Below are 56,847 nucleotides of genomic sequence, written 5' to 3' on the forward strand. Positions count from 1 at the left end.
GTGATGCCCTCCTGGGCCGGCACCGGCAGCGTGACGATCTGGATGTTCACCTTGCGCAGCCGGTCCACGAACGGGACGATCATGGTGAAGCCGGGTCCCCTCACGTCCGGCCGCAGTCGGCCGAGCCGCAGGACCACCCCGCGCTCGTACTGCTGGACGACCCGGGCGCCGGCCGTCAGCCAGACCAGTCCGACGCACGCGGCGGAGACTCCCGCCGCCACCAGTTCCTCGACCATCACGGCCCCCCGGGGTACGACGCGGGCGCGGCAGGAATGTGCACGGCGTGCGTCTCGACGGTAACTCCGTGGGCCGGGCAAGAGCGAGCCCCCGCACGCCTGTTGCGTGCGAGGGCTCGGCCGTGCGCCGTGGGTCCGCCGCGCGGAGCGGGATCGCTCCGCCCTGCGGAGTGCGGGCGCCCTGTCGTGCGGAAGCGGTGTGGGGGGTGCCGGTTCCGTCAGCCGACGCGTCGATCGAGGGGCCGGTCCATCGGTGGTGCGGTGGTCAGCCGACGCTCACGCCGTAGTAGCTCAGCGCCTCGGTGACCGGCTGGAAGAAGGTCGTCCCGCCCGAGGAGCAGTTGCCGCTGCCGCCGGAGGTCAGACCGTAGGCGGTGCTGCCGCCGTACAGCGGGCCGCCGCTGTCGCCGCCCTCGGCGCAGACCGTGGTCTGGATCATGCCGTAGACGACGTCGCCGCCGCCGTAGTTGACGGTGGCGTTCAGCGCGGTGACCCGGCCGCTGTGCGTACCGGTGGTCGAGCCGCGCCGGTAGACGGTGGTGCCGACGCTGGGCGTGGCCGCGCGGGTGATCGTCTGGCTGCCGACCTTGCTGGGGTGCGCGATCGAGGAGTTGGTGTAGCGGACCAGCGCGAAGTCGTTGTTCGGGAAGCTGTAGCTGACGTTCGTGCCGAGCACCGTGCTGTGGCTCGAGTTGGCGTACCAGGTGGAGGCGACCTCACCGCAGTGCCCCGCGGTCAGGAAGTAGTAGGTACTCCCGCTGTGCACGTTGAACCCCAGCGAACAGCGGTAGGAGCCGCCGTAGATGGCGTCGCCGCCGGTGATCAGCTTCTTGAAGGTGCCCGGGGTGTGCTTGATGGTGAGGGCGCCGGCGTTGCCGCCCGCGTCCTTCCTGATCTTCGCGATCTCCGCCTTCGAGACCGTGCTGTCCACGGTGACGACCACGCGGTTGGTCTTGGCGTCGACCGCCCATGCGGTGCCCGCGACGTCGGACTTCAGGACCGACTGCTTGGCACTGCTCAGCTGGGTGGCGCTGAAGGTCTGGGCGTCCGACGCGTTCGCGCTGGGGACCGCGAACGCTGCCGCGGCGACGAGTCCGGTCGTGACGGCGATCAGCCGGCTCCGTCTCGATATGCCGCCGCGGGGGGTGGTGCGCTTGATCCTCACGTTTCGTTCCTCCGAAGGGAAGTAAGGGGCCCCCGCTTCGTGGGGTGGTGGGGCCCGTGAGGCGCAGCCGGAGGCCACCTGTCCGGATTCCGAACAAGTCGTGCCCCTGACAAGCGCTGAGGGGGAGTATTCGGCGGCACGGCCGACGGCCGCAAGGGCTCCTTTCGGCCGTGCAGCGTTCAACTTACCGTCGCCTCGCAGCGGTTGATCGTCGGCACGGCGGGACCCCGAGTGCCCCGCGGCCCCCGGGTGCCCCACGGCCCTCAGACGACCAGCCGACGCTCCCCCGCGGCGACGGCCACGCCCAGGGTATTTCCGGGCGGCGGCAGCGGGCAGAGGAAGGAGGCCGCGAACGCGCACGGCGGAAGCACGGCACGGTTGAAGTCCACCGTCGTGCGCCCCTGCGCGTCGGGCGCCGCAGGCCGCAGGAAGCGGAATCGGTAACTGCCGTTCCCGCTGGTGGAGTCGGAGAAGACGGCCCACAGCGAGCCGTCGCTCTCGACCGACACCTGGAGGGTGAGGTCCTGCCCGTCGAGCGTGAAGGCCAGGATGCCGCCGACGGGCAGTCCGCGGGTGACTCCGTCGGCGTTCTCGACCCGCACCGTGCGGCTCTCGCCGTACGGGGTGAAGTGCCCCGGCACCGACCAGCGGGCGTCGTAGGGCGTCGCCTCGATCCCCGCGAAGACCGTCCGGGCGGGCGCGGCGGGGTCGTGGCGGCGCACCCCCCACACCTCCTCGCGCACCAGGACCACGAACCGGCGGTCACCGTGCCCCACCCGGGCGCCGCCGGCCGGACCGCGGTCGGCGCCCAGCACGATCTCGCCGGTGAACGGCACGCCGTCGACGCTGAGTCCTTCCTCGGCCACGGCCGTCAGGACCACGGAGTCGTCCTTCACACCCCACAGACCGGGGATGTCCGGAAGTCGACCCTCCGGATAGTCCTCGACCCAGTGGGTCCCGGTGAGGGAGAGCGGTCCGTAGGGGGCGGTCACCGCGGCGGCGCGGCGCTCCTGCCAGTGCTTCCAGTCCTCGGATGCGTCGGTCGTCATGTGATCAACACTTCCACACACGACCGCCGGACCCCGGCTGCGAGCCCATCGGGGTGTCCGTCCGTTCCGTCGGGCATTCCCCCCGTGCGGCGGTCTCGGCCCCGCCCACCCGTGTCCGGGCCGGGTGGCCGTCGAACGGCGGTCCCCCACCTGGGGCGTGCTGCGGAGGTCCCGATGCGACGGGCCGTCAGCTCCCGGGCGCCGGACCCGCCGGCCGCCGCGCCTGGGCACCGGACGGCACCCGTCCGGCGGGCCCGGCACCGCCGGAGGTCCGCCGCCGGGCGGCGCGCCGCGGGCGCACGGCACCGGTGCCGGCCGTCGGGGCCGGGGCCCCACTCACAGGCCGCAGTCGCAGCACTCGCAGCATTCACAGCACTCGCAGCACCGGCACGCCTCGCAGCAGCCGCCGTCGCAGTCGCCCGCGCAGCCCTCCCGCCTCTTGCGCGACCACGGCCCCTCGAACTCGTCGGCGCAGCAGACCTTGCAGGTGCAGCACAGTCCGACGGCGGCGGCGCAGCCGGCCAGGAGGCCGCGCCGGCCCGGACCCGGCGGCGGGCCGGCCGGGCCCCCGGAGGGCGCGCCGCCGGCGGCGTAGGGGTTGCCGTCCTGCCGGGGCGGCGGCCCGAAGGCGCCCTCGGGACCGAGCTGGAGGGCCGGTCCGAGTGAAGCCGCGGATACGGGGGTACCGGGGACATCGTGAAGATCAACCGTTTCGCGCGGTCCGTCCGCGGCGTGACCGCACGCCGACGTGCCGAACGCGCGGTCCACCGAGCGGCCCAGTTCGTGGGCGAGCAGCAGATGGGCGAGCCTGCCGTCGGTGAACGCGACCTCGCGCAGGGCGAGTCGTATACCGTGCAGCGCGTCGTCGGCGAGCCGGCGGGCCTCCGCGACCGGGGTCCCGGTCGCGGTGAGCGGGTTCCAGGCACCCGACGCCGCGTCGGCCTCCCGGTCCTCCACGGCGTCCAGCAGATGCGCGAGCCGGCCGAAGAGCCGGCCGGCCTCGGCCAGCGGGGCGGCGTTGCCGGGGCGGCCCGCGAGGACGGCGGTGTGGGCGAAGGCCGCGGCGGTGGCCGTCTCGGTGGGTTCGGTCACGGTCAGCAGCGGTGTGCCGGGCCCGGCCAGGGCCTCGACACCGGTCTGCCGCTCGACCGCGTCGACGAGCACGGCGGTGTCGAATCCGACGGCGGCCCCGGTCCGCGCCCCGGCCCGTCCCCAGCTCGCGGCGACGCGGCGGGCGGCGCCCGCCACCGGCCGGCGCCCCAAGAGGCCGTCACCGTCGGCGACGTGGTCGCCGACCTTGGCCGCGGCGAGGACGAGCGAGACGGCCGCGGCGAGCCGCGCCCCCTCGCCCCGGGCGACGGACGCGGTGCGCATGCCGCGCAGCGGACAGGGCCCGGCGGTGCGCCGCCACCCGGTGGCCCGTTCGGCCTGAGCCTCCGTCAGAACCGATACGAGGAGGCCGTCGTAGTTGGTCACGACCCTGGCGAACTGTCCGTGGTCGCCGCGCAGCGCGAGGCACAGGCCGCACAGATGGGCCATCCACTGCGCCCTGAGACCTTCACCGAGCCGATGGCTGCACGGCCTGACGATTCCGAACACGACACTCCCCCGTGACACGTACGACGTTGGGCCGCGGCATCGTATCGAGCACCCCGTTCACCCGTACGCCCCGACCGTCACCCGATCGCCGAGAGAAATCATATTTCACTCTCAGTCAGCAGCCGTGCACGGCAGGACCCTTGGGGGGCGCGGGCTCTCGACGGATTCGCTGTGCACCAGTACCGTCACGAAACCCCCGCGCGGCGTCTATCCACTTGGCGCGACATCCGCATCATGGACGACCATGGGTATGCGGAAGCACGAAAGACCGCTGTGAGAGGAGGCGTCCATGGGATCGGTGCGCAAGGCGAGTGCCTGGCTTGGCCTCGTCGACGACAACGATGACGAGCGTTACTACGACGACGACTACGCCGAGGGTCAGGAGTCCGGTGCCGAGGCATGGGTCACCGACCCGCGCGTGAAGGTGGCTTCCGAGACGGCCGAGGAGAAGGGCCGCCGGATCGGCACGGTCACCCCGGACAGCTTCCGGGACGCACGCGGCATCGGCGAACTCTTCCGGGACGGCGTCCCGGTGATCATCAACCTCACGGCCATGGAACCCGCCGACGCCAAGCGCGTGGTGGACTTCGCGGCCGGTCTGACCTTCGGCCTGCGCGGCACGATCGAGCGGGTCGCCACCCGGGTCTTCCTGCTGACCCCGGCCAACACGGAGATCGTCAGCGGCGAGGCCGCCGGGCGGCAGACGGACGGGTTCTTCAACCAGAGCTGAGGCAGGGCCGCTCACCGGCCCTGCCGACCGGGGTCCGGGAAACGAGCCTCTACCGGAAGGCGTCGAGTCCGGTGAGCGCCTTGCCCAGCACGAGCTGGTGCATCTCGACGGTGCCCTCGTAGGTGAGCACCGATTCGAGGTTCGTGGCGTGCCGCATCACGGGGTACTCCAGGGAGATCCCGTTGGCGCCGAGGATCGTGCGCGCGGTGCGGCAGATGTCGATCGCCTCGCGCACGTTGTTGAGCTTGCCGAAGCTGACCTGCTCGGGGCGGAGCCGTCCCGCGTCCATGCGGCGGCCCAGGTGGTGGGCGAGCAGGATGCCCTTGTGCAGTTCGACGGCCATGTCGGCGAGCTTGGCCTGGGTGAGCTGGAAGCCCCCGATGGGGCGCCCGAACTGCTCGCGCGTCGTGGCGTAGGCGACGGCGGACTCGAAGCTGGAGCGCGCCGCGCCCATCGCGCCCCACACGATCCCGTACCGGGCGTGCGAGAGGCAGCTCAGCGGACCCTTCAGTCCCACGACGTCGGGCAGGACCGCGTCGGCGGGCAGCCGGACGTCGTCGAGGACCAGCTCGCTGGTCACGCTCGCCCGCAGGGACCACTTGTGCTTGATCTCGGGTGCGGAGAATCCGGGGGTGTCGGTGGGGACGACGAATCCGCGGATGCCCTCGTCGGTCTGCGCCCAGACGACGGCGACGCCGGCCACGGACCCGTTGGTGATCCACATCTTGCGCCCGTCGAGCACCCAGTCGCCGCCGTCGCGCTTGGCGTACGTACGCATCGAGGCGGGGTCCGAGCCGTGGTCGGGCTCGGTCAGCCCGAAGCAGCCGATGACCTCGCCGGCGGCCATCCGCGGGAGCCAGGTCTCCTTCTGCTCCTCGCTGCCGAACCGGTGGATCGCGTACATGGCGAGGGAGCCCTGCACCGAGACGAGGGAGCGGATGCCGGAGTCGGCCGCCTCCAGCTCCAGACAGGCCAGGCCGTACTGCACGGCGCTGGCCCCCGCGCAGCCGTAGCCCTCCAGTGACATCCCGAGGGCTCCGAGACCGCCGAGTTCCCGGGCCATTTCCCGGATGCCGGGCAGCTCTCCCTTCTCGTACCACTCGGCGACGTGCGGCAGCACCCGGTCCGCGGCCCAGGTCCGCACGGTGTCGCGGATGGCGAGGTCCTCCGCGTCCAGCAGGTCGTCGATGCCGAGCGGGTCGGCGGGGTCGAGGGGCGGGAGCTTCGGGGACGCGGACATACGACAGCCTCCGGCAAGGTGATAACTAGCAGCGCTAGTTTATGATCTCGGCCCGACGTTACGACGCGGCGGCGCGCAAGTCCAGGGTGCCGTCCGGTGCACCGGGCCACCGCACGGGACCCGCCGCGGGGCCGCGGCGCTCCGGTGGCGGCGCGCCACAGACCCTGAGGGCCGTCCCGTCGTCCCCGGCGGGCGCACGACGACGGCCACGGCACCCCGCCGCGTCGCCGGACCGCCCGCGTACACCCGTCTACGAGGACGGCCCTCCGCCGTGCGACGCACCGCAGCCGACGCCGCGCGCCGATCCACCGGGGACCACGGGACAGCCCTCAGGCGGAGACACGGGTCTGGGCGACTTCCCTGGGGGCCGGGATGTCGGCCTGCCCCGGCCGGACCGCGGGACGGCCGGCGCCGGACCCGGGGGCGGAGTCGCCGGTGGGCGCGGGGGCGGCGGCCGTCTCGGCACCGCAGTCCATCACCCGCGGCAGGCGCAGCGCCATCACCGCTCCCAGCAGCAGCAGGCCCGCGCTCACCAGCAGCGTCACATGCAGTCCGTGCACGAAGGAGCCGCGGGCGGCCTGCCGCAGGGCGCCGCCGGCCGGCCCGCCGAGCCGTGCGGCGACCTCGTACGCCTCCCCCAGCGAATGACCGGCCGCCCGGGAGTCGGCGGCGGGGACGCCGGGGACGGAGGACAGACCGGGTGCGTAGGCCGCGTTCATCACGCTGCCCAGGAGGGCGATGCCGATGCCGGCGCCCAGCTGGTAGGAGGTCTCGCCGATCGCGGCGGCCCCGCCGGACTGCGCCTGCGGTGCCTCGCTGAGCATCGACTCGTACGCGCCGAACAGTGTGGTCTCCAGGCCGAAGCCGAGCAGGACGAATCCCGCCAGGAGAAGCCCGGTGTTGTCGTGCTCGCCCATCGCGGTGAGCGTTCCGACGGACGCCGCCGTGAGGCAGAAGCCGAAGCAGACCATCGCGCGCGGGCCGAAGCGCCGCAGCAGCCGCGCGCCCGCGAGGCCCGCGGCCATCGCCGCGACGGTCAGCGGCAGCAGGCGCAGGCCGGTCTCCAGCGGGGACAGGCCGAGTACGAGCTGGAGGTACTGCGCGGCGATCAGCTCCAGCCCGACGAGCGCGAGCATGGCCAGCACGATGCACCCCACCGAGGTGCTGAAGGCCGGGCGGGAGAACATCCGCAGGTCCACCAGCGGATGCGGGCGCCGCCGCTGGCGCCGGACGAACCCGGCGAGCAGCAGCCCGCCGAGCAGCAGCGGCGCCAGGGTGAGCGGGCTCAGCGGCGCCTCGCCGCCGCCGAGCCGCTTGACGCCGAGGACCAGGCCGAACAGCCCCGCGGCGGCCGTCAGCGCGCCGACCACGTCCCAGGGGCCGTCCCGGTCGCCTCGGGACTCGGGCAGCAGCAGCCGCCCGATCGGCAGGCTCACGATCATCAGGGGGATGTTGACGAGGAAGACCGAGCCCCACCAGAAGTGTTCGAGCAGGAACCCGCCGAGCAGCGGGCCCACCGCCGCGCCGACGGCGGCCACCGCGCTCCAGATGCCGATCGCCACGGCGCGCTCGCGCCGGTCGGGAAAGACCTGGCGCAGGATCGACAGGGTCGCCGGCATGATCATCGCGCCGCCGACGCCGAGCAGGGCGCGGGCGCCGATCAGGACCTGCGCGTTGTGCGCGAGGGCGGCGACGCCGGAAGCGACGCCGAACAGGGCGTAGCCGAGGAGCAGGACGCGGCGGCGGCCGACGCGGTCGCCGAGGGTGCCGAAGAGGATGAGGAGCGAGGCGCAGACGAGCGGGTAGACGTCGACGATCCAGAGCAATTCCATGGCGCCGGGCCTGAGGTCCTCGGTGACGGCGGGCACCGCCACGTGGAGCACGGTCGCGTCGAGGGCGACCAGCAGCAGGCTGACGCACAGCACGACGAGGACGACCCAGCGGTTGGCACCGGCCCCGGTCTCCCGACGGCATCGCGCAGCGGCCGTGGTCGTCCCGGACATGTACGTACCTCCAGTGGTTCCCTCGCGATCGGCGGATCCGCAGGGTGGGGACTCCCTGGGGCTGCGGCCCGAGGAGCGGGAATCCCGGGCCCACGCAACAAAGGCGAGTGAGCCGTCAGCGTACGCGAGTTCCCTCCGGTGACACGTGGCGGACCTCTCACGTTCTCCGGGCGGCCGTGTGGCGTGCGCCACGCTCCGGGCCGCCGGCGGCGTCCCCGCGGGGCCGCCCCCCGGCCGGGTGCGCCCATCCAGGTCACGTGTCGTGTCGGGGCCGTCCGGGGCGGTGACCGACCCCCGCGGACCTGCGCCGAGAGGGCCGGGACCGGCGGGAGCGCGGGCCCGCTTCCCGTGTGCGGTCGGTGAGCGAGCGGGTAATTCCACGCCATCATTCGGTGAACGCACCCATAAGTGCCCGATAACCGGAGCCGCGGATGGCCAAAGGAATTGAAGGCTCCACGCTCCACGGATGAGAGATTCATTGGAAATGAACATGATCCTGAGAGGAATCCCACATCACATCGTCATCACAAAGCGAGTGAATCGGCGTGGAACACAGCTCACTCGCTGTAACGTCGATTGAGTGCGTACCGAACGAAACCTCACCCGTCTGGACCGGGTCTTCGCCCGGCTCGACCGTGAGCCGGAACGGCCGGCCCACATCGACGTCTCCAGGATGAGTCGGCACAGGGTCGTCCTCTTCACCGCGACCCTGGCCTTCTACCTGGCCATCGTGTGGGCCGTCTCGATCACGTCCTGGCTGGTCCGGTTCGACTGGCAGGTCATGTTCTTCCGGCCCTACCAGCAGTGGCCGCAGATCCACGCCTTCCTCGACTACTACGTGGTCCTGGGCCAGCGCGGCCCCACCGCGGTGATGGTCACCGCCTGGCTGGGCTGGCGCTCCTGGCGCCAGCACACGCTGCGCCCGCTGCTCACCCTCGGCACCTCGCTGCTGCTGCTGAACATCACGGTCGGCGCCGCCAAGATCGGCATGGGCCGCCTCGGCCCGCACTACGCCATGACGATCGGGTCGAACGAGATGGGCCTCGGCGGCGATATATTCCCCTCCGGTCACACCGCCAACGCCGTCGTGACCTGGGGAATCCTGGCCTATCTCGCCTCCACGCCGCGCGCGAGGCGCTGGCTGTCCGCGCTGTCGGCCGTGACCTCGCTCGGGGTCGGCCTCACCACTGTCTACCTGGGCACGCACTGGCTGAGCGACGTCCTGCTGGGCTGGGCCGCGGGCCTGCTCATCCTGCTGGCGCTGCCCTGGTTCGAGCCGCTCATCGCGCGCGCCGAGGCCTGGATCCTCGCGTTCCGCGACAGCCGCAGGTCCCGTCGCGGCGGGCTCGCACCCGCGCCGGCTCCGGTCGGGGCGCCGGTCCTGGCCGCCCGGCCCGCGACCACGGACGGCGGTGACCTGCCCGCGCGGGGCGGCTCGGCCTCCCGGCCGGCCCGATCGCCCGTCCATCTCGCTCCCGGTCCGCACACGACCCGCTCGGAACGCAGCCCGGTGACCCCGGCGGGCAGCCGCCGGCCGCCGCACGCCGACCGCGTGGCGCGTGCGGCCGGCACGACCACCACGGCCCGCCTGACGGGCGGCTGAGGACCGCGGGGCCGGTACGCACACCCCCGCCCCGCACCGCGAAGGCCCCGGCTCGTCGAGCCGGGGCCTTCGCGCGTCACCGGCCGGCGGAGCGGGCGGTGGGCCGGTCAGCCCTTCCAGCAGCGCGCGACCTTGCCGTCGTCGACCTCGAAGTTCAGCCGCCCCACCAGGTACTCCATGGTGATGATCGTGCCGGGTGGCAGCGAGCGCACCGAGGACCAGCCGTGCTCCCGCGCGCGCTCCTCGGCCCGGCTCACCTCCAGTCCGACATAGCTCTCCGGGCTGTCCTGCGGCTCTGGACGAGGGGGGTGAAGGGGTGCCATGTGCGCCACGTTAGGCTCCGCGCCCCCGCGGCGGAAGCCCGGACGGCGACCGTGCGTCACGCGTCCCCCGGCGGTCACATCTCTGTCACAGGCTCACGACACCCGTTTCGGCCGAACTCCCCTTTACCCAGAGGGATCACGCACCGTGTTCCGAACACCGTCGAACTGAATTCCCCGTCCGCGCCGGTGCGCTCCGAATAATCCGGCGGAATGTGCGAGTTCCCGTGTCCGCGTGCCCTTTTCCATTCCTCTCCGCACGATTCCGCGCTCGGCCGCGAGTGACCGGAGCGGGAGGGAAATACACGGTTCCCCCACACGGCCTCCGCCGTCCGCGCACGTTCGCTACGGCGTGCGGGAAGGCGGCCCCGGAGGCTCGTGCGCGGTCCGCTCCAGCGCACGGGACAGCCGGTCGCGGACGGCCGCGATCGCCTCGGTGAGCTCCGCCGGCTCGACGACCTCGAACTCGAAGCCGGTCAGCATCACGTGAACGACCATCACGTCCAGGCTCGCCGCGCCGGTACGCAGCAGGCAGCTGTCCTCGCCCTCGGCCTCCAGCGTCCCGGCCGAGGGCGAGATCCGCTCGGCCGCCCGCTCCCGGGACACCGGCAGCCGGAAGACGGCCTGCGTGGCGTACGCGTGTCCGGAGACCCCCCGGGAGACGTAGGCGGCCAGATCACCGGCGGGCGGCGTACGGGGAGGGAAGCGCGGTCCGTGCGGCGGCCGGGGCGTGACGCGGTCGGCCCGGAAGGTCCGCCAGTCGCCCCGGTCGACGTCCCAGGCGACCAGGTACCAGCGGCGCTCGGTGCACACCAGCCGGTAGGGCTCGACGGTCCGGCGGGTCGCGGAGCCCTCGTGGTCGCGGTAGTCGAACCGGAGCCGCTCGCCGTCCCGGCAGGCGGTGGCCAGTTCGGTGAGGACGGCGGGGTCGACGACGGAGGGCTCGGGGCCGCGGAGCATCGGCACCGTCACGGCGTTCAGTGCGCCGACCCGGCGGCGCAGCCGGCCCGGCAGGACCTGCTCCAGCTTGGCGAGGGCGCGCACGGATGCCTCGCCGATGCCCTCGATGCCCTGCCCCGCGGCCGTCCGCAGGCCGACGGCCACGGCGACCGCCTCGTCGTCGTCCAGGAGCAGCGGCGGCAGCTCGGCGCCGGCTCCGAGCCGGTAGCCGCCGCCCGTGCCGGGGCTGGCGTGCACGGGGTAGCCCAGTTCGCGCAGCCGGTCGACGTCCCGGCGGACGGTGCGCGGGGTGACGCCCAGCCGTCCCGCGAGGTCGGCGCCCGACCACTCCCGGTGGGCCTGCAACAACGACAGCAGCCTCAGCAGCCTCGCGGACGTCTCCAGCATGGAGCCGAGTCTGCCAGCCGGCCTGTGCCCCGGCGCCGGGAGCCCGGGCCCCGGCGCCGGTCGGCACGGGTCCGGCACCGTCCCCGCGCCGGCCGGGGGGCCGCCGGTCGGCGCGGACCGGGGTGCGGCCCGGGATCCACCGGCCCGGACGGCGAGGGCGGCACGGCGAGTCCGTCGGGGCGGGCCGGATACGGCGACGGGACGGGGCGGGACGCCGAAGGCGTTGGCCCCCCGGGGCCCCCCCCCCCCGGGGGGGGCCCCCGGGGCCCCCCCCCCCCCGGCGGGGCCCCGGGGCGCCACCGCCTTCGGCGTCCCGCAGCAGGGGGCGAACCCCGGGCCCCGCGGGCGAACGGCCACCGCCCACCCGGCTCCCCACATTCCTCCCACCTCTCACCTCCGGGCTCGCGGCTCGCGCCTCCCGGCTCCCGGCTCCCGGCTCCCGGCTCCCGGCTCCCGGCTCCCGGCTCCCGGCAACTTTCCGTGGGCCACGAGCCGCGAGTTACGAGTTACGAGTCACGGGAGGGTGAGCAGCGTTCCCGGTGTCAGCTTGTTCGGGTCGGCTCCGATCGTCTTCCTGTTGGCCTGGTAGAGGGCCTGCCAGCCACCCGCGACCCGGTGCTTGCGGGCGATCGCCGAGAGCGTGTCGCCGTTCTTGACGATGTGCGCGCGGCCCCGCAGCCCGTACTTCTTGGAGCAGGCGGGCCAGGCCCCCCAGCCCTGGACGGCCAGGACCTTCTCGGCGACCGTGATCTGCTCGGCGCGGGTGGCGAGGTCGGCGCGCGGCGCGTAGGCGAGCCCGCCGAAGTCCTTCCAGGTGGGCTGCCAGAACTGGAGGCCGCCGTAGAAGCCGTTGCCGGTGTTGATGTTCCAGCGGCCACTGGACTCGCAGTCGGCGATGCAGCCCCAGGGCCAGCCGCCGGAGAGGCAGTGGGCGACGGCCGCGGTCCGGTGAGGCGGCAGCGAGGGCGACGGTGCGGCGACCGCTTCCTGCGGCGCGAGGGCGGACAGTACGGCGGCGGCTGCGACGGCGACGGCCGCGTACCGGGCGGGACCGTGCGGCGCTCCGGCCGCGGCCCTGGCGGTCGCCGGGGCGCACCTGTTCGACATGGGAGGCATCGGGCCACGCTAAGCAGGCCGCCCGGCGGTCCCGTCCCACCGCGCCCGGCACGCCGGGGGCCCCACCCGGTCGGACGACCGGACGGGGCCCTTCGTGCCGCGCTCGGCGGCACCGCTCAGATGTCGAGCCGCTGTCCGGGCACGATCAGGTCGGGGTCGTCGCCGATGACGCCCTGGTTGGCGGCGTAGATCTTCCGCCAGGTCGTCGCGTGCCGGGCGGCGATGGCGCTCAGCGTGTCGCCCTCGCGGACGGTGTAGTCACCGCGGGACGAACCGCGGTTGGTGCGGGCCGCGGGACGCTCCTGCGCCGTCGCCGGGGCGGCGGCAGGGGCCTTCGGTGCCGGCTTCGACGGCGGTTTCGGAGCCGACCTCGGCGTCGTGGACCGGGTGGAGCCGCCCGAGGCCGGGGCGGCGGGCGCGCCGCCGTAGGCGCCCGCGCGGGCCGAGCAGGTGGGCCAGGCGCCCCAGCCCTGCGCACGCTGGACCTTGGCCGCGACGGCGATCTGGGCGGACCGGGAGGCCTGGTCGGCGGTCGGCGCGTAGGCCGTGCCGCCGTAGGCGCGCCAGGTGCCGGCGGAGAACTGCAGTCCCCCGTAGTAGCCGTTGCCGGTGTTGATGTGCCAGTTGCCGCCGCTCTCGCACTGGGCGATGCGGTCCCACACTCCGTTGTCGGCCGCGGTGGCCTCGCCGGTCGCGGCGAGCACACCGAGCGGGGCGAGCAGGGCCGCCCCGGCGAGAACCGCCGCCGTACGCGCGCTGTTCGCCGTACGGGACGTGGAACCGTTGCCGTGAGCGCTCTCGGCACATGCGGACATGTATTTCCCTCTCCAGACACCCGGGGTCCCCCAGGGCGGGAGCGCGGCGTCCCGCGTGTAGGACGCGGTCGTCGCGCTCCGCCCCGTCCGCCGGAGGCAGTGCTGTGGTGCGGTCGTTCCCGTGTCGGCCGGCGGACGTTCCCGAGCGGTGCTCGTTGCACACGGCGGAGGAATCTAAGGAGCGGGGCGGCCGGGTATCAACCAATTCCCCGTCATACGAGGCCAGTTCCCCGTTACCTCAGGTATCGGCGATTTTCGGCCACCCACTTCATCTGGTGATTTCCGGATTTGTCGACCAGTGCCCCCGGCAGCCTGTGACCCACTTCACCCGTTCAACTTCCCTCCATCGGCGTCGTGTTGACAAGGAGTGACCGATTCCGGGGCGCACTTCACCGTGGGCGTCGGTTGGTTCGATTCCGTTCGCTTCCGAGCGTGACTCCGGCCACAGATCGCCCGTTGTCATCTTCATGAGCCGGGAACCCCCGGGTTCATGGGCCGGGAGCCACCCGGCACCGCCACGCACCGCATCCCGAGGAGCCACCGTGCCGCGCATGCTCGACGTCAGCGACGACGTACGCGCCGAGATCGGCGACGAAGAAGCCGACCGGCTGCTCGCCGGAGAGAACGCCCCCGGCAGCTACGACTGCACGTCCTGCCGCACCCCGGGCGACTCGGAACAGGAGCGGACCAGCACGGTCCTGTTCATCGGCGACGAGACCGCCGTCCTCGCCTTCGCCCACGCCACCTGCCTGCCCTCGCAGGTCGTGCAGGTGACCGAGGAGCAACTGCAGGGCGCCGTCCGGTCGATCCACCCCGACGGCGCTCCCGCCGACGCCCCGCCCGAGCAGGCCGTGCTCGGCGTGACCAGCGGGCTCGTGCTGATCGACGGCGACCTGCACCCGGCCCTGGTGGTCGAGCCGACCGGCCCGATCGTGCGGCCCGGCTCCACCGACATCGGCGACGACTTCCTGCCGCTGCTGATCGAGCAGGGCTTCATGCCGGTGACCGAGCTGAACGCGGTGCCGCCGGTCCTCCACGGCTGGTCCGTCCTGCTCGCGATGGGACAGCTGCACGCGGTGCTCCAGCCGGGCACCGGCGGCGGCTCCCCCGTGGCCTGGTGGCAGGCACACCAGGCCCTCCAGGTCGCCGACACCTGGCGCTCCGCCGCCACCAAGCACCAGCAGGTCCTGCTGTTCGCGGCGCCGGTCGGCTCGATCGGACGGCAGCCCCGCGAGGACCTGCTGCGCGACGCGCTCGACAAGGCCGCGGCCAACGGCAAGCTCGTCGCGGCCACCATGCCGCTCGCCGGCACCTGAGCCGACGACCGCCGCGCCGGGTCCGGGCCTCTCCGCGGGGCCGCGCCCGCGTTCCCGTCTCCCCGGGCCCCCCGCGCCCGTGACGGCGGACGCGGGCTCTCCCGGCCCGCGTCGCGTGCCGGGCGCCTTCGTGCCCGGCGCGTGACGTCCTGCGCCGCCGGGCCCCGGCGCCCGGGTCACCGGCCGGCGCGGGGCCGGGGACGGGCGCACCGGATGCGGGAGGTCGCCTGGTGGGCCGCCCGCGCCCCCCGCGAGCGCCGCTCGCTCCCGGTCGTTTGCGAAAGGGCCGGTCCGCCCGCATCCGACGGGCGGCGGGGTCGTTGGCACGTACGTGCACACCTACGACGTCCCCAGCCGCCGCCCCTTCCAGCCGGTCCCTCCGTCCGGCGCGCCCCTTCCGCTCGCTTCCGGCAGCGAGGTGCCGGCGTCCCGATCGGCCCGGAACACGTCGACCGGCCCGTCGGCCACGCCGATCTACGACGCGCTCTACGCCGAATGGGTCCGGTCGTTCAGGGCCCTGCCCGGCGACCGGCACGGGGAGGAGCAACTCGGCTTCACCGCGTTCGGGAGTCTCGCGCGCGGTTCGAACTCCTACAGCCCGTCGGGGCCGTACAGCTCGTACAGCTCCTACAGCGCGGGGGCGCAGACCGCCCGACAGCTCGCGGCGCAGAACGGCCAGGGCGCGACCGCCGTCTGGCAGGCGGGCGGCAGGCAGCCGGGCACGGGAATGCACCACATCCCCGCCGCGCTGCCCCCGGCACCGCGCCGAGGACTGTGAGAAACGGTTCTCCGGCCGGGTACGGGTGAGGGGGCGGCTCCGTCGGGAGCCGCCCCCTCACCCGTACCACCGGGCCTACTTCTTCTTGTTGGCACCGCGCTTCTCGCGGACCCGCACCGAGATGTGGATCGGGGTCCCCTCGAAGCCGAACTCCTCGCGCAGCCGGCGCTCGACGAAGCGGCGGTAGCCGTGCTCGATGAAGCCGGAGGCGAACAGCACGAACCGCGGGGGCTTGGTGCCCGCCTGGGTGCCGAACAGGATGCGGGGCTGCTTGCCGCCGCGGATCGGGTGCGGGTGGGCGGCGACCAGCTCGCCGAGGAAGGCGTTCAGACGGCCGGTGGGGACGCGGGTCTCCCAGCCGTCCAGCGCGGTCTCGATCGCCGGGACGAGCTTCTCCATGTGCCGGCCGGTGCGGGCCGAGACGTTCACGCGGGGAGCCCAGGCCACCTGGAGGAGCTCGGTCTCGATCTCCCGCTCCAGGTAGTAGCGGCGCTCCTCGTCGAGGGTGTCCCACTTGTTGAAGGCGAGCACGATCGCGCGCCCGGCCTCGACGGCCATGGTGACGATCCGCTGGTCCTGGACGGAGATGCTCTCGGACGCGTCGATCAGAATGACCGCGACCTCGGCCTTCTCGACGGCGGCGGCGGTGCGCAGCGAGGCGTAGTAGTCGGCGCCCTGCTGGAGGTGCACCCGCTTGCGGATACCGGCCGTGTCGATGAACTTCCAGGTGACGCCGCCGAGTTCGATCAGCTCGTCCACCGGGTCGCGGGTGGTGCCGGCGAGCTCGTTGACGACGACGCGGTCCTCGTTGGCCACCTTGTTCAGCAGGGAGGACTTGCCGACGTTGGGGCGGCCGATCAGGGCGATGCGGCGAGGGCCGCCCACCGCGGTGCCGAAGGTCTGCGCCGGGGCCTCGGGCAGCGCCTCCAGGACGGCGTCGAGCATGTCGCCGGTGCCGCGGCCGTGCAGCGCGGAGACCGGGTGCGGCTCGCCGAGCCCGAGCGACCACAGGTAGGCCGCGTCGGCCTCGCCGCTCATGCCGTCGACCTTGTTGGCGCACAGCACGACGGGCTTGCCGGCCTTGCGCAGCAGCCGGACGACGGCCTCGTCGGTGTCGGTGGCGCCGACCTTGGCGTCGACGACGAAGACCACCGCGTCGGCGGCGTCGATCGCGTACTCGGCCTGGGCGGCCACGGACGCGTCGATGCCGAGGACGTCCTGCTCCCAGCCGCCGGTGTCGACGACCTTGAAGCGGCGGCCCGCCCACTCCGCCTCGTAGGTGACGCGGTCGCGGGTGACGCCGGGCTTGTCCTCGACGACCGCCTCGCGACGGCCGATGATCCGGTTCACCAGGGTCGACTTGCCCACGTTCGGGCGGCCCACGACGGCGAGGACGGGCAGCGGGCCGTGCCCGGCCGCCTCGATCGCGCCCTCGACGTCGTCGACGTCGAAGCCCTCTTCCGCGGCGAGCTCCATGAACTCCGCGTACTCGGCATCGCCAAGCGCCCCGTGCTCGTGCTCCGAGCCGTCGGGCTGGATGTGGTCGTTCATGAAGTCCGTACCTCGTCGTTCCATCGTGGTGATCGGTGGAACGGCCGCACAACGGGCCGTCCCACTACTCAAGTGTCGCCTAACGCCCGGTGGGGCGCCCGGCGTTTTCCCGGCGTCCGGTGAGACGCCTGGCGTGGTCCAGGTGGGCGCTGAGCTGCTTCTGGATGCGGCCGGTGGCCTCGTCCAGGGCGGCGCGCGTACGCCGTCCGCTGCCGTCGCCGGCCTCGAAGGGGTCCCCGAAGACGACGTCGACCCTGCTGCGCAGCGGGGGCAGCCCCTTGACCAGCCGGCTGTTGCGGTCGGTGCTGCCCAGCACCGCCACGGGGACGATGGGGGCGCCGCTGCGCACCGCGAAGTAGGCGAGCCCGGCCCGGAGCGAGGAGAAGTCTCCCTCGCCGCGGGTGCCCTCGGGGAAGATACCGAGGACGCCGCCGGAGGTCAGGACGCCGAGCGCGTCCGTGATGGCGGTGCGGTCGGTGGTGTGGCGGTCGACCTTCAGCTGGCCGATGCCGAGGAGGAACGGATCGAGCGGCCCGACGAAGGCTTCCTTCTTGATCAGGAAGTGGGTGGGCCGCGGGGCCACGCCCATGACCATCGGCCCGTCGATGTTGTGCGCGTGGTTGACGGCCAGGATCACCGGGCCGGCCGCGGGGACCTTCCAGGCGCCGAGGACGCGCGGCTTCCACAGCCCGTACATCAGGCCGACGCCGATCCGGCGCCCGACCTCGGCGCCTCTCGCGGAGGGTGCGGTCACCGGGCGGCCCGCTTCTCCTCGACCAGGGTGACGACGCACTCGATGACCTGCTGGAGCGTGAGGTCGGAGGTGTCGACCTCGACCGCGTCGTCCGCCTTGGCCAGCGGGGACGTCTTGCGGGTGGAGTCGGCGGCGTCGCGCCGGACGAGCGCCTCGCGGGTGGCGGCGACGTCGGCGCCCTGCAGCTCACCGCTGCGGCGGGCGGCGCGCGCCTCCGGGGAGGCGGTGAGGAAGATCTTCAGGTCGGCGTCGGGCAGCACGGTGGTGCCGATGTCGCGGCCCTCGACGACGATGCCCTCGGGCGCGGACGCGGCGAGCGCCCGCTGCAGCTCGGTGATCCGGGCCCGCACCTCGGGCACGGCGCTGACCGCGCTGACCTTGGAGGTGACGTCCTGCGTGCGGATCGGGCCCGCGACGTCCGTGCCGTCCACCGTGATGGTGGGGGCGGAGGGGTCGGTGCCGGAGACGATGTCGGGCTTGCCGGCGGCGGAGGCGATCGCGGCGGGGTCCGCGACGTCGATGCCGTTGCTGACCATCCACCACGTGATCGCGCGGTACTGGGCCCCGGTGTCCAGGTAGCGCAGCCCGAGCTTCGCGGCCACGGCCTTCGAGGTGCTCGACTTGCCCGTGCCCGAGGGGCCGTCGATGGCGACGATGACGGTCGGAGCGGTCCGGGCGGCGCCGTTTTCCACGGTGGGAACACCTTCCTGGTGCGGGGTGGAGGTCTGTGCGGGGCACGAACGCGCCCCGCACAAGGTTACTGGCTCCGCGGACCCCGTATTACTGGCCCTTCCCCGGCGGCCCGGGGCGACGGTTTCCCCCGCGGGGCGGCGCGGGCCCGCGGAACGGGTGCCCGGGGTCGCGGGCGGCCCCCGGAGCAGGCGTGCCCGCGGGACCCGGGGAGACCGCCCGGCGGGACCCGGTCGGGCCGCTACTGGCGCAGCGCCCAGCCCCGGTCCCGCAGGGCGGCGCCGAGCATCGGCGCCGCCTTCGGCTCGACCATCAGCTGCACCAGGCCGGCCTGCTGCCCGGTGGCGTGCTCGATGCGCACGTCCTCGATGTTGACCCCGGCCTGTCCCGCGTCGGCGAAGATCCGGGCGAGCTGGCCCGGCTGGTCGTCGATGAGGACCGCGACGACCTCGTAGGCACGCGGTGCGGAGCCGTGCTTGCCGGGGACGCGGACCTGGCCCGCGTTGCCGCGGCGCAGCACGTCCTCGACGCCGGTGACGCCGTCGCGGCGCTCGGCCTCGTCGGCGGACTGGAGGGCGCGCAGGGCCCGTACCGTCTCGTCGAGGTCGGCGGAGACGTCGGTGAGCAGGTCGGCCACGGGGCCGGGGTTCGCGGAGAGGATGTCGATCCACATCCGGGGGTCCGAGGCGGCGATGCGGGTCACGTCCCGGATGCCCTGCCCGCACAGCCGTACGGCCGCCTCCTCCGCGTGCTCCAGCCGGGCCGCGACCAGGCTCGACACCAGATGCGGCATGTGCGAGACGAGGGCGACGGCCCGGTCGTGGGCGTCCGCGTCCATCACGACGGGTACGGCACGGCAGTGCGACACCAGCTCCAGGGCCAGGTTCAGGACCTCGGTGTCGGTGTCCCGGGTGGGGGTCAGCACCCAGGGCCGCCCCTCGAAGAGGTCGCCGGTCGCGGCGAGCGGTCCGGACTTCTCCCGGCCGGACATGGGGTGCGAACCGATGTACGAGGTGAGATCGAGGCCGAGGGCCTCCAGCTCGCGGCGCGGCCCGCCCTTGACGCTGGCGACGTCGAGGTAGCCGCGGGCGAGGCCGCGGCGCATGGCGTCGGCGAGCGTGGCGGCGACGTGCGCGGGCGGCGCGGCGACGACGGCGAGGTCGACGGGACCGGCGGGCGGCTCCTCGGTGCCCGCCCCGAGCGCGGCGGCCGTGCGCGCCTGCTCCGGGTCGTGGTCGGCGAGGTGGACGGTGACACCGCGGTCGGCGAGCGCGAGGGCGGCCGAGGTGCCGATGAGGCCGGTGCCGATGACGAGTGCGGTTCTCACTGGGCGATGTCCTTGCGCAGCGCGCCCGCGGCGCCGAGGTAGACGTGCGCGATCTCCGCGCGCGGCCGGTCCGACGTGATGTGGGCGAGGACGCGGACCACCCGGGGCATCGCACCCTCGACGTCCAGTTCCTGCGCGCAGATCAGCGGGACGTCGACGATGCCGAGACCGCGCGCCGCCGCAGCGGGGAAGTCGCTGTGCAGGTCGGGGGTCGCGGTGAACCAGATGCTGATCAGGTCGTCCGCGGTGAGCGCGTTGCGCTCCAGCAGGGCGGTGAGCAGCTCGCCGACCCGCTCGTCCATGTGGCCGGCCTCGTCCCGTTCCAGTTGCACGGCGCCCCGGACCGCTCGTACCGCCACGGTGATGCTCCTCGCTGGTCTGCGTCGGTGTCGTGACCAGCCTAGTCAGGGCCGGGGCGGGTGGTGCGCGGCGCCCGCCTGCCGAGACGACCGCCGCGCCGTGCGGCGGCGCGGAACCGCACGGCACGCTCGGGAGCGGCGTTCGACCTCGCCGGCTTCGGCGGCACCGGTGCCGTGCAGTCCCGGCTCGCCACGACGGGGCTCCCGCTCGCCCTGGCGCGGTTCGCGTCGGCGCTGACGTTGGACGGGGAGCTGCCCGAGCCGGGCCGGGCGGGGACCCTCCACCGCAGGTCGGGGCGGACCGCGCTCCTGGTGCCGGTACCGGTCGCGGCGCACTGCGGTTGCGGGCCGGGCTTTCCGGGCTCCGCACCGCGCGTCCCGCCGCACTCGCGCCCCGGGTGCTTCTTCTTCGGTGCCTTCGGTGCCAAGATGCTGCTGCCCGCTCGGAGCGTCCGCCCGGCCGGCCGCTGCCGGTCGTCGGCGGCCTGGCCCTCGCCGGGCCGACGGCCCTCCGGCCGACGTCCCCCCTCTGACTTTCTTCCGTACCTTCGGAGTGACGACATGACCCACCGCCCGACGCGCCGCACCGTGATCCTCGCGACGGGGGCGTCCGCGCTGCTCGTGGGATGCGACGGGTCCGGGGACGGGGGCGGCGGCTCCTCCGAGGACGCCTCTCCGAAGGCGTCGAGCGGGGAGGAGATCTCCGCCACCGGTGACATCCCGGTCGGCGGCGGCACGGTCTTCAAGGAGCGCAAGCTCGTGGTCACCCAGCCCAAGGAGGGCGACTTCCGGGCCTTCTCGGCGATCTGCACCCACCAGGGCTGCACGGTGAACAAGGTCGCGGACGGCACCATCGACTGCCCCTGTCACGGCAGCAGGTTCAGCGTCGAGGACGGCGCCGTCACGGCCGGTCCCGCTCCCGCTCCGCTGCCCGCGGAGAAGATCGTCGTGGACGGAAAAGCGATTCGCCTGGCCTGAGACGCACCGTACGCTCCCGGCATGCCCTCCGAACCCGGCGCGCCGCGGCCCCCCGCGGCGCCGTCAGACGAACCGGCGCCTCATGACCCGCCGGCCGCTGCCCCGCCTGCCCTGGCCCTGGTGCGTGACCACACGGTCTACGCCTGCGTGACGGGGTCCCGGGCCTTCGGCCTCGCCACGGACACCAGCGACACGGACCTGCGCGGCGTCTTCCTCGCGCCGACCCCGCTGTTCTGGCGCCTCGCCAAGCCCCCGACCCACGTCGAGGGCCCGGCCGAGGAGCAGTTCAGCTGGGAGCTGGAGCGGTTCTGCGCGCTCGCGCTGCGCGCCAACCCGAACATCCTGGAGTGCCTGCACTCCCCGCTCGTCGAGCACGCGGACGAGGTGGGACGCGAACTCCTCGCGCTCAAGGGGGCGTTCCTGTCCCGGCGGGCGCACGAGACGTTCGCCCGCTACGCGCTGGGCCAGCGGCGGAAGCTGGAGGCCGACGTCCGCCGGCGCGGCGCCCCGCGCTGGAAGCACGCCATGCATCTGCTGCGGCTGCTGGCGAGTTCACGCGATCTGCTGCGCACCGGGACCCTCACCGTCGACGTCGGCGACCAGCGCGAGCCGCTCCTCGCGGTGAAGCGGGGCGAGGTCGCCTGGCGCGAGGTCGAGCGGTGGATGTCCCGGCTGGCGACCGAGGCCGAGGAGGCGCGGGCGGGCAGTCCGCTCCCCGCCGAGCCGGACCACGCGCGCGTGGAGGACTTCCTGGTCCGGGTGCGCCGGGCGTCGGCGCTCCGGGAATGCGCCGCGCCTCGGGAGAGTGCGCACACCCCCTGAAAGGGCTGTCCCGTCATCCCCGGTGGATCGGCGCGCGGCGTCGGCCGCGGTGCGTCGCACGGCGGAGGGCCGCCCTCGTACCGGGTGCATGCGGGCCGTCCGGCAACGCGGCGAGGTGCCGCGGCCGTCGTCGCGCGCCCGCCGGGGAGTGACGGGGCAGCCCTTGGCGCCGCGGCAGCCGACGTTCGCCCCGTCGCGGCACCGGGGCGTGTCGCGAAGATCCCACTCCGCCGTGCGGCGCCCTGCGCGTACTGCCGCCGCACCCGGCGCCGCGCGGCCCGCCCTCCGGGCGGGCGACGGGACGTTCGGGGCACGCCCTACAGCGGCGCCGGTCCGTCCCGGTCCGCGCCGAGGCGGACGCGGACGACGAAGTCGTGCAGGGCGTCGCGCACGGAGGGGGTGTCCGGCAGCGACGAGGCCGCCTGGGCCTCGTCGAGGAGGCCGTGCAGCCGCTCCACGTCCTCCTGCACCCGCGCGTGGGGGACGTCGGCCGCGCCGTGCTCCCGCTCCGCCTTCTGCGCGATGAGATCCGGGAGGTAGCCGGGCGAGGGGATCCGCCCGAGGAGGGCCGGGAGATCGGCGACCACCTCGCCGCGGCGCATGAGGTGGATGCCGGTGAGCAGGACGCGGAAGGTGTAGAGCAGCGGTTTGAGTTCGCCGGTGCGCTCGAAGAGCCGCCACTGCGTCGAGGCGAACCCCCGGTAGTGGTGGGCGTGGTGGCGGGTGAGGACTCCGGGAGCGAGGGCGGCCAGCTCCCGGTGCTCCTCACCGGTGTGCACGACGAGCGGGGAGAGCAGCTGCTCCAGCACGTAGCCGTTGCGCCGCAGCATCAGGCGCACGAACTTGCGCAGGTCGTGGGTGACGAGGTCCATCTCGACGCCGTCCCGCAGCCACATGCGGGACCGGGTCTCCGTCGGCTCGCGCAGGCCCACCAGGTCGGCCGTGGGCAGCAGGTGGACGCCCCGCAGGTCCACGTCGGAGTCGCGCGAGGGGAAGCCGTACAGGTGGGCCCCGGAGACGGTGGCGAAGAGCACGGGGTCGGGCTGCTCGGTCACCACGTCGGCGAGGCCGGCACCGAGGCCGGGGGCGTCTGTCATGCCTCAAGCGTCCCAGAGCGCTCCCAGCGCCATCAGGTCGCCCTGGTACTCGATGCGGTCGGCCCATTCCCGGGGCCATGCCTGGGAGCCGTGGTAGGCGCCGGCGAACGCACCGGTCAGGCACGCGATCGAGTCGGAGTCGCCGGAGGTGCAGGCGGCGCGGCGCAGGGCGGTGACGGGTTCGTCGACGAAGAGGAGGAAGCACAGCAGGCCGGTGGCGAGCGCCTCCTCTGCGATCCAGCCGCCGCCGGTGGCCAGGCAGGGATCGGTCTCGGGAGAGGCGGTGCGCACGGCGTGCCGGAGGTTGTCCAGGGCGTCGAGGCACTCGTCCCAGCCCCGCGCGATGTACTGCTGGGGCGTGTCGTCCTCGCCGAAGGTCCACAGGTCGCCCAGCCAGCGCGCGTGGTAGCGCTGCCGGTTCTCGTACGCGTACGAGCGCAGCCGGCCGACCAGGCCCAGGGGTTCGGTGCCCCCGGCGAGCAGCCACACGGCGTGGGCGGTCAGGTCCGAGGCGGCGAGCGCGGTGGGGTGGCCGTGGGTGAGCGCGGCCTGGAACTGGGCGGCGCCGGCGCGCTGTTCGGCGCTCAGTCCGCGGACCAGGCCGACCGGCGCGACCCGCATGTTGGCGCCGCAGCCCTTGGAGCCGATCTGGCTGGCCTCCTGCCAGCGGCGCCTGCCGTCGGCGAGGAGGTTGCAGGCGGTGAGGCAGGTCCGCCCGGGGGCGCGGTTGTTCTGCGGCGAGCGGTACCAGTCCACGAACTCCTCGCGCACCGGCCGTTCCATCCGCGGCGGCCCCAGCAGCCCGCGGTCCATGGCGGTGCGCAGGCCCCTGGCCAGGGCGAGCGTCATCTGGGTGTCGTCGGTGACGATTGCGGGCCGCGGCAGCGCCATGCCCCGCCAGGGCCCGCACTTGTCGAGGATGGCGGGCACGGAGTTGAACTCGGTGGGGAAGCCGAGCGCGTCGCCGAGGGCGAGACCGACGAGCGAGCCGGTGGCGGCACGTTTGGCGAGGGTGGTGGTGGTCATCGGGTCCGTCCTTCCGAGGCGGGGCGCAGCAGGGGTGGGTGCAGGGCTTTCGCGCCGCCCGCCCGGTGGAGGGCGGCGGGCTTGCCGCGTCCGCCGGTGAGGCGCGCGGCGCCGGGGACCGGTTCGACGAAACCGGGTGTCGCGAGCACCTTCCGGCGGAAGTTGGGCCGGTCGAGGGCGGTGCCCCATACGGTCTCGTAGACCTGCTGCAGCTCTCCGAGGGTGAACTCGGGCGGGAGGAAGGAGGTGGCGAGACAGGTGTACTCGAGCTTGGCGCCCACCCGTTCGTGGGCGTCGGCGAGGATGCGGTCGTGGTCGAAGGCGAGCGGGGCGAGGGCGTTGAAGCGCAGCCACTGCGCCTGTGCCGCGTCTCCGCCGCCGCGCGGTTCGGGGGCGTCGGCCAGCAGGGCGGCGAAGGCGACGGAGACGATCCGCATGCGGGGGTCGCGGTCGGGTTCGCTGTAGGTGCGCACCTGTTCCAGGTGGAGCCCGGAGATGTCCGACAGGCCGGTCTCCTCGGCGAGTTCACGGCGCGCGGCGGTCTCGGCGGACTCGTGCGGCAGCACGAAGCCGCCGGGCAGCGCCCAGCGGCCGGCGTACGGCTCCTGTCCGCGCTCGACGAGCAGCACGTGGAGCGCGCCCGCGCGCACGGTCAGGACGGCCAGGTCGACGGTGACGGCGAACGGCTCGAAGGCGTACTTGTCGTATCCCTTCGGCGCCGCACCGCCCGGCGCGCGACCTTCCTCGCGGGCCACTCCCCCACCCCCCTTTATGGTCAACATGACTATGGTCAATACGACCATAAAGGAGAACTGCGGGTGCCGACAAGGCTCACGGGCGGGCATGCCGGGGAATCCGGCGGCCGCCGTGGGAGAGCGGTCCGCCCCTGGGGCCAGGGCGGCACACGGGGCATCGGCACCCGTCACGCGGACGGCACGGGACGACGACGGCCGGCCCCGGAGAGAATCCGGAGCCGGCCGTCGTGGGCGGGGGCGGGGCGGCCGCGACCGCCGGGGAGGCGGGCGGGGCTGGCGCCCCGGCCGGAAAGGTTCACCGGCTCGCGACGCCCGGCACGGCACCTCGCCGCGTCGCCGCATCACCCGGGTACATCCCGTACGCGGGAGACGCTCCGCCGTGCGCCGCACCGCACCGGACGCCGCGAGCCGTCCGGCGCACCCTTCCGGTCACGGCACTAGAGGCCGACCTCCGCCATCAGCATGCCGACCTCGGTGTTCGACAGGCGGCGCAGCCAGCCCGACTTCTGGTCCCCCAGGGTGATCGGGCCGAAGGCGACGCGCACCAGCTTGTCGACCGGGAAACCCGCCTCGGCGAGCATGCGCCGCACGATGTGCTTGCGGCCCTCGTGCAGGGTCACCTCGACCAGGTAGTTCTTGCCGGTCTGCTCCACGACCCGGAAGTGGTCCGCCTTGGCGTACCCGTCCTCCAGCTGGATGCCGTCCTTGAGCCGCTTGCCCAGGTCGCGCGGGATCGGACCGACGATGTGCGCCAGGTAGACCTTCTTCACGCCGTACTTGGGGTGGGTCAGCCGGTGTGCGAGCTCACCGTGGTTGGTGAGCAGGATGACGCCCTCGGTCTCGGTGTCGAGCCGGCCCACGTGGAACAGCCGCGTCTCGCGGTTGGTCACGTAGTCGCCGAGGCACTGACGGCCCTCGTTGTCCTCCATGGTGGAGACGACACCGGCGGGCTTGTTCAGCGAGAAGAACTGGTACGACTGCGTCGCGACGGTCAGGCCGTCGACCTTGATCTCGTCCTTCTCCGGGTCGACGCGCAGCCCCTGCTCCAGCACGATCTCCCCGTTGACCTCGACCCTGGCCTGGTCGACCAGCTCCTCGCAGGCCCGCCGGGAACCGTAGCCCGCGCGTGCGAGCACCTTCTGCAGGCGCTCGCCCTCCTCCTCGGCGCCCGGGAAGGTCTTGGGGAGCTTGACGTCGGGCTTGCCGGCGTAGCGGTCGCGGTTGCGCTCCTCCGCCCGCGTCTCGTACTCGCGCGAACGCGAGGGCGTCGTGCGCCCGCCGCGCTGCTGCCCCTGCCGGGGGCCGCCCTTGGCGCCTCCGCGCGCGGAGGCTCCGCGCCCGGACTTGGGGCCCTCCTGCGAGGCGCCCGGGCCCACGTCGTAGCGGCGCTCCTCCGGGCGCGGCTTGCTGGGGCGCTTGGGCCGGTCGTCGGCACGCCCCCGGTCGTCGCGCCCTCCCGCGCTTCTCGGCTGGGAGCCACCGGCTCCGCGCGAGCCGCCGCCGGTTCCCCGGGGCGTGTTCCCGCCGGTTCCCCGCGGGTTGCCGCGCCCGCTGTTCCTGCCGCTGCCACTGCCACTGCTTCGCATCAAAGTTCCGTCGTCGTCGTGTCGTCTGCGTCTTCGTCCGGTGCGTCCGGATCGAACGACGGGACCCCTTCCAGCGTCTCGGCCTCGATCGCGTCCGCCTCGGGGAGGAAGGGCGCGAGCTCGGGGAGCTCGTCCAGACCGCGCAGGCCCATTCGCTCCAGGAAGTAGTTCGTCGTCACGTACAGGATCGCACCTGTTTCGGGTTCCGCGCCCGCCTCCTCCACCAGACCCCGCTGGAGGAGCGTGCGCATCACGCCGTCGCAGTTGACCCCGCGGACCGCGGAGACCCGGGAACGGCTGACCGGCTGGCGGTAGGCGACGACGGCCAGCGTCTCCAGGGCGGCCTGGGTGAGCCGGGCCTGCTGCCCGTCCAGGACGAAGCGCTCCACGGCCGCCGCGTACGCGGGCCGGGTGTAGAAACGCCAACCCCCGGCGATCAGCCGCAGCTCGAAGCCGCGGCCCTGGACGGTGTACTCGTCGGCCAGGGCGCGCAGGGCGTCGGCGATCTGCCGCCGGGGCCGCTCCAGTATCTTCGCGAGGTGCTCCTCGGTCGCGGGTTCGTCCACGACCATCAGGACGGCCTCCAGGGCGGGCCCGAGATCGAGGTCGGCGACCGTGCGCGGTCCCGCCGTGGTCCCCGTGGTGTCCTCGCTCACGTCTGCCGCTCCCCGCTCTCCGTGGTACCCGCGCCCCGCGCGGCCGCTTCGCTGTCGCCGGACTCTCCGGCCGCTGCGGGCTCCCGGCGCCTCCCGGACGCCCGGTCGCCGTCCTCCGCCGGCTCCGCGGCGGGCCGGTCGAACTCGTCCGTCACCCGCGGCTGGTCCGCGCCGTCGCCGCCCGTCCAGCGCACCGTCAGTTCGCCGAGGGCCTCCTCCTGGTCGAGGGCCACGGCCTTCTCCCGGTACAGCTCCAGCAGGGCCAGGAACCGGGCCACCACGGTGAGGACGTCGTCGGTGTCCTCGACGAGCGCGCGGAAGCCGGCCTCGCCCAGCTCCCGCAGCCGCGCCACCACGATCTGCGCCTGCTCCTGCACGCTGACGAGCGGCGCGTGGATGTGGTCGACGTAGACCTGCGGTCGGGGCTTGGGCTGCATCGCCTTCACCGCGAGCCGGGCGAACCCCTCCGCGCCGATGCTGATGACCACCTCGGGCAGCAGCGCCGCGTGGTGCGCCTCCAGGCCCACGGTCCGCGGGTAGCGGCGGCCCTCTTCGTCGAGCCGGGCGGTGAAGATGTCGGCGATCCGCTTGTAGGCGCGGTACTGGAGCAGCCGCGCGAACAGCAGGTCCCGTGCCTCCAGGAGGGCCAGGTCGGCCTCGTCCTCGACCTCGGCGGTCGGCAGCAGGCGGGCGGCCTTGAGGTCGAGCAGGGTCGCGGCGACGACGAGGAACTCGGTCGTCTGGTCGAGGTCCCAGTCGGGGCCCATGGCGCGGATGTGCGCCATGAACTCGTCGGTCACCGTGGACAGCGCGACCTCGGTGACGTCGAGCTTGTGCTTGGAGATCAGCTGGAGCAGCAGGTCGAAGGGGCCCTCGAAGTTGGAGAGCCGCACCGTGAAGACCCCGTCGTCCGGCGCGTCCCCCGGGACCGCCCCGGGCGCGGAGGCTCTCCCGGTACCGGGAGAGGCGCCGTGGGTGGCACCGACGGCCGGATGCGCTCCGCGGGCCCCCGGTCCGGTGTCCGCACCGGCCGGGACCGGGCCGCCGGCCGCCCCGTCCGTGTCCGGCGGCGGGGTGGGGCGCGGGGCCTCGCGCCGCTCGTCCCGCGCCCCTCCGGCCGCGGCGGGCGGCGGCCGGAGGGCCTCCGCGGGCCGCGGGGGCGCCACCGGGGCCTTGACGGGCGGCTGGGGCGCCTGCCGCGCACGCGCCGGACTCGGGGAGCGGGGGGAGTCGACAAGGCCCGCTGCGGGCGCCTGGGACGGTTCGCCGGGGACCGGGCCGGGGGTGTCCGGCGTGCCGGGCTCCACGGCCTCCCCGGCGGCCGAGGGGTCCCGGGGTGCCTGCGGTCCGGGCGGGGCGCCACCGGGCGGGGGCGACGGAGCGGGCCGCTCCGGTGCGGCCGGGGCCTCGGGCCCGTCGTGAGCGGACGCCGTGCCCGGCCCCCGGCCCAGCGCGCGCCGGCGCCCGCCGGAGGCGGCGGTCGGAGGCGGGTCGTTCGAGGTCATAGCCGTCGCAGGCTACCGCTACCGCCCGCGCAGCCGTCGTACGAGGATGCTCGCGTCCCCGCGGGATTCCAGATCCGCGAGGACGACGGCGACCGCCTCCCGGACGATCCGCCCGCGGTCGACCGCGAGCCCGTGCTCGCCGCGGAGCACCAGGCGGGCGTGTTCGAGGTCCATCAGTTCCTCGGCGGACACGTACACCGTGATCTTCTCGTCGTGCCGTTCCCGTCCGCTGGGCCGCCGGTTGGCCGCCGCCCGCCCGCGTTTGCGGGACTGCTGCCCCGGGACGGCGGAGGCGGCAGAACCTTCCTGCGCCGGTGCGCGGCGGGCCGGCCGGTCCGCGGCGGCTCCCCGGCTGCGGGGCTCCCCCGCGTCGGGTTCGGCGTCGGCGGCGACGTGCTCGTCGCCCTCGCCGTCACCGCCCCGGACGGGCACCGCCTGCGGGGCGTCCTCCCCGGCGGCGGCCGGATCGCTCTCCCCCGCCGGAGCCGGCACCCGGGCCTCGCCGTTGGTCCGGCGCGAGGGCGTGGACGACGTGAGTGCCATTCCCCCGGTGGTACGGAACAGTTCGTCGGCCCCCGGCAGACTCACTCGGCGTGACACCGGGCGAGCACCTCCCTGGCGAGCTGGCGATAGGCGGCGGCGCCGACGGAGTTGGAGGCGTAGGTGGTGATCGGCTCACCGGCCACGGTGGTCTCCGGGAAGCGGACGGTCCGGCCGATCACGGTGTGGTAGACGTGATCGTCGAAGGCCTCGACCACCCGCGCGAGCACCTCGCGGCTGTGCACCGTGCGGGAGTCGTACATCGTGGCGAGGATGCCGTCGAGCTCCAGCTCGGGGTTGAGCCGCTCCTGGACCTTCTCGATCGTCTCGGTGAGCAGCGCGACACCGCGCAGCGCGAAGAACTCGCACTCCAGCGGCACGATCACCTTGTGGGCGGCGGTGAGCGCGTTCACGGTGAGCAGACCGAGCGAGGGCTGGCAGTCGATGACGATGTAGTCGTAGTCGGCCATCAGCGGCTTCAGCGCCCGCTGGAGCGTGGACTCGCGCGCGACCTCGCTCACCAGCTGCACCTCGGCGGCGGACAGGTCGATGTTGCTCGGCAGCAGGTCCATGTTCGGGACCGCGGTCTTCAGGAGCACCTCGTCGGCCGCCATGCCCCGCTCCATGAGCAGGTTGTAGACGGTGAGGTCGAGCTCCATCGGGTTGACGCCGAGGCCCACGGACAGCGCGCCCTGCGGGTCGAAGTCGACGAGGAGCACGCGGCGCCCGTACTCGGCGAGGGCCGCGCCCAGGTTGATGGTCGACGTGGTCTTGCCCACGCCGCCCTTCTGGTTGCACATCGCGATGATCGTCGCGGGGCCGTGGCTGGTCAGCGGACCCGGGATCGGGAAGTAGGGCAGGGGGCGCCCCGTCGGGCCGATGCGCTCACGGCGCTGGCGGGCCGCGTCGGGCGCGAGCGTGGCCGCGTACTCCGGATCGGGCTCGTACTCGGCGTCGGGGTCGTAGAAGTGCCCCTCGGGCAGTTCGTCGTAGTCGGCGAAGTGGGTGTGGTTCTCGCCACTTCCGTTGCCGGCCATGGCGTTCACGTGATGGCCATCCATGCTCTGGGGTGCTGGCTGGGTCAGCCCTGCTGCGGGGGCACTCTGGTGGGCTGCGAAGGTGCGGACAGCGACGGAGCCGACAGCCTCGAGCCCCGTGGGGCTCTGGCCCCTCGCCGGCGTTCCTGGTTGACCACCCCCGGGAGTAAATGTCGACTCATTCACAAGTCGTCTTACCTCCTTGGTGACCAGGAAACTTCTCGATAGGTCAGCGTGGCACCATGCCGACGGTTGGCGACTCTATGGCGTGTCACCGCTCCGCAGCAACACAATCCGCCGGACCCGACCCGATGTGTCGGCAACCGAACACCCCTCTGTCAAGGGCGTAAGGCCGTCGCACAGCAGGATTCACCGGTGTGCGAATCGGTTAAAGAGTTACCTTCGCGGCGAGTTGAACGAGTGTCGCAAAGTGACCCGACACACACCCGGCCGGACCTTGTCGGGCAAGGTCCGGCCGGGTGTGCGGTGTTGACGACCTGTGTTGACGTATCGCCTTTCGGCGTCCCGGAGTCGGCGCGCGGCGCCGACGTCCGGCGGGGCGCCGGCCGGGCCGCGAGGGCCTCAGCCGAGCAGGCTCTCCAGGGCGACGTGCTCCAGCCCGTGGGCCTCGGCGACCTCGCGGTAGACGACCTTGCCGTCGTGGGTGTTGAGGCCCTTGGCCAGCGAGTTGTCCCGGCGCAGCGCCTCGACCCAGCCGCGGTTGGCGAGTTCGACGATGTACGGGAGCGTCGCGTTGGTCAGCGCGTAGGTCGAGGTGTTGGGCACCGCGCCGGGCATGTTGGCGACGCAGTAGAAGACCGAGTTGTGGACCGGGAAGGTCGGCTCGGCGTGCGTGGTGGGGCGCGAGTCCTCGAAGCAGCCGCCCTGGTCGATCGCGATGTCGACAAGGACACTTCCCGGCTTCATCCGGGAGACGAGCTCGTTGGTGACCAGCTTCGGGGCCTTGGCGCCCGGGATGAGCACGGCGCCGATCACGAGGTCGGCCTCCAGGCAGGCCTTCTCCAGCTCGAAGGTGTTGGAGACGACGGTCTGGATCTTCGTTCCGAAGATCTTGTCCGCCTCCTTGAGCTTGTTGATGTCGCGGTCGAGCAGGGTCACGTGGAAGCCCATGCCGATGGCGATCTGCGCGGCGTTCCAGCCGGAGACGCCACCGCCGATGACGACGGCCCTGGCGGCCAGCACGCCGGGGACCCCGCCGGGCAGCACACCGCGGCCGCCGTTGGCGCGCATCAGCTGGTAGGCGCCGACCTGCGGGGCCAGCCGGCCCGCCACCTCGGACATCGGGGCGAGCAGCGGCAGCGCGCGGCTGGGCAGCTCGACGGTCTCGTAGGCGATGGCCGTGGTGCCGGACTCCAGCAGCGCGTCCGTGCACTCCTTGGAGGCGGCGAGGTGCAGGTAGGTGAAGAGCGTCTGGTCCTTGCGGAGGCGGTGGTACTCCTCCGCGATCGGCTCCTTGACCTTGAGCAGCAGGTCGGCGGTGGCCCAGACCTCGTCGGCGGTGCCGAGGATCTGCGCACCGGCGGAGACGTACTCCTCGTCCGTGATCGAGGAGCCGACGCCGGCGTTCTGCTCGACGAAGACCTGGTGGCCGTGGCGCACCAGCTCGTGCACGCCGGCGGGGGTGATGGCCACCCGGAACTCGTTGTTCTTGACCTCGCGGGGGATGCCGACCTTCACGTCGATCACGGTCCTTGGCTCAGAGGGTTCGGGGCTATGCACGGCCGAGGCGACGCAAGCCAGGCGATGCACGTCGTACCCGGCATACGGGAGCACACCGGGAGACACCACGGAAGAACGCGGCGGAGCCAGTCTAATGAAGGGATTCTTTCTGTCTAGCCTTTCAATGCATCAATCTTCAGCCGATGCACTGCGGATTTCGCAGGCGTTGGTGTCGCGTTCCTGGTCGATGGCGCCCTCCGGGAGCTCATCTCCCAGCATGCGCCCGGCGGCGGCCCGGTGCAGCCGGGCGGCCGCCGCGTCCCCGAGCCGGTCCAGGGTGTCGGCCAGTCGCAGCTGGAGCGCGGCCTGGAGCCGCACGTCGTCCGCCCGGCGCGCCCACTCGACCGCTTCCTGGCAGGTCCGCAGCGACTCCTCGGGCCGCCCGGCGTACTCCTGGACGCGCGCCGTCTCGCTCAACGCCCTTGCCTGAGCCGCGACATCACCGTTCTTGCGGTGGCCGGCGACGGCGGCCCGCCAGTTGACGAGCGCCTCGCCGTAGCGGCCGGCGTAGGTGTGGACGGTCGCGATGCGCCCGTAGAGCCGGGCGGCGTCCACCCGCTCGCCGCGGGCGAGACGCTGGGCGAGCGCGCGGCCGTACCAGTCCGCGGCCCGGTCGTAGTCCCCCAGCTCCTGGTGGGCGCCGCCTACGGATTCCATCGCGCGGCCCGTCGCGTACGGGTCGTTCGCCTCGCGCCCGGCGTCCAGCGCGGCCCGGTAGCGGGCCAGCGCCTCGGCCGTCCGGCCGGTCTGCGCGTCCAGGTCGGCGAGGTTCAGCAGGGCGGCGGCCTTCTCGCGCGGCAGACCGCGGCGTGAGGCCACGTCCAGGACGAGCCGGTGGATGCCGTACAGCTCGGGGGCGGCGGCCTGCGTTCCGACGTGCGCGACCATGGCCCGCACCAGGGCGGCCATCAGGCGGCGGGCCAGCGTGTCCAGCTCCCCGTCGGCGACCGCGAGCCGCGCGGAGGCGAGCAGCGCCGGCATCCGGGCGCGCAGCCACTCCTCGGCCGCCCGGGGGCTCGGAAAGCGCAGCGCGCGCGGCGTCCCGGCGAGCTTCTCCTGGGCAGCCTCGCTGTCGGTCTCGGTGATCGCCCGGCACGACACCAGCAGCCGGACGGTCCGCTCCAGCATCCGGGCGCGGGCCAGCTGGACCTCGGCGGGGCGGTCGTGGGCCTCGACCAGCTCCCGCAGCAGCGGCTGGAGGCATCCGGGGACCTCGTACTGCGGCAGCGGTGACGCGACCGCGTGCAGCAGGCCGAGGGAGGTGAAGTCGTCGAGCGTGGTGCGCGCCGCCTGGACGGAGCAGCCCGCGAGCGCGGAGGCGGTGTGCGGGTCGACGAGTCCCGCGGGGGCGAGGGCGAGCAGGCGCAGTATCCGCGCGGCGGCGCTCGGCAGGGAGGCGTGGACGAGCCGGAAGACCCGGGCCGGCGCGGGTCCCTCCTCACTCTCGGAGCGCAGTTGCTTGGCGAGGTCGGCCACGGCGGACGCCGGCCGGGCGGCGAGCCAGCCGCCCGCCATCACCAGCGCGGCGGGCTGCCCGGCGCAGAGTTCCACCAGGCCCTCGGCGGCGAGCGGGTCGACGGTGATGCGGACCGATCCGGTGAAGTGGCCGAGAAGTTCGAGGGCGGACTTGGTGTCCAGGCCGCCCAGGGTGCAGGGCCGGACGTCCGCGATACCGGTCAGCGGCCCCTCGGACACGGCGACGACCAGGCAGTCCGGGGCGTCGGGCAGCAGTGCGTCGACCTGTTCGGCGTCGGCCGCGTCGTCGAGGACGAGCACCGACCGGCGGACCGCGAGGGCCTCGCGGAGCCGCTCGCCGAGGTCGTCCGCGTCCGCTCCGGGAGGGGTGGGCAGGCCGAGGGCGGTCAGCAGGTCCCGGGCGGTGGTCTCGGTGGGCACCGGGGTGCCGTCGGGTTCGGTGAGCCGGGCCCGCAGTATGCCGTCGGGGTACCGGTCGGCGACCTGCGCGGCGAGTTCGGCGGCGAGCGCGGTGCGGCCCGAGCCGGGCCGGCCGGCGATGAGCAGCACCCGCGCCCGCGGCGCCTTGCGGCCGGAGAGGGTGTCGAGTCCGGCGCGTTCGATGTCGGCCCGGAGTTCCTTCAACTCTCTGGTGCGGCCCAGGAACTGACGTTCCGTAGGAGCGGACCCGGCAGCCGGGCGCCGCCCCGTGGCCGACACCATCGTGCCGCCGTCGTCCACTGCCTGATCCGCCACGGGCCACACTCCCGTTCCACTGCGCGCGAGCGCCCGCCGGGACTCCGGTTCGGGCGTTTCCCGAGCCTAGTTCACGCTCTGCGACGAACCGGGAGGAGCACGGCGGGGACGTCCCCCGATCGGATCAGGCGATCGTAGGACGATGCCCCCGGACGGGTGGGAGCCCTCGGGTCAGGGGACGGCGCGCGGCGGCGCTCAGGCCTCGAAGGGGCGCGCCGGCCACGGCGCCTCGGCCGGGCGCAGGGAGTCCGGACCGTCGCCCTGCCGCGCCGCGACGAGCGACAGGACGCCCACGACCAGGCAGTTGTTGTGCAGCTCGCCGGCCAGAACGCCGCGCACCAGGTCGTCGAGGGGCACGCGGGCCAGTTCCATGTCGGCCTCCTCGTCCTCGACGTCGAACCGCTCGCCGTCGGCCTCGGAGAGGTCGCGGGCCAGGAAGATGCGCACGGCCTCGTCGCAGCCGCCGGGCGTGGTGTACACGTCCGTCAGCACGCGCCAGTCCTCCGCCTTGACGTGCGCCTCCTCGTACAGCTCGCGCTGCGCGGCGTGCAGCGGGTTCTCCCCGGGGATGTCGAGCAGACCGGCCGGGATCTCCCACAGCTTGTGGCGCACGGGGTGGCGGTACTGCCGCAGCACCAGCACCCGGCCCTCGTCGTCCAGCGCGAGGACGGCCACCGACCCCGGGTGGACCTGGTAGTCGCGGCGGACGACGGAGCCGTCGGGCATGACCACGTCGTCGGTGCGCACCGAGGTCTTGTTGCCCTGGAACGGGGTGTCGGTCGCGCGGACCTCCCACGCCTCGGGGGTGTCCTTGATCGTCATCGCCTGTCCTCCCACACGTGCCCGAAAAAGCCGTCCGTCGCCGGAGCCGGGGTGCTTCACCTGCGGTTTTCCCGCGGGCGCGCACCCCGGCCACCGTACAACCCTCGTCCTAGCGTCCCGTCTTGCGCTCCACCGCCGCCTTGACCAGACCGGCGAAGAGCGGGTGCGGCCGGGTCGGGCGGGAGCGCAGCTCGGGGTGCGCCTGGGTGGCGACCAGGTAGGGGTGGACGTCGCGCGGGTACTCGACGTACTCGACGAGCTTGCCGTCCGGGGAGGTGCCGGAGAACTGCAGTCCGGCCTTCTTCTCCAGCTCCGCGCGGTAGGCGTTGTTCACCTCGTAGCGGTGGCGGTGGCGCTCCTCGACGTACTCCTTGCCGTCGTACACCTCGCGCACGATCGACCCCTCGGCGAGCTTGGCCGGGTACATGCCCAGCCGCATCGTGCCGCCCATGTCGCCCTCGCCGGCCACGATGTCGAGCTGCTCGGCCATGGTGGAGACGACCGGGTGCGCGGTGGCGGAGTCGAACTCGGTGGAGTTGGCGTCCGGGATGTCGGCCAGGTTCCGCGCGGCCTCGATCACGATGCACTGGAGGCCGAGGCAGAGTCCGAGCAGCGGGATGCCGTTCTCGCGGGCGTACTGGATGGCGCCGACCTTGCCGGACACCCCGCGGTCGCCGAAGCCGCCGGGGATGCAGATCGCGTCGACGTCACCGAGCCGGCTCGCGGCGCCCGCCGGGGTCTTGCAGTCGTCGGAGGTGACCCACTTGATCTTGACGCGGGCCTTGTTGGCGAAGCCGCCGGCGCGCAGCGCCTCGGTGACCGAGAGGTAGGCGTCGGGCAGGTCGATGTACTTGCCGACGAGCGCCATGGTGATCTCGTGGAGCGGGTTGTGGACGCGGTCGAGCAGGTCGTCCCAGGTCGTCCAGTCCACGTCGCGGAACGGCAGGTCCAGCTTGCGGACGACGTAGGCGTCCAGGCCCTCGGTGTGCAGCACCTTCGGGATGTCGTAGATCGACTTGGCGTCGATCGCCGCGACCACGGCGGCCTCGTCGACATCGCACATCAGCGAGATCTTGCGCTTGATGGCGGTCGGCACCTCGCGGTCGGCGCGCAGCACGATCGCGTCCGGCTGGATACCGATGTTGCGCAGCGCCGCCACCGAGTGCTGGGTGGGCTTCGTCTTCAGCTCGCCGGAGGGGCCGATGTAGGGCAGCAGCGAGATGTGCACGACGAAGACGTTGTCCCGGCCGACCTCGTGGCGGACCTGGCGGACCGTCTCCAGGAAGGGCAGCGACTCGATGTCGCCGACCGTTCCGCCGACCTCGGTGATGACGACGTCGACGTCGTCGGTGGCCATGCGGCGGATGCGGTGCTTGATCTCGTTGGTGATGTGCGGGATCACCTGCACCGTGTCGCCCAGGTACTCGCCGCGCCGCTCCTTGGCGATGACGGTCGAGTACACCTGCCCCGTGGTGACGTTGGCCGAGCCGTCCAGGTCGACGTCGAGGAAGCGCTCGTAGTGGCCGATGTCCAGGTCCGTCTCGGCGCCGTCGTTGGTGACGAACACCTCACCGTGCTGGAACGGGTTCATGGTGCCCGGGTCGACGTTCAGGTACGGGTCGAGCTTCTGCATCGTGACCCGCAGACCCCGTGCCTTGAGCAGCGCGCCCAGGCTGGAGGCCGTCAGACCCTTGCCGAGGGAGGAGGCGACACCCCCGGTGACGAAGATGTGCTTGGTCGTCGTGGCGGAGCTGCTTCGGAAAGCAGCGGGCGGCATGGCCAAGAGGGGGCTCCCGTGGTCGCGGTCTGGGGTGCGTGCCGACGCGGGTCCGGAGGTCTCCGGAGGCGCCGTCGCTGCGGTTCGGGGGTTTCTTGCCCACCGGTCCACGGGCTACCAGGGTATCAGCGACGGAACGAGGCTGCTTCCGGCCACGCTCCGCACACAGGTCGGCACAGGGCCCGCACACCGCTCACTCGATCGGCTCAGCCGGGTTGCCGGGAGCGGCACGCGGATCATCCGGGTGCGTCGTATCCTGCTCGGACACTCGCTGCCGAGTCCGCCGGCACGCGGCACCACCCCCGCCCGTATCCGGAACAAAGAGGGCTTGTCAGTTCGTTTCGAGACGACAGCCGGATCGCCCTTCACACTGAACCGGACGCTCCGCACCGACGTACGAACTACGTCCCCCCACCCCCGATCCCCCGCAGTACCGCCGTTTCGCATTGCCTGACTCTTTCCCACTACCTTTCGTTCCCTTGACCGCAAGAGCGACCGCCCCGCGCAGGGGCGCCGTGGCCGTTCGACTGGAGATGCACGTGGCCGGGCGCATCGAGGACTACGCACTCATCGGAGACATGCAGACAGCCGCGCTGGTCTGCCGGGACGGCACAGTCGACTGGCTGTGCCTGCCCCGCTTCGACTCCCACGCCGTCTTCGCAGGACTGCTCGGCACGGAGGAACACGGATTCTGGCGGCTCGGGCCCGCGCACGCGGCCGACGCCGAGCCCCCCGCGGCGGCACGCCGCCGCTACCGCGGCGACTCGCTCATCCTCGAATCCGAGTGGGACACCCCGCGCGGCACGGTCCGGGTGACCGATTTCATGCCCCCGCGCGACGGCGCCCCGCAGCTGATCCGGATCGTCGAGGGCGTCACCGGCCGGGTGCCGATGCGCTCCGCCCTGCGCATGCGTTTCTCCTACGGCCGCGTGGTGCCCTGGGTGCACAAGCACGAGGGCCGCACGGTCGCCGTCGCGGGTCCGGACTCGGTGTGGTTCGACACGGCCTGCGAGACCTACGGCAAGGCCCTGACCACCTACGCCGACTTCACCGTGGCGCCGGGTGACCGGATCGCGTTCACCATCTCGTGGGAGCCCTCGCACAAGGAGCCGCCCGCGCTGCCCGAGCCGGAGCAGTCGCTGGAGGCGACCGAGGAGTTCTGGCGCGACTGGGTCGACCAGTGCACCTACCACGGCCCCTACCGGGAGGCGGTGGTGCGCTCGCTGATCACGCTGAAGGCGCTGACCTACGCGCCCACCGGAGGCATCGTCGCCGCCCCGACCACCTCGCTCCCGGAGGAGATCGGCGGTGTCCGCAACTGGGACTACCGCTACACCTGGCTGCGCGACGCGGCGATCACCCTCTCCTCGCTGCTGCGCACCGGGTACCGCGAGGAGGCCCGCGCCTGGCGCGAGTGGCTGCTGCGCGCGGTCGCCGGCGACCCGGAGAACCTCCAGATCATGTACGGCATCGCGGGTGAGCGGGAGTTGGGCGAGGCCGAGCTGGACTGGCTTCCCGGGTACGAGGGGTCGACGCCGGTCCGCGTCGGCAACGGAGCGGCGCACCAGCTCCAGCTCGACGTGTACGGCGAGGTCACCGAGGCCCTGCACCTGGCGCACATGACGGGCCTGTCCCGCAACGACTACGCCTCGCTGCTCCAGCTGAAGCTGATCCGCTATCTGGAGGACCACTGGGACCAGCCCGACGAGGGCATCTGGGAGGTCCGCGGCCCCCGGCGGCACTTCGTGCACTCGAAGGTCATGGCCTGGGTCGCCGTCGACCGCACGATCAAGCTCATCGAGTCCGGTGACGCGGACGGCCCGCTGGAGAAGTGGCGCGAGCTGCGCGACGACATCCACCGGGACGTCTGCGAGAAGGGCTACGACCGGGAGCGCAACACCTTCACCCAGTCCTACGGCTCGAAGGAACTGGACGCCTCGCTGCTGCTGATCCCGCAGATGGGCTTCCTGCCGCCGGACGACAAGCGCGTCATCGGCACGATCGAGGCGATCCAGCGCGAGCTGTCCACCCCCGACGGCTTCATCCTGCGCTACCCGACCACCGGTGAGGACGCGGGTGTGGACGGGCTGGAGGGCGACGAGGGCGCGTTCCTCGCCTGCTCGTTCTGGATGGCCGACGACCTCGCGATGATCGGGCGGGTCGACGAGGCGCGCAAGCTGTTCGAACGGCTCCTCGCGCTGCGCAACGACCTCGGCCTGCTGGCCGAGGAGTGGGACCCCCGTCTCCAACGCCAGGTGGGCAACTTCCCGCAGGCGTTCAGCCACGTCCCGCTGATCGACACGGCCCTGCGGCTCACCGCGAGCGGCGCCTACGGCGGCTGACCGCCGGCCCGGACCGGGTGCGCCGGCGGCCTCCGCCCGGCGCGCCCGATCCGGCGGGCGTGCCTGGTGCCCTGACCGGAAGGGTTCGCCGGACGGCTCGCGGCGTCCGGTGCGGTGCATCGCACGGCGGAGCGTCTCCCGCCTACTGGATGTACTCGGGTGATGCGACAACGCGGCGCGGTGCCGTGCCGGGCGTCGCGAGCCGGTGAACCTTTCCGGTCAGGGCACTAGGCTGGAAGGACCCTGTTCCCTGCTGGAGGGGGGCGGCCGTCATGGCTCCCCTGTCGAGCGCGGACGCGTCGCTCGCCGCGTTCCGCGCAGAACTCGCCGGGGACGTCGTCACCCCGGACGACCCGGGATACGACGAGGCCCGGAGCATCTTCAACGCGATGATCGACCGCCGGCCCGCGGTCGTCGCGGTGTGCGAGAACGCGGCCGACGTGGCCCGGGCGGTGCGCTTCGCCCGCGAGGAGGGCCTGCCCGTCGCGGTGCGCGGCGGCGGTCACAGCGTGTCGGGCATGTCCCTCAACGACGGCGGCCTCGTCGTCGACCTGAGCCGTATGAACGCCGTCGCGGTCCACCCCGGATCGGAGACCGTGCGGGTCGAGGGCGGTGCGCTGATGGGCGACCTCGACCGGGCCACCCAGCCCTACGGGCTCGCGACCACCGGGGGCCGTGTCTCGACGACCGGCGTCGGCGGCTTCGTCCTCGGCGGCGGCTCCGGCTGGCTGGACCGGCTGTTCGGGCTCGCCGTCGACAATCTGCTCGGCGTCGAGCTGGTGACCGCCGACGGGTCCACGGTCCGCGCCACCGACCAGGAGAACCCGGAGCTGTTCTGGGCCCTGCACGGCGGCGGCGGCAACTTCGGCGTCGCGACGGCGCTGACCCTGAGGCTGCATCCGCTGCCCGAGTTCTCCATCGCCCTGCTGATGTTCGCCCCGGAGGCCGGCCCCGACGTGGTCCGCCTCTACCGCACGCTCATCGAACACGCCCCGCCCGAGGTGAGCGGCGGCGTCATCTATCTGACCGGCCCTCCCGAGGAGTTCGTCCCCGCGCATCTGGTCGGCACGAGACTGTGCGGAGCCCTCGTCACGTACGCCGGCGGTGAGGAGGGGCTGCGCAAGGTCGCCCAGCCCCTGCTCGCGCTCCCCCACGAGGTCGAGATCGTCACCGCTCTGCCCTACGCGGACTTCCAGTGCATGCTGGACGACCCGGCCGGCCTGCGGAACCACTGGTCGGCGGAGTACCTGACCGGGGCGCCCGACGACTTCGTGTCCGTCTTCTGCGCCCTCGGCGAGGCCATGCCGGTGCCCACGGGCACCCAGCACGTGCTGTTTCCCCAGGGCGGAGCGATCGCCGCGGGCCCGGCCCGCTTCCCGGTCCCCTACCGGGACGCGCCCTGGATCGTGCACCCCTTCGGCGTCTGGGAGGACCCGGCGGACGACGAGCGCTGCCTGGCCTGGGTCCGGCGGGTCCGCGAGGACGTCCGGCCGTGGAGTACCGGGGCGGTGTACCTGAACTTCATCGGGGACGAGGGCCGGGACCGGGTGGTGGCCGGCCTCGGCGCCGAGAACCTGCGCCGGCTGACGGCGGTGAAGACCCGGTACGACCCCGACAACGTGTTCCGGTTCAACCACAACATCGCCCCGGCGGCAGCGGCCTGACCGCGGCGCGGGCGGCGGAGCGGTGCGTCACCACCTGCGCCCGGCGCCACCGGTCGGCGCCGCCCCCGCGGCGTCGAGACCGGCCGGCTCGTACGGCCGTCCGTGCCGGCCGGTCCGCCCCGTCCCGCCGACCGCCTGCGCGTCCCGGAGCCCGGGGCGCGCCTGCGCGCCGGGCGGTCCGCAGGGCCGGGCCGGCCGGGGGCGCGCCGGGCCCGCTTCGGGTGCCCGGTCGGCCGGAGGTGCCTCCGCGGCCCGTCCGCGGGTAGCGTCCGCAGCATGGACAGCCGTTACGACACCCAAGGCGCCGGGATCACCGTGCAGCGTGCGCTGGAGCTGCCCGGCCTGCGCAGCGGTCTGCCGGAGATCGTCGCCGGAGCCGACCGGCTTCAGCGCGCCGTGCGCTGGGTGCACGCCGGTGAGGTGCCGAACATCGCCTCCCTGCTCAAGGGCGGCGAGCTGCTCCTGACCACGGGCTACGGGCTCGGTGCCCGGCCGGCCGAGCAGCGGGCGTTCGTCCGCACCCTCGCCGAGCGGGGGATCGCCGCGCTCGTGGTGGAACTCGGCCCCCGCTTCGCCCGGCTGCCCGCCGCGCTGGTGGAGTCGGCCCGGTCCGCGGGTCTGCCGCTGGTCCAGCTGCACCGCGAGGTTCCCTTCGTGACGGTCACCGAGGAGATCCACACCGAGATCGTCAACGGCCACTACGCCCTGCTCCAGCAGGCCGAAGAGGTCCACCGGCGCTGCACCGAGGCCGTCCTCGACGGCGGCGGGGTGCCCCAGGTGCTGCGCATCCTGGCCGACTTCAGCGACAACCCGGTCTTCCTGGAGACGGCCGACGGACAGCTGCTGTACTCCGCCGGGGCCGGTGCCGCGGGCGCCGACCCGCTCCAGGTCTGGGAGGGGCTGCGCGGCCAGCACAAGGCGGAGCCGCCCGCGGGGACGGTCCTGGTGGACGTGCCCGGTGGCGGGCCGGGCACGGGGTCCGTGCGGGCCCGCCTCGTGGTGCTGCCCGTCGGCGCCCCGATCACCGCGCTCGCGCCGGTGCACCGGCTCGCCGCCGAGCGGGCCGCCGGCATCCTGGCGGTCGTGCTGATGCAGGCCCGCCAGGAGGAGGAACTGGCGGCCCGCGGCCGGGGCGACTTCCTCACCGACCTCGCCGAGGGGCGCATCGCGGCGGAGGACGCGCCCGCCCAGGCCCGCGTGCTGGGCTTCAAGCCCGGCGGCAGCCCGCTCCTGCCCGTCGTGATGCGTCTCGCGGACGGGCTGGCACCGGGCGGCGGCTGGGCGGTCCTGGCCCGTGCGGTCGCCGAGGAGCTGGCCTCCGTAGGTGTCCCGGTCCTGCTGGGCGTCCGCCCCGTCGAGGGCCGCGTCCCGCTGCTCCTCGGGCTGCGCGCGGAGGCGGACCGCCCGGCCGTCGCGGACCGGGTGGCGGCGGCGCTCCGCGCGGGCGTGGAGCGGGCCGGCATGCAGCGTCCGGGGGCGCAGCCGCCGGTCGTCGTGGTCGGGGTGGCCGGCGGCTGGGCCGCCGCGTCGGCCGGGCTGCGGCACGCGGCGGAGACGGCGACGGCCGCGCAGGGGCTGTCCGACCGCCCCTGGTACGACGCCCGCCGGCTGGACATCGACCTGCTGCTGTGGCGGCTGCGCGAGCACCCCGACCTGGCGGCCTTCGTCGACCGCGCGATCGGCCCGCTGCGCGATCACGACAGCCGGTCCAAACCGCCGCTGCTGCCCACGCTGGAGACGTACCTGGCCCACGCGGGCCGCAAGGCGGAGACCGCCCGCGAGCTGCACCTCAACCGGCAGACCCTCTACAACCGGCTGGCGCGGATCGGGGAGTTGCTCGGCACCGACCTCGACGACCCGCAGACGGTCCTGGCGTTGAGCCTGGCACTGCGGGCCCGCCGGCACGTTCCGTAGCCGCCAGGGCGCCGGGACCGGGACGGCCATCGGCCGGCCCGCCGCGCGAGCGCGCCGGTCAGCCCGGCGGCCGGGTCTGCGTCAACTCGTCGTAGACGCTGAGCACCTGGGCGACGGTCTCGTCCTCGGTGGGCCAGGTGGCGGCCTGCCGGGCGCCGCGCTCGCGCAGTTCGTCCTGCCGCGCCGGATCGGCGAGCAGCCGCGTCACCGCGTCGGCGAGCGCCCGGGCGTCGTCCCGGGGGACGAGTTCGGCCGCGTCGCCGACGAGTTCGGCGACGTCTCCGGCCGCGGTCGCGACGAGCGGCACGCCGGCGTGCAGCGCCTCCTGTGCGAGGACGGAACGCGCCTCCCCGCGGCCGGTCAGCAGGGCGACGTCGGCCGCCGCGAGCAACTCCGCCACGTCGTCGCGGCGTCCGACGAGCCGGACCGGCAGTTCCTCCTCCTCGATCCGGCGCTGGAGGACGGGGCGCAGCGGCCCCTCTCCCGCGATCACCAGCAGCGGCACGGGGTCCAGCCGGCACCAGGCGCGCGCGGCGTCGAGCAGGGTGTCGTATCCGCGGTGCCGGTCGAGCGAGCCGACCGCCATCAGCAGCGGACGGCCGGTCGAGCCGAGTTCGGCCCGCGTCTTGTGCCGGAACCGGTCCGGGTCCGCGGGCTCCGCGGGCGGGCGCGGGGCGGGAAGCGCGACCGCGGCGAGCCGCGCGTCCCGCGCGCCCCGGCTGCGCGCGCGGTCCACCAGGCCGGACGAGGTGCCGAGCACCACGGAGGCGGCCCGCGCGACCCGCCGCTCCAGCAGCCGCAGCAGCCGGGCCCGGGCCCCCTCCGCGTCCGCGGGCGTGTGCCAGGTGACGACGAGCGGCACGCGCCGCCCGCTGAGCGCCAGGATCGAACGCAGGGCCGCGTGCAGGCCGTGCGCGTGCACGAGGTCGGCGTCCGCGCAGGCGGTCCGCAGCGCGGAGACGGCCGCGGGATCACCGCTGCGGGGTACCGCGACATGGCGGGCGCCCACGCCGGAGAAGCCGTACGCCCGGTCGGCCCCGGCCGGAGCGCACACGGTGACCCGCACCCCTCGGGCGACGAGCCCCGAGGCCAGCGACCGCACGTGCGCGCTGCTGCTCGCGCTGCTGCCGCCGAGCACCTGCACGGTGCGCAGCGGCGACTGGCCGGTCGGTGAGTGGCTGCTCACGTGGCTCACGTGGCCGGGGCTCCTGGTTCGGCGTCGGACCGTCGCGAAGAAACGTACAGAAGGATCGCGCGGAGGGGGCGCAGCGCACGTCGCCGTGCGCGGCGTATCTGTGCCAAGGATGCCAGGCCGTACGGGTGTTCCGGCACCGTCGTCGCGACGAGGGCACGTCAGGCAGGGCAACGCGGCGACGACGGTCACCCGCACGAGTGAGAAACTCCCGGTCCGGGCGCCGCCGTCAGCACATCGGCACCGCGGAACCCGGCATCCCCTCACAACACCTGGTTCACTCCGTCATCACGGGTCGCACCGCGAGCGCCGCACGCCCCTCGGCCCGGCCCTCCCGCACGACGGCGCGCGGCGCGCACTCCGGCGCATCCCATCCGATCCCCCCGGGCGCCCCGCGGCCTCGGCGACGCGCCCCGCGGCGGGGAGCCCGGCCGCCCGCACCGCCGCGTTCGGGACGGGCGCGGACACCGACCCCGGGCAGGCCGTTCACGGAGCCGGGCGGTCGCCGGTCCGCACCGCGCGTCGGGCCGGCCGGCACTGCGCTCACGGCGGCCGGCCGGCCGCCTCAGGCGTCGGCGCGCGCGGTCGCCAGCAGTTCCTCGGCGTGCGCCCGGGCCGTCTCCGAGTCCTCCTGGCCGGCGAGCATCCGGGACAGTTCGCGAATGCGCTCCTCGCCTTCGAGGACCTTGACCCCGGACCGGGTCACCGACCCGTCGTTGGTCTTCTCGACCAGCAGCTGCCGGTCGGCGAAGGCGGCCACCTGCGGCAGGTGGGTCACGACGACGACCTGGGCGGTCCGGGCCAGCCGGGCCAGCCGGCGGCCGATCTCGACCGCGGCCTTGCCGCCCACGCCGGCGTCGACCTCGTCGAACAGGTAGGTCGGCACCGGGTCCGTCCCCGCGAACACGACCTCCACCGCGAGCATCACCCGGGACAGCTCACCGCCCGAGGCGCCCTTGGCGATGGGCCGGGGCGGCGCCCCGGGGTGCGGGGCGAGCAGCAGTTCCACCTCGTCGACGCCGGCCGGGCCGTAGGCGACCGCGCGCCCGCCGACCTCGACCCCGTCCGGGTCGTCGCTCTGCCGGATGTCGAAGGACACGCGCGCGTGCGGCATCGCGAGCGAGGCGAGTTCCGCGGTGACCGCGGCGGCGAAGCGCTCGGCGGCCTCCGCGCGGGCGTCCGTCAGCGCCTGGGCGAGGCCGCCCAGTTCGGCGCGGAGCGCGTCGCGTTCCGCGGTCAGCTCGCCGAGCCGGTCGTCGTCGCCGTCCAGTTCGGTGAGCCGGGCGGCGCCCTGTTCGGCCCAGGCGAGCACGGCGTCGATGTCCTCGCCGTACTTCCGGGTCAGCTGGGTGAGCGCGGCCCGGCGCTCCTCGACGGCCGCCAGCCGCAGCGGATCGGCGTCGAGGTCGTCGGCGTATCCGGCGAGTTCCCCGGCCACGTCCCCGAGGAGGATGCCGATCTCCCCGATCCGCCCGGACAGACCGGCGAGGGCGGAGTCGTGCGCGCGCACGGCCTCCAGCGCGCGGTGGGCGCCCGCGACGAGGGTGGTCGCGTCGATGCCCTCCGGGTCCTCGGGGTTGCCGGCGAGCGCGGCGTGCGCGGCCGTGGCGGCCGAGGCGAGGGCCTCGGCGTGGCCGAGCCGCTCCGCCTCGGCCGCGAGCTCCGCGTCCTCGCCCGCGCGCGGTTCGACGCCCGCGATCTCCTCCAGGCCGAAGCGCAGCATGTCGGCTTCCTGGGCCCGTTCGCGGGCGCGGGTGGTGATCTCGTCGAGTTCGGCGGAGACGGCCCGCAGCCGGCGGTAGGCGCCGGTGTACTTGGCGAGCGGCACGGCGACCGCGTCGCCCGCGTACCGGTCCAGCGCCTGCCGCTGCCGGGACAGCTTGAGCAGGCCCTGTTGGTCGGTCTGGCCGTGCACCGCGACGAGTTCGTCGGCGAGCTCCGCCAGCACGCCCACCGGCACCGACCGTCCGCCCAGGTGCGCCCGCGACCGCCCTTCGGCCGAAACGGTACGGCTGAACAGCAGCGCGCCCTCGTCGAGCTCGGCCCCGGCCTCCTCGGCCCGCACCACGGCCGTCCCGCCCTCGGGCACGGTGATCCGCCCCTCGACGACCGCGCTCTTGGCGCCGATCCGTACCAGGGCGGGGTCGGCCCGTCCGCCGAGCAGCAGCCCGAGACTGGTGACCACCATCGTCTTGCCCGCGCCGGTCTCACCGGTCACGGCGGTGAAGCCGGGCGACAGCTCGACCACCGCGTCGTCGATGACCCCGAGCGACCGTATCCGCATCTCCTCCAACACGGACACGACCTTACGAGGTCGGGGGCCGGGTGTGCGACGGGCCCCGCCCCGCCGGCACGAAAGCGCAGGTGGCGGGGGCGGGCCAAGCCGCCGCTGTCACCCGCGTGAGTGGGCTTCGCGCCGGGGGCGGTCCGCGCCGGACGGCCGGGCGTGCCGCCGGGAGCGCCGGGAGCCCTCCTCCGCCTCCGGCGGGACCGGTGACGGGAGCCCTCAGTGCGGAGCCCCCCGCCAGCCGGCCACCGGCAGGGCGAACTTGGCGACGAGCCGGTCGGTGAAGGAGGCGTGGTGCAGCCGCGCCAGGCGTACCGGCACGGCACCGCGCCGCACCTCCACGCGCGCGCCGGGCGGCAGTTCCACGGTGCGCCGCCCGTCGCACCACAGCACCCCCGGCGGGACGTGCGGCAGCATTTCCACGGCGAGCACCGAGTCCGGCGAGGTCACCAGCGGCTTGGCGAACAGGGCGTGCGCGCTGATCGGCACCATGAGCAGCGCCTCCACCTCGGGCCAGACGACCGGCCCGCCCGCGGAGAACGCGTACGCCGTCGAGCCGGTCGGGGTCGCGCAGACGATCCCGTCGCAGCCGAACCCGGTGACGGGCCGCCCGTCGATCTCCAGCACGACCTCGAGGAGCTTCTCGGCGGACACCTTCTGCACGGCGGCCTCGTTCAGCGCCCAGTCGGTGTGCACGATGTCGCCGTTGCGGTGCACGACCACGTCGACGGTCATGCGCTCCTCGACCTCGTAGGAGCGGGTGACCACCCGGTCGACCACCTTGTCCAGGTCGTCGCGCTCCGCCTCGGCGAGGAAGCCGACGCGTCCCAGGTTGACCCCGAGCATCGGGACACCGGAGGCGCGGGCGAACTCGGCGCCGCGCAGCAGCGTGCCGTCTCCGCCGAGGACGATGAGCAGCTCGCAGCCGTCGAGGCACTGCGGGGTGGCCTCCTTGACGAGTTCCACCCGGTCCGGGAGCGGCAGGTCGGCGGCCTCGGCCTCCAGGACCCGCACACCGATCCCGGAGCGCAGCAGCCCCTCGACGACCAGTTCGGCGCTGCGGATGGCCGCGGGCCGCCCGGTGTGGGCGAGCAGGAAAACAGTACGAGCTCGGGTCTGTGTCAACGCGGCCCCTCCGCCACTGCACGGTCAACGTCGGCCGGGTCGAGTTCGGGTGCCCCGGCCCGCAGCCACAGAAAGTACTCGACGTTGCCCGAGGGTCCGGGCAGCGGACTCGCGGTCACCCCCCGCACGCCGAGTCCCAGCTCCGCGGCCCGGGCGGCCACCGCCCGCACCGCCTCGGCGCGCAGCTCGGGGCTGCGTACGACACCGCCGCTGCCCAGCCGCTCCTTCCCCACCTCGAACTGCGGCTTGACCATCATCACCAGGTCGGCATCCGGCGCCGCGCACCGCACGAGGGCGGGCAGCACCAGTCCGAGCGGGATGAAGGACAGATCCCCGACAACCAGGTCCACGGGCTCTCCATCGATCGCCTCCAACGTCAACTCGCGTACGTTCGTACGGTCCTTGACGGTGACGCGTTCATCGTTGCGCAGCGACCAGGCGAGTTGTCCGTAGCCGACGTCGACGGCGAGGACGTGCGCGACACCCGCGCGCAGCAGGACGTCGGTGAAGCCTCCCGTGGAGGCGCCGGCGTCGAGCGCCCTGCGGCCCTCGACCTCGAGCCCCTGCGGTACGAAGGCGGCGAGGGCCCCGGCGAGCTTGTGCCCGCCGCGGGAGACGTAGTCGGGGTCGCCGTCGTCCCGGGTGACGACGATCGCCGCCGCGGTCTCCACCTGGGTGGCGGGCTTGGTCGCGAGGGTCTTGCCCACGCTGACCCGGCCCGCGGCGATCAGCTGCCCCGCGTGCTCGCGCGAGCGGGCGAGCTTGCGGCGGACCAGTTCGGCGTCGAGGCGTCGGCGCGCCACTCCTGCCACGTTCGGTTCAGCTCCTCGGGTACGTCGTCGGGGGCGCCGGAGGTCCCGGGCGGGCGTCGAGCGCGGTGAGCGCGTCGCGCAGCCCCCGGTGTACATCCTCGTACACCTCGACGTGCCCGTCCGTCGCGAGGTGGTCGGCGTCGGCGAGCCGGGCGAGCCGGGCGTCGACGTCGGCGTCGCCCGAGGGCACGCGCGGGACGTCCAGGGGGGCGGGGGCGGCGGGGTCGTACGCCGGTTCCGGCCGCGGCGGCGCCGGGGCGGCGGGCTCCGGGGCCGCGGGGTCGCGCGGGAGGCCGCCCTCGGGGACTGAGTCGCTCATGCCCCGACGCTACCGCGAAGCGCTGCGGTACCGTCGATCACGATGGCGACGACTGAGGAGTGCCGGGCCGCACTCGACAAGCTTTCCGACACCATGGCGAGCGCGGAAGGGGACGTGCGCACCGCCGCGGCCCTGGACCGGTCGCTGAGCTGCCGTGTCACCGACCTGGACGTCACGTTCACGGGCCGCCTGCGGGACGGCCGGATCGAGGTGCTGGACACGCTCCAGGGGCCGCCCCCGGACCGGGCGCAGATCCGTCTGGCCATGACCGGCGACGACCTGGTGGCGCTGGTGGACGGCCGGCTGAACTTCGCGAAGGCGTGGGGGTCGGGCCGGGTGAGACTGGAGGCGGGTCTGCGGGACCTGTTCCGGCTCAGGTCCCTTCTGTAGCCGCCGGGACCGCCGCGGCCGGCCGGGAGCGGCGGGCCGCGGGCACCACGAGCGGCGTTCCCGTCTCCGGGTCGTCGATGACCTGGCAGCGCAGTCCGAAGACCTCCTCGACCAGTTCGGCGGTGACGATGTCGTTCGGCGCGCCCTCGGCGACGACCCGGCCCCCGCGCAGGGCTATCAGGTGGGTGGCGTAACGGGCCGCGTGGTTGAGGTCGTGCAGGACGGCGACCAGGGTGCGGCCCTGGCTCTCGTGCAGTTCGGCGCACAGGTCGAGGACGTCGATCTGGTGCTGGATGTCGAGGTAGGTCGTCGGCTCGTCGAGGAGCAGCAGCGGGGTCTGCTGCGCGAGGGCCATGGCGATCCAGACGCGCTGGCGCTGGCCGCCGGAGAGTTCGTCGACGTAGCGGTCGGCGAGTTCGGCGACGCCGGTCGCGGCCATCGACTCCCCGACCACCCGCTCGTCCTCGGCCGACCACTGGCGCAGCAGCCCCTGGTGGGGGTGGCGGCCCCGGCCGACGAGGTCGCCGACCGTGATGCCGTCGGGGGCGATCGACGACTGCGGCAGCAGGCCGAGGGTGCGGGCCACCTTCTTCGCGGGCAACGACTGGATCGTCCGCCCGTCCAGCAGCACCCGCCCCCGGGAGGGCTTCAGCATGCGCGACAGGGCCCGCAGCAGGGTGGACTTGCCGCAGGCGTTCGGGCCGACGATCACCGTGAAGGAGTGGTCGGGGATCTCCACCGACAGGTCCTCCGCGATGACGCGCTGGTCGTAGCCGAGGGTGACGCGGTCGGCGGACAGCCGGTTCACAGTGCTCCTTGGGGTGGTCTCTTCCGCGGTCGCGGGGGCGGCTTCCGCCGGGCGGCGGCTCATATCCGGCCCGCCCTGCGCTCGGTGACCAGGAGCCAGAGCAGGTAGGCGCCGCCGAGGACGCCGGTCACCACGCCGACGGGCAGCCGGTCGGCGCCGAAGGCACGCTGGGAGGCCCAGTCCGCGACGACGAGCAGGGTCGCGCCCATGCACATCGACGCCACCAGGTTCGGGCCGGGCGCCCGCGTGAGCCGGCGGGCGAGCTGCGGCGCGGTGAGCGCCACGAAGCCGACCGGGCCGGCGGCGGCCGTGGCCCCGGCGGTGAGCAGCACGGCGGCCGCCATCAGCAGCAGCCGGGTGCGCTCGACGCTCACCCCGAGGGCGTACGACACGTCGTCGCCCATCTCCGTCATGCGCAGCCCGCGGGCGTTGGCGAGGACGAGGGGGACGAGGACACCGCAGAGGACGAGCAGGGGCAGGACCTGCTCCCAGCCCCGTCCGTCGAGCGAGCCGGTCATCCAGACGACGGCCCGGGCCGCGTCGACGATGTCGGCCTTGGTGAGCAGGTAGCCGTTGAGCGCCGTGACGACCGCGGAGACACCGATGCCGACCAGCACGAGCCGGTAGCCGTGCACACCGCGCCTCCACGCGAGCAGGTAGATGGCCAGTCCCGTCACGAGGCCGCCGCCGAGGGCACCGAGGGCGACCTCGGTCGCGCTGCCGGAGAACAGGACGATCACGACGAGCGCGCCGGCCGTCGAGCCCTGCCCGAGGCCGAGCACGTCGGGACTGCCCAGCGGGTTGCGGGAGATGGACTGGAACAGGGCGCCGCCGAGCCCGAGCGAGGCGCCCACCAGCAGTCCGACCAGGACCCGCGGGAGCCGCAGCTCCTCGACGACGAACCGCTGGCTCACGCTGCCCCCGCCGAACAGGGTCCTGATCACGTCGGCGGCGGGGATGGGGAAGTCCCCGGTGCCGATCAGCGCGACACCGGCCGCCGCGGCGGCGGCCAGCAGGGACAGGACCACGACGGCGGTACGGACGTCGAGGCGTACGGAGAGCCCGCCCGCGGTGCGCAGGGACCGGACGCGCCGGGGTGCCGGAGCGCGGGGCGGGCGGACGGTGCGGATGGGTGGGGTCCTCACAGCTGGGCCGTCCTCCGTCGCCGTACGAGAAAGATGAAGACGGGTCCGCCGAGGACCGCGGTGACGATGCCGACCTGGAGTTCCGCCGGTCGGGCGATCATCCGGCCGATGACGTCGGCACCGAGCAGCAGCACGGGCGACAGGACGGTGGCGTACGGCAGGATCCAGCGCAGGTCGGGCCCGGTGAAGGACCGGACGGCGTGCGGGACCATGAGCCCGACGAAGACGATCGGCCCGCAGGCCGCGGTCGCGGCGCCGCACAGCACGGTCGCCGCCGCCATGGACAGCGCCCGGGTGCGGTTCAGGTCGGCGCCGAGTGCGCGGGCGGTGTCGTCGCCCAGGGCCATGGCGTTCAGCGGGCGGGCCAGCCCCAGCGCCAGCAGGGTGCCGACGGCGAGGAAGGGAGCGACCTGGCGGATGGTGGAGTCGGTCGCCGAGGCCAGTGATCCGACGGTCCAGAAGCGCATCGTGCCGAGCGCCGCGTCGTCCGAGATCATCACGGCCTGGAGGTAGCCGTAGAGCGCGGCGCTGATCGCGGTGCCGGCGAGCGCCAGCCGCACCGGGGTCGCGCCCCGGCTGCCGCCCAGGAACCAGACGAGCGCGCCGACCGCCGCCGCGCCGGCGAAGGCGAACCAGACATAGCCGCTCAGCGAGGTGACGCCGAAGAAGGTGATCGCGGTGACGACCGCGGCGGACGCCCCGGCGTTGATGCCGAGCAGCCCGGGGTCGGCCAGCGGATTGCGGGTGAGCGCCTGGAGGACGGCACCGGACAGGCCGAGGGCGGCGCCGGCCAGCAGTCCGAGGACCGTCCGGGAGACCCGGTCGCGGACCACCACGTCGGCAAAGGTCCCCGAGTCGTGGAACAGGCCGTGCCACACCTGGTCCAGGGGCAGTGCCTTCGCGCCGATCGCGATGCTCGCGAGCGCCACGAGGGCGAGGACGCCCACGGACAGCAGGAGTCCGAGGGTCCGCGCCGCCCGGCGGATCGGGGGCGCGGGGGCGGCTTCCGCGCGCGGTTCTGGAGGGCTCTCGACCAACACGTAGTTAGGTTAGCCTACCCTCGCATCGATGCTCGGCGCCCCTCCGTCCCGCCACCGAAGCACCGTGTACGGCAGCCCTGTTGGCCACCACCGCCGCGCACCCACGCGCCCCGCCCGGGGCGGTCGCCGTGCGGGGCCCGGCCCGGGCGCTCCTAGAGGCCCAGTCGCGCCAGTGCCTTGCCCCCGTCCAGCTCGCAGCCGGACTCCCCCGCGGCCGTCCAGGCGGCGGCGCACAGGGCCCGCAGGGCGTCGACCGGCTCGCCGTCGCCGGACAGCTCCAGTTCCTCGCCGCCCGCCGCGGCCGTCCAGCCGCCGCAGCGGAATCCCCTCCCCGCCCGCTCGACCTCCGGCTGCCCGGTGAGCATCCCGCGCAGGTCCGTGTCCACGTAGGTCGGGCGGTGCCGCGGCGGCGCGGCGAGCAGTTGCGCCCCGTCCGTCACACCGGTCAGGACGAGCAGCGAGTCCACCCCGCCGTTGAACGCGCCCTCGATGTCCGTGTCCAGCCGGTCGCCGACCACCAATGGCCGCCGCGCGCCGGTCCGCAGGACCGTCTCGCGGTGCATCGGAGGCAGCGGCTTGCCCGCGACCTGCGGCTCGGCACCGGTGGCGATCCGGACGACCTCCACCGCGGCGCCGTTGCCCGGCGCGATGCCGCGCCCGCTCGGGATCGTCAGGTCGGTGTTCGACGCGAACCAGGGCACCCCGCGCGCGACGGCGTAACTCGCCTCGGCGAACCGCGACCAGGGCAGGTCGGGGCCGCCGTAGCCCTGCGCGACGGCCGCCGGGTCGTCGTCCGCCGAGTCGACGGGCTCCAGCCCTCGTTCGCGGAGCGCCACCCGCAGGCCCTCACCGCCGATCACCAGCACCCGCGCACCCGCGGGCACCTGCTCACCGATCAGTCGGGCCACCGCCTGCGCCGAGGTGATCACGTCCGAGGCCGCCGTCGGTATGCCCAGCTCCGTGAGGTGCCCGGCCACCGTGTCCGGCGTCCGCAGCGCGTTGTTCGTGACGTACGCGAGGTGCATGCCGCCGTCGCGCGCCGCCGCGAGGGACTCGACGGCGTGCGCGATGGCGTTCCCCCCGGCGTACACCACTCCGTCCAGGTCCAGCAGCGCCGTGTCGTACGCCTCGCTCAGGGCCTGACCGCTTGCCTCGGGCCGCGTCCTGACGGTCCGGCTCATTGCACATCGCTCCTCGTTCGATCCCTTTGCCCCGATCATCGCGCATCCGGCGCACACACTTACGATGCCCCAATGAACTATCCGGGTCCCGAGGAGGAAACACCGCAGCGGGACGGCCTCGACCTCGTCCCGTTCCGCGGGCTGCGCTACGACCCCGACCGGGTCGGCAGCCTGGCCGCCGTGACATCCCCGCCGTACGACGTGATCGTCCGGCCGGACGGCCTGCTCGAACTCGAATCGGCGGACCCGCACAACATCGTGCGGTTGATCCTTCCGCAGGACCACTCGCCCGCCGCCCGTAACCGGCAGGCCGCCGACACCCTCCGCCGCTGGCGGGCCGAGGGCGTGCTGACGACCGACGCCGAGCCCGGTCTGTACGTGTACGAGCAGCGCGACGGCGGCCTGCTGCAACGCGGAGTGATCGGCACCTTGCGGCTCTCCGAGCCCTCCGACGGGGTCGTCCTCCCGCACGAGGACGTGATGCCGCACATCGTGGCGGACCGCGCGGATCTCATGCGCGCCACGTCGGCCAACCTCGAACCCCTGCTGCTCACCTACCGGGGCGACGGCGCGGGAAGCGGCGCGGCAGCCGTCGTGGAGCGGACCGCGCGGCGGCCCCCGCTGCTGGCCACGACCACCGAGGACGGCGTGGGCCACCGCCTGTGGGAGGTGACCGACCCGGCGGAACTGGCGGAGATCCGCACGGACCTCGCCCGTCACCAGGCGCTGATCGCGGACGGCCACCATCGCTGGGCCACCTATCTGCGGCTCCGTGCGGAGCACCCTTCGCCGAGCCCCTGGGACTACGGCCTCGTCCTCCTCGTGGACACCTCGCGCTACCCGCTCCGGGTACGGGCCATCCACCGTCTGCTGCACCGCCTGCCGGTCGCCGACGCGGTGGCGGCCCTCGGCGACGCCTTCCGGGTCCGCCGCCTCGACGTGCCGCTCGATCGCGCCCTGGAGTCGCTGGCGGAGGCCGCCTCCGGCGGAAACGCCTTCCTCCTCGCCGGCGACGGCTCGTTCCACCTGGTCGACCGGCCGTCGGCGGACCTGCTGGCCGCGACGGTCCCGGCCGGCCGGCCGGAGGCCTGGCGGACCCTCGACGCGACGGTCCTGCACGCGACGCTCCTGGACCATGTGTGGGGCATCCCGGAGGACTCCCCGGAGCACGTGGCGTACATCCACGACACGACGGCCACGGTGGAGAAGGCCGAACGCGACGGCGGAACGGCCGTCCTGATGCACCCGGTGCGCGAGGAGGTCGTCCGCGACCTCGCCCGTCAGGGCGTCACGATGCCCCGCAAGTCCACGTCCTTCGGCCCCAAGCCGGCGTCCGGCCTGGTCCTGCGGGCGGTCAGCCCCTGACGGCACGCCGGCCGGGCCGCGGGAGCGGTCCGGTTCCGGCACCGCCCGGAACGCCGCGTGGGCGGCGGGCTCCTCACGGAGTCCCGCCGCCCACGCGTTCCGCTCGCCGGACCGGGGGCCGGTCGCCGGCGCGGCGCCGTCCCTACTTGTTCCCGTCCCGCTCGTCGAGGTCGTCGACGTCGTCCGTGGCCACGTCAGCGGCCACCTCGCCGTCACCGTCGCGGGTTCCGGTGCCGTCCGCGTCCGCGGCCACCGTCCGGCCCCGCTCGTCGCCGTTCGTGTCCTCGTCCTCGTCGAACGCGTCGACGAACTCGACGCCGTCCATCTCGGCGAGCCGGTCGGAGGCGTCGGTGCTGCCGTCCTTGTCCGACTCGAGGGCCTTGGCGAACCACTCGCGGGCCTCGTCCTCGCGGCCGGCGGCCAGGAGCGCGTCGGCGTACGCGTAGCGCAGGCGCGCTGTCCAGGGCTGGACGGAGTTCGACGCCAGCTCCGGGCTCTGGAGCGTGACGATCGCCGCGTCGAGCTGGTCCAGGTCCCGCCGGGCACCGGCCGCGACGAGCCGCATCTCGACCTGTCCCGCCTTGTCCAGCTTCTGGACCTCGGGCGCCCCGGCCATGTCCAGCGCCTTCTCCGGCCGGCCGAGACCGCGTTCGCAGTCCGCCATGACGGGCCACAGTTCGACACCGCCGGTCATCCGGCGTGCGGCACGGAACTCCGCGAGCGCCTCGCTGAACTTCTGGTTGGCGTACGCGGCGAAGCCGGCGGCCTCGCGGACGGCCGCGACCCGCGACGCGAGCCGGAGCGCGATCCGCGAGTACGCGTAGGCGCCCTCGGGGTCCTCGTCGATGAGCCGGGCCACCATCACCAGGTTGCGCGAGACGTCCTCGGCCAGGCCCTTGGGCAGGCTCTGGAGTTCCTGCCGCACGTCCTTGTCGATCTCGTCGCCCGTGACGTCGTCCGGGATCGGCAACCGCTTGATCGGCTCGCGGTCACGGTCCCGCTCGTCGCGGTACCGCCCGCCGCCGGCCCGGTCGTCACGGCCCCGGAAACCTCCGGGGCGTCCGCCCCGGTCGTCCCGGCGCGGTCCGCCGCGGCCCCGGTCGTCCCGTCCGCGGAAGCCACCGCCGCGCTGGTCGCCGCCGCGGTCGTCGCGGCGGAAACCACCACGGTCGTCGCGCCGCTCCTCGCGGCGGAAGTCACCGCCGCCACCGCGGTTGTCGTCACGACGGAAACCACCACGGTCACCGCCCCGCTCCTCACGCCGGAAGCCGCCACGGTCTCCGCCGCGGTCGTCCCGGCGGTCATCACGGCCGAAGCTCCCGCGGTTGTCGTCGCGGCGGAAACCGCCGCGATCGTCGCGCCGCTCCTCACGGCGGAAGTCACCGCCGCCACCGCGGTTGTCGTCACGACGGAAACCACCACGGTCACCGCCCCGCTCCTCACGCCGGAAACCGCCGCGGTCGTCGTCACGGCGCGGGGTGCCGGGCCGGTCCTCGCGGCGGGGGCCGCCGGTCGGACGGTCGTCGCGGCGGAACGGCGGGCGGTCTCCGTCACGCCGGAAACCACGGTCGTCACCACGGCGCTCGCCGCCGCGGTCGTCGCGGCGGAAGCCACCGCGATCGCCACCACGATCGTCGCGCCGGCCGAAACCACCGCGGTCGGAGCCCCGGTCGTCCCGGCGGAAGCCACCGCGGTCGTCCCTGCGGTCGTCGCGACCGAAGCCGCCCCGGTTGTCGTCCCGGCGGAAACCGCCGCGGTCACCGCCGCGGTTGTCGTCACGGCGGAAGCCACCACGGTCACCGCCACGGTCGTCGCGGCGATACCCACCGCGGTCGTCGTCCCTGCGCGGACCGCTCTGCCGGTCGTCGCGGTTGTACGCGGGACGGTCACCGTCCCGGCGGAAGCCACGGTCCCGGTCGTCACGGCGCGGGGTGCCGGGCCGGTCCTCGCGGCGGGGGCCGCCGGTCGGACGGTCGTCGCGGCGGAACGGCGGGCGACCGCCACCGCGGTTGTCGTCGCGACGGAAACCACCACGGTCACCGCCGCCCCCGCGGTTGTCGTCCCGGCGGAAGCCACGGTCCCGGTCGTCGCGGCGGAAGCCACCGCGGTCGCTGCCGCGGTCGTCACGCCGGCCGGAGCCGCCACGGTCGTTGTCGCGCCGGTCGTTGTCGCGGCGCGGGCCTCCGCGGTAGCCACCGCGGTCACCACTGTCACGACGGCGCTCGTCGCGCTCCGGTCGCTCGTCGGGAGAGTTGGTGGACATGGGTGACTCCTGTCTTCGGTACCGCAAGTCATTCTCGCGCAGCCGGGTACCCGGCGCGCTTCGGAAAAACAAAAAGGACCCTTGGTCCCCAGCGAGTCGCTGGGGACCAAGGGTCCTCCAAAGATTGTTCGGCGGCGTCCTACTCTCCCACAGGGTCCCCCCTGCAGTACCATCGGCGCTGTAAGGCTTAGCTTCCGGGTTCGAAATGTAACCGGGCGTTTCCCTCACGCTATGACCACCGAAACCCTGTCAGACACCTCTCAAAAGAGGTCTCGAACGGGCAGCGAACAAGCACACTTTTCAATTGATGAAGTGGAACTGTTCAGCCAGCACAACCGTTCGTTGTCTGGGAACTACACAGTGGACGCGAGCAACTGAGGACAAGCCCTCGGCCTATTAGTACCAGTCACCTCCACCCGTTACCGGGCTTCCAGATCTGGCCTATCAACC

The 56,847-nt window shown here is 73.9% G+C and carries 48 protein-coding genes, 1 rRNA gene and 2 pseudogenes; 12 read left to right on the forward strand and 39 right to left on the reverse strand.

The features are described from left to right. From ACGFS9_RS30765 to ACGFS9_RS30780, 4 genes are all read right to left on the reverse strand, one after another. A partial coding sequence (locus ACGFS9_RS30765; protein WP_393257785.1) for an SPFH domain-containing protein occupies positions 1 to 236 on the reverse strand: 236 nt, incomplete at its 3' end. Between the two features lie 265 nt (positions 237 to 501). Further along, positions 502 to 1,401 carry a S1 family peptidase gene (locus tag ACGFS9_RS30770; RefSeq protein ID WP_393257787.1) on the reverse strand — a complete coding sequence of 300 codons (900 nt, stop codon included), beginning with the start codon at positions 1,399 to 1,401 and terminating at the stop codon, positions 502 to 504. Positions 1,402 to 1,664: 263 nt separating this feature from the next. Next, positions 1,665 to 2,450 (reverse strand): DUF1684 domain-containing protein, encoded by a 786-nt coding sequence (locus tag ACGFS9_RS30775; RefSeq protein WP_393257789.1) that lies wholly within the window; start codon positions 2,448 to 2,450, stop codon positions 1,665 to 1,667. Positions 2,451 to 2,786: 336 nt separating this feature from the next. Then, complete coding sequence (locus tag ACGFS9_RS30780; RefSeq protein WP_393257791.1) at positions 2,787 to 4,049, reverse strand: DUF5685 family protein; 1,263 nt, start codon at positions 4,047 to 4,049, stop codon at positions 2,787 to 2,789. Positions 4,050 to 4,338: 289 nt separating this feature from the next. Here ACGFS9_RS30780 and ACGFS9_RS30785 point away from each other — a divergent pair, with 289 nt between their 5' ends. Further along, on the forward strand, positions 4,339 to 4,779 hold the full coding sequence (locus ACGFS9_RS30785) for a cell division protein SepF (protein ID WP_393257793.1): 441 nt from the start codon (positions 4,339 to 4,341) through the stop codon (positions 4,777 to 4,779). A 49-nt stretch (positions 4,780 to 4,828) separates the two neighbouring features. On the opposite strand, the gene ACGFS9_RS30790 is transcribed toward ACGFS9_RS30785, so the two are convergent. Continuing rightward, entirely contained in the window at positions 4,829 to 6,019 is a 1,191-nt protein-coding gene (locus tag ACGFS9_RS30790) for an acyl-CoA dehydrogenase family protein (protein ID WP_393257795.1), read from the reverse strand. Between the two features lie 329 nt (positions 6,020 to 6,348). Continuing rightward, entirely contained in the window at positions 6,349 to 8,022 is a 1,674-nt protein-coding gene (locus tag ACGFS9_RS30795; protein WP_393257798.1) for an MFS transporter, read from the reverse strand. Between the two features lie 580 nt (positions 8,023 to 8,602). On the opposite strand from ACGFS9_RS30795, the gene ACGFS9_RS30800 reads away from it, so the two are divergent. Continuing rightward, a complete protein-coding gene (locus ACGFS9_RS30800) occupies positions 8,603 to 9,625 on the forward strand; it encodes a phosphatase PAP2 family protein (protein WP_393257800.1) in 1,023 nt (340 codons plus the stop codon). A 107-nt stretch (positions 9,626 to 9,732) separates the two neighbouring features. Here the strand turns inward: ACGFS9_RS30800 and ACGFS9_RS30805 are convergent, their stop codons facing one another. The 4 genes from ACGFS9_RS30805 to ACGFS9_RS30820 form a co-directional block, all read right to left on the reverse strand. Further along, positions 9,733 to 9,948 carry an I78 family peptidase inhibitor gene (locus ACGFS9_RS30805; protein WP_393257803.1) on the reverse strand — a complete coding sequence of 72 codons (216 nt, stop codon included), beginning with the start codon at positions 9,946 to 9,948 and terminating at the stop codon, positions 9,733 to 9,735. A gap of 342 nt (positions 9,949 to 10,290) precedes the next feature. Continuing rightward, positions 10,291 to 11,292, reverse strand: coding sequence for a helix-turn-helix transcriptional regulator (locus ACGFS9_RS30810; protein WP_393257806.1), 1,002 nt, complete (start codon positions 11,290 to 11,292; stop codon positions 10,291 to 10,293). A 513-nt stretch (positions 11,293 to 11,805) separates the two neighbouring features. Continuing rightward, positions 11,806 to 12,408, reverse strand: a complete 603-nt coding sequence (locus ACGFS9_RS30815; protein WP_393257808.1) for a transglycosylase family protein — start codon at positions 12,406 to 12,408, stop codon at positions 11,806 to 11,808. A gap of 116 nt (positions 12,409 to 12,524) precedes the next feature. Beyond that, entirely contained in the window at positions 12,525 to 13,223 is a 699-nt protein-coding gene (locus ACGFS9_RS30820; protein ID WP_393257810.1) for a transglycosylase family protein, read from the reverse strand. 542 nt (positions 13,224 to 13,765) lie between these two features. Here ACGFS9_RS30820 and ACGFS9_RS30825 point away from each other — a divergent pair. Further along, entirely contained in the window at positions 13,766 to 14,539 is a 774-nt protein-coding gene (locus tag ACGFS9_RS30825; protein ID WP_393257813.1) for a hypothetical protein, read from the forward strand. A 331-nt stretch (positions 14,540 to 14,870) separates the two neighbouring features. Beyond that, positions 14,871 to 15,317 carry a hypothetical protein gene (locus tag ACGFS9_RS30830; protein WP_393257815.1) on the forward strand — a complete coding sequence of 149 codons (447 nt, stop codon included), beginning with the start codon at positions 14,871 to 14,873 and terminating at the stop codon, positions 15,315 to 15,317. Between the two features lie 75 nt (positions 15,318 to 15,392). Here the strand turns inward: ACGFS9_RS30830 and der are convergent, their stop codons facing one another. From der to aroH, 5 genes are all read right to left on the reverse strand, one after another. Next, the gene (gene der / locus ACGFS9_RS30835) at positions 15,393 to 16,868 is read right to left on the reverse strand and encodes a ribosome biogenesis GTPase Der (RefSeq protein WP_393257817.1); all 1,476 of its coding nucleotides are present in this window, start codon (positions 16,866 to 16,868) and stop codon (positions 15,393 to 15,395) included. Positions 16,869 to 16,947: 79 nt separating this feature from the next. Continuing rightward, positions 16,948 to 17,661: a lysophospholipid acyltransferase family protein gene (locus ACGFS9_RS30840; protein WP_393257819.1), complete on the reverse strand. Its 714-nt coding sequence runs from the start codon at positions 17,659 to 17,661 to the stop codon at positions 16,948 to 16,950. Continuing rightward, positions 17,619 to 18,314 carry a (d)CMP kinase gene (gene cmk / locus ACGFS9_RS30845; RefSeq protein WP_393257822.1) on the reverse strand — a complete coding sequence of 232 codons (696 nt, stop codon included), beginning with the start codon at positions 18,312 to 18,314 and terminating at the stop codon, positions 17,619 to 17,621. The genes ACGFS9_RS30840 and cmk overlap by 43 nt, the downstream gene beginning before the upstream one ends. A gap of 239 nt (positions 18,315 to 18,553) precedes the next feature. Continuing rightward, positions 18,554 to 19,639: a prephenate dehydrogenase gene (locus tag ACGFS9_RS30850; RefSeq protein ID WP_393257824.1), complete on the reverse strand. Its 1,086-nt coding sequence runs from the start codon at positions 19,637 to 19,639 to the stop codon at positions 18,554 to 18,556. Further along, complete coding sequence (gene aroH, locus ACGFS9_RS30855; protein WP_393257826.1) at positions 19,636 to 19,998, reverse strand: chorismate mutase; 363 nt, start codon at positions 19,996 to 19,998, stop codon at positions 19,636 to 19,638. Before aroH ends, ACGFS9_RS30850 begins: the two co-directional genes overlap by 4 nt. Positions 19,999 to 20,061: 63 nt before the next feature. Between aroH and ACGFS9_RS30860 the strand changes: the two are divergent. The 3 genes and pseudogenes from ACGFS9_RS30860 to ACGFS9_RS30870 all read left to right on the forward strand — a co-directional run. Further along, positions 20,062 to 20,427, forward strand: a pseudogene (locus ACGFS9_RS30860) (DUF6529 family protein); the annotation flags it as partial. 132 nt (positions 20,428 to 20,559) lie between these two features. Continuing rightward, a complete protein-coding gene (locus tag ACGFS9_RS30865) occupies positions 20,560 to 20,976 on the forward strand; it encodes a Rieske (2Fe-2S) protein (protein ID WP_393257883.1) in 417 nt (138 codons plus the stop codon). A 21-nt stretch (positions 20,977 to 20,997) separates the two neighbouring features. Then, entirely contained in the window at positions 20,998 to 21,798 is an 801-nt protein-coding gene (locus tag ACGFS9_RS30870; protein ID WP_393257829.1) for a DNA polymerase beta superfamily protein, read from the forward strand. Positions 21,799 to 22,115: 317 nt separating this feature from the next. Here the strand turns inward: ACGFS9_RS30870 and ACGFS9_RS30875 are convergent, their stop codons facing one another. The 12 genes from ACGFS9_RS30875 to ACGFS9_RS30930 all read right to left on the reverse strand — a co-directional run bounded on the left by ACGFS9_RS30875 (position 22,116) and on the right by ACGFS9_RS30930 (position 36,550). Further along, on the reverse strand, positions 22,116 to 22,895 hold the full coding sequence (locus tag ACGFS9_RS30875) for a DNA polymerase beta superfamily protein (protein ID WP_393257832.1): 780 nt from the start codon (positions 22,893 to 22,895) through the stop codon (positions 22,116 to 22,118). A gap of 3 nt (positions 22,896 to 22,898) precedes the next feature. Continuing rightward, positions 22,899 to 23,921 (reverse strand): ADP-ribosylglycohydrolase family protein, encoded by a 1,023-nt coding sequence (locus ACGFS9_RS30880; RefSeq protein WP_393257834.1) that lies wholly within the window; start codon positions 23,919 to 23,921, stop codon positions 22,899 to 22,901. Then, on the reverse strand, positions 23,918 to 24,703 hold the full coding sequence (locus ACGFS9_RS30885) for an NUDIX domain-containing protein (RefSeq protein ID WP_393257836.1): 786 nt from the start codon (positions 24,701 to 24,703) through the stop codon (positions 23,918 to 23,920). The genes ACGFS9_RS30880 and ACGFS9_RS30885 overlap by 4 nt, the downstream gene beginning before the upstream one ends. A gap of 410 nt (positions 24,704 to 25,113) precedes the next feature. Further along, positions 25,114 to 26,262, reverse strand: a complete 1,149-nt coding sequence (locus tag ACGFS9_RS30890) for a pseudouridine synthase (protein WP_393257838.1) — start codon at positions 26,260 to 26,262, stop codon at positions 25,114 to 25,116. Continuing rightward, positions 26,262 to 26,918 carry an SMC-Scp complex subunit ScpB gene (scpB, locus tag ACGFS9_RS30895; RefSeq protein WP_393257840.1) on the reverse strand — a complete coding sequence of 219 codons (657 nt, stop codon included), beginning with the start codon at positions 26,916 to 26,918 and terminating at the stop codon, positions 26,262 to 26,264. Before scpB ends, ACGFS9_RS30890 begins: the two co-directional genes overlap by 1 nt. After that, positions 26,915 to 28,423 carry a segregation/condensation protein A gene (locus tag ACGFS9_RS30900; RefSeq protein WP_393257841.1) on the reverse strand — a complete coding sequence of 503 codons (1,509 nt, stop codon included), beginning with the start codon at positions 28,421 to 28,423 and terminating at the stop codon, positions 26,915 to 26,917. Before ACGFS9_RS30900 ends, scpB begins: the two co-directional genes overlap by 4 nt. Positions 28,424 to 28,441: 18 nt before the next feature. After that, on the reverse strand, positions 28,442 to 29,023 hold the full coding sequence (locus ACGFS9_RS30905; protein ID WP_393257843.1) for a hypothetical protein: 582 nt from the start codon (positions 29,021 to 29,023) through the stop codon (positions 28,442 to 28,444). Then, positions 29,008 to 30,186: a ParA family protein gene (locus ACGFS9_RS30910; RefSeq protein WP_393257845.1), complete on the reverse strand. Its 1,179-nt coding sequence runs from the start codon at positions 30,184 to 30,186 to the stop codon at positions 29,008 to 29,010. Before ACGFS9_RS30910 ends, ACGFS9_RS30905 begins: the two co-directional genes overlap by 16 nt. Positions 30,187 to 30,582: 396 nt before the next feature. Further along, on the reverse strand, positions 30,583 to 31,707 hold the full coding sequence (gene ald, locus ACGFS9_RS30915; protein ID WP_393257847.1) for an alanine dehydrogenase: 1,125 nt from the start codon (positions 31,705 to 31,707) through the stop codon (positions 30,583 to 30,585). A 162-nt stretch (positions 31,708 to 31,869) separates the two neighbouring features. Continuing rightward, positions 31,870 to 33,951: a tetratricopeptide repeat protein gene (locus ACGFS9_RS30920; protein WP_393257849.1), complete on the reverse strand. Its 2,082-nt coding sequence runs from the start codon at positions 33,949 to 33,951 to the stop codon at positions 31,870 to 31,872. Between the two features lie 195 nt (positions 33,952 to 34,146). Further along, complete coding sequence (locus ACGFS9_RS30925) at positions 34,147 to 34,773, reverse strand: NUDIX domain-containing protein (RefSeq protein ID WP_393257851.1); 627 nt, start codon at positions 34,771 to 34,773, stop codon at positions 34,147 to 34,149. Between the two features lie 109 nt (positions 34,774 to 34,882). After that, positions 34,883 to 36,550 (reverse strand): CTP synthase, encoded by a 1,668-nt coding sequence (locus ACGFS9_RS30930; protein WP_393257853.1) that lies wholly within the window; start codon positions 36,548 to 36,550, stop codon positions 34,883 to 34,885. Positions 36,551 to 37,089: 539 nt separating this feature from the next. On the opposite strand from ACGFS9_RS30930, the gene ACGFS9_RS30935 reads away from it, so the two are divergent. From ACGFS9_RS30935 to ACGFS9_RS30945, 3 genes are all read left to right on the forward strand, one after another. Continuing rightward, the gene (locus tag ACGFS9_RS30935) at positions 37,090 to 38,892 is read left to right on the forward strand and encodes a glycoside hydrolase family 15 protein (protein WP_393257885.1); all 1,803 of its coding nucleotides are present in this window, start codon (positions 37,090 to 37,092) and stop codon (positions 38,890 to 38,892) included. A gap of 272 nt (positions 38,893 to 39,164) precedes the next feature. Next, on the forward strand, positions 39,165 to 40,556 hold the full coding sequence (locus ACGFS9_RS30940; protein WP_393257855.1) for an FAD-binding oxidoreductase: 1,392 nt from the start codon (positions 39,165 to 39,167) through the stop codon (positions 40,554 to 40,556). 276 nt (positions 40,557 to 40,832) lie between these two features. Continuing rightward, positions 40,833 to 42,470: a PucR family transcriptional regulator gene (locus ACGFS9_RS30945; protein ID WP_393257857.1), complete on the forward strand. Its 1,638-nt coding sequence runs from the start codon at positions 40,833 to 40,835 to the stop codon at positions 42,468 to 42,470. Between the two features lie 58 nt (positions 42,471 to 42,528). On the opposite strand, the gene ACGFS9_RS30950 is transcribed toward ACGFS9_RS30945, so the two are convergent. The 5 genes from ACGFS9_RS30950 to ACGFS9_RS30970 form a co-directional block, all read right to left on the reverse strand. Next, positions 42,529 to 43,665 (reverse strand): glycosyltransferase family 4 protein, encoded by a 1,137-nt coding sequence (locus ACGFS9_RS30950; protein ID WP_393257860.1) that lies wholly within the window; start codon positions 43,663 to 43,665, stop codon positions 42,529 to 42,531. A gap of 562 nt (positions 43,666 to 44,227) precedes the next feature. Next, positions 44,228 to 45,946 carry a DNA repair protein RecN gene (gene recN, locus ACGFS9_RS30955; RefSeq protein WP_393257888.1) on the reverse strand — a complete coding sequence of 573 codons (1,719 nt, stop codon included), beginning with the start codon at positions 45,944 to 45,946 and terminating at the stop codon, positions 44,228 to 44,230. 222 nt (positions 45,947 to 46,168) lie between these two features. Continuing rightward, positions 46,169 to 47,074 carry an NAD kinase gene (locus tag ACGFS9_RS30960; protein ID WP_393257862.1) on the reverse strand — a complete coding sequence of 302 codons (906 nt, stop codon included), beginning with the start codon at positions 47,072 to 47,074 and terminating at the stop codon, positions 46,169 to 46,171. Next, positions 47,071 to 47,886, reverse strand: coding sequence for a TlyA family RNA methyltransferase (locus ACGFS9_RS30965; protein WP_393257865.1), 816 nt, complete (start codon positions 47,884 to 47,886; stop codon positions 47,071 to 47,073). Before ACGFS9_RS30965 ends, ACGFS9_RS30960 begins: the two co-directional genes overlap by 4 nt. A gap of 7 nt (positions 47,887 to 47,893) precedes the next feature. After that, positions 47,894 to 48,205 carry a hypothetical protein gene (locus tag ACGFS9_RS30970; RefSeq protein WP_393257867.1) on the reverse strand — a complete coding sequence of 104 codons (312 nt, stop codon included), beginning with the start codon at positions 48,203 to 48,205 and terminating at the stop codon, positions 47,894 to 47,896. Between the two features lie 42 nt (positions 48,206 to 48,247). Here ACGFS9_RS30970 and ACGFS9_RS30975 point away from each other — a divergent pair, with 42 nt between their 5' ends. Then, positions 48,248 to 48,595 carry an SCP2 sterol-binding domain-containing protein gene (locus tag ACGFS9_RS30975; protein ID WP_393257869.1) on the forward strand — a complete coding sequence of 116 codons (348 nt, stop codon included), beginning with the start codon at positions 48,248 to 48,250 and terminating at the stop codon, positions 48,593 to 48,595. On the opposite strand, the gene ACGFS9_RS30980 is transcribed toward ACGFS9_RS30975, so the two are convergent. The 4 genes from ACGFS9_RS30980 to ACGFS9_RS30995 all read right to left on the reverse strand — a co-directional run bounded on the left by ACGFS9_RS30980 (position 48,579) and on the right by ACGFS9_RS30995 (position 52,769). Next, a complete protein-coding gene (locus ACGFS9_RS30980) occupies positions 48,579 to 49,466 on the reverse strand; it encodes an ABC transporter ATP-binding protein (protein ID WP_393257871.1) in 888 nt (295 codons plus the stop codon). The genes ACGFS9_RS30975 and ACGFS9_RS30980 overlap by 17 nt on opposite strands. Continuing rightward, positions 49,463 to 50,548: a FecCD family ABC transporter permease gene (locus tag ACGFS9_RS30985; protein WP_393257873.1), complete on the reverse strand. Its 1,086-nt coding sequence runs from the start codon at positions 50,546 to 50,548 to the stop codon at positions 49,463 to 49,465. The genes ACGFS9_RS30980 and ACGFS9_RS30985 overlap by 4 nt, the downstream gene beginning before the upstream one ends. After that, positions 50,545 to 51,588, reverse strand: coding sequence for a FecCD family ABC transporter permease (locus ACGFS9_RS30990; RefSeq protein WP_393257875.1), 1,044 nt, complete (start codon positions 51,586 to 51,588; stop codon positions 50,545 to 50,547). The genes ACGFS9_RS30985 and ACGFS9_RS30990 overlap by 4 nt, the downstream gene beginning before the upstream one ends. Before the next feature lie 152 nt (positions 51,589 to 51,740). After that, on the reverse strand, positions 51,741 to 52,769 hold the full coding sequence (locus ACGFS9_RS30995) for an HAD hydrolase-like protein (protein ID WP_393257877.1): 1,029 nt from the start codon (positions 52,767 to 52,769) through the stop codon (positions 51,741 to 51,743). 72 nt (positions 52,770 to 52,841) lie between these two features. Between ACGFS9_RS30995 and ACGFS9_RS31000 the strand changes: the two genes are divergently transcribed. After that, positions 52,842 to 54,134, forward strand: a complete 1,293-nt coding sequence (locus ACGFS9_RS31000) for a DUF1015 domain-containing protein (RefSeq protein WP_393257880.1) — start codon at positions 52,842 to 52,844, stop codon at positions 54,132 to 54,134. Positions 54,135 to 54,276: 142 nt separating this feature from the next. Here ACGFS9_RS31000 and ACGFS9_RS31005 read toward each other — a convergent pair whose 3' ends face one another. The 3 genes and pseudogenes from ACGFS9_RS31005 to rrf all read right to left on the reverse strand — a co-directional run bounded on the left by ACGFS9_RS31005 (position 54,277) and on the right by rrf (position 56,640). Then, the gene (locus ACGFS9_RS31005) at positions 54,277 to 55,059 is read right to left on the reverse strand and encodes a hypothetical protein (RefSeq protein WP_393257891.1); all 783 of its coding nucleotides are present in this window, start codon (positions 55,057 to 55,059) and stop codon (positions 54,277 to 54,279) included. A 219-nt stretch (positions 55,060 to 55,278) separates the two neighbouring features. Continuing rightward, positions 55,279 to 56,397: pseudogene (locus ACGFS9_RS31010) on the reverse strand (hypothetical protein); the annotation flags it as partial. A gap of 126 nt (positions 56,398 to 56,523) precedes the next feature. Then, positions 56,524 to 56,640, reverse strand: a 5S ribosomal RNA gene (rrf, locus tag ACGFS9_RS31015). Positions 56,641 to 56,847: the final 207 nt, after the last annotated feature.

The sequence above is a fragment of the Streptomyces sp. NPDC048566 genome, from assembly GCF_043199735.1.
In the GTDB taxonomy this organism is placed as follows: domain Bacteria; phylum Actinomycetota; class Actinomycetes; order Streptomycetales; family Streptomycetaceae; genus Streptomyces.

Coding starts and splice junctions, on each gene's coding strand:
- ACGFS9_RS30815 (WP_393257808.1), bottom strand. CDS start 12,408: ATGCCTCCCATGTCGAACAGGTGCGCCCCGGCGACCGCCAGGGCCGCG.
- der (WP_393257817.1), bottom strand. CDS start 16,868: ATGAACGACCACATCCAGCCCGACGGCTCGGAGCACGAGCACGGGGCG.
- ACGFS9_RS30870 (WP_393257829.1), top strand. CDS start 20,998: ATGCCCTCCGAACCCGGCGCGCCGCGGCCCCCCGCGGCGCCGTCAGAC.
- ACGFS9_RS30940 (WP_393257855.1), top strand. CDS start 39,165: ATGGCTCCCCTGTCGAGCGCGGACGCGTCGCTCGCCGCGTTCCGCGCA.
- ACGFS9_RS30930 (WP_393257853.1), bottom strand. CDS start 36,550: ATGCCGCCCGCTGCTTTCCGAAGCAGCTCCGCCACGACGACCAAGCAC.
- ACGFS9_RS30805 (WP_393257803.1), bottom strand. CDS start 9,948: ATGGCACCCCTTCACCCCCCTCGTCCAGAGCCGCAGGACAGCCCGGAG.
- ACGFS9_RS30875 (WP_393257832.1), bottom strand. CDS start 22,895: ATGACAGACGCCCCCGGCCTCGGTGCCGGCCTCGCCGACGTGGTGACC.
- ACGFS9_RS30865 (WP_393257883.1), top strand. CDS start 20,560: ATGACCCACCGCCCGACGCGCCGCACCGTGATCCTCGCGACGGGGGCG.
- ACGFS9_RS30975 (WP_393257869.1), top strand. CDS start 48,248: ATGGCGACGACTGAGGAGTGCCGGGCCGCACTCGACAAGCTTTCCGAC.
- ACGFS9_RS30970 (WP_393257867.1), bottom strand. CDS start 48,205: ATGAGCGACTCAGTCCCCGAGGGCGGCCTCCCGCGCGACCCCGCGGCC.
- ACGFS9_RS30775 (WP_393257789.1), bottom strand. CDS start 2,450: ATGACGACCGACGCATCCGAGGACTGGAAGCACTGGCAGGAGCGCCGC.
- ACGFS9_RS30890 (WP_393257838.1), bottom strand. CDS start 26,262: ATGCGAAGCAGTGGCAGTGGCAGCGGCAGGAACAGCGGGCGCGGCAAC.
- ACGFS9_RS30885 (WP_393257836.1), bottom strand. CDS start 24,703: ATGTTGACCATAAAGGGGGGTGGGGGAGTGGCCCGCGAGGAAGGTCGC.
- ACGFS9_RS30880 (WP_393257834.1), bottom strand. CDS start 23,921: ATGACCACCACCACCCTCGCCAAACGTGCCGCCACCGGCTCGCTCGTC.
- ACGFS9_RS30795 (WP_393257798.1), bottom strand. CDS start 8,022: ATGTCCGGGACGACCACGGCCGCTGCGCGATGCCGTCGGGAGACCGGG.
- ACGFS9_RS30820 (WP_393257810.1), bottom strand. CDS start 13,223: ATGTCCGCATGTGCCGAGAGCGCTCACGGCAACGGTTCCACGTCCCGT.
- ACGFS9_RS30900 (WP_393257841.1), bottom strand. CDS start 28,423: ATGACCTCGAACGACCCGCCTCCGACCGCCGCCTCCGGCGGGCGCCGG.
- ACGFS9_RS30945 (WP_393257857.1), top strand. CDS start 40,833: ATGGACAGCCGTTACGACACCCAAGGCGCCGGGATCACCGTGCAGCGT.
- recN (WP_393257888.1), bottom strand. CDS start 45,946: ATGCGGATACGGTCGCTCGGGGTCATCGACGACGCGGTGGTCGAGCTG.
- ACGFS9_RS30785 (WP_393257793.1), top strand. CDS start 4,339: ATGGGATCGGTGCGCAAGGCGAGTGCCTGGCTTGGCCTCGTCGACGAC.
- ACGFS9_RS30925 (WP_393257851.1), bottom strand. CDS start 34,773: ATGACGATCAAGGACACCCCCGAGGCGTGGGAGGTCCGCGCGACCGAC.
- ACGFS9_RS30995 (WP_393257877.1), bottom strand. CDS start 52,769: ATGAGCCGGACCGTCAGGACGCGGCCCGAGGCAAGCGGTCAGGCCCTG.
- ACGFS9_RS30980 (WP_393257871.1), bottom strand. CDS start 49,466: ATGAGCCGCCGCCCGGCGGAAGCCGCCCCCGCGACCGCGGAAGAGACC.
- ACGFS9_RS31000 (WP_393257880.1), top strand. CDS start 52,842: ATGAACTATCCGGGTCCCGAGGAGGAAACACCGCAGCGGGACGGCCTC.
- ACGFS9_RS30810 (WP_393257806.1), bottom strand. CDS start 11,292: ATGCTGGAGACGTCCGCGAGGCTGCTGAGGCTGCTGTCGTTGTTGCAG.
- ACGFS9_RS30790 (WP_393257795.1), bottom strand. CDS start 6,019: ATGTCCGCGTCCCCGAAGCTCCCGCCCCTCGACCCCGCCGACCCGCTC.